A 57,201-nucleotide genomic window follows, 5' to 3' on the forward strand; every position below is an offset into this window, starting at 1 on the left:
TACCTGCCTGTTGACGTCATCCAGCCCTGACGACTCCCTTCCCGAAACATAACGGTTTTTCGTTAGACCCCGTACCAGTCAAAACGCCCGCTTGAGCCACTTGCGCCTTTCTGCGCGAGGACGGTATCGGCTTGCCCGGATTTATTGGGCCGGCAAGGGCAGTGTCGAGGATTTACAACAATGAACAAACTGAATCCAGAGCAACTCAAGGCCGATTACACCGCAGACGTCGTGGTCATCGGCGCAGGCCCTGTAGGGCTGGCCATCGCTAACTATCTCGGCCAGGCCGGGGTAGAGGTGCTGCAGATCGAGAAACTTGACCAGTTAATTGATTACCCGCGAGCCATCGGCATCGATGACGAGTCGCTGCGTACCGTTCAGGCGATAGGTCTGGTCGACCAGGTGCTGCCGCATACCACGCCTTGGCATGCAATGCGTTTCCTCACGCCCAAAGGGCGCTGCTTCGCGGATATTCAACCCGCTACCGATGAGTTTGGCTGGTCGCGGCGCAATGCGTTCATCCAGCCACAGGTCGACGCCGTACTGCACCGGGGGCTCTCACGTTTCGCCAATGTTCAAACATTGTTTTCCCGTGATGTGGTGGGCCTCGACCAGGACGAACACGGCGTCAGCTTGCGCATGAACGGCCCCGACGGACGCTGCGAAACGGTTCGTGCCCGTTACCTGGTCGCGTGCGACGGGGGCAATAGCCTGATCCGGCGGACAATGGATATCTCTTTTGAAGGCAAGACTGCACCCAACCAGTGGATTGTCATCGACATCGCCAATGACCCGCTCGGCACCCCCAATGTCTACCTGTGCTGCGACCCTGTGCGCCCCTATGTTTCGGCGGCGTTGCCCCACGCTGTCCGTCGCTTCGAATTCATGGTCATGCCGGGTGAAACCGAGGAGGAGTTGGGCAAACCTGAGAATATGCGCAAGCTGTTGGCCAAGGTGCTGCCAGACCCGAGCCGGGTCGAGTTGATCCGCAAGCGTGTTTACACCCACAACGCACGGCTGGCGGGCCGATTCCGGTGCAAGCGCGTCCTGCTGGCCGGCGATGCTGCGCACATCATGCCGGTGTGGCAGGGCCAGGGTTACAACAGTGGCATGCGCGACGCGAGCAACCTTGGCTGGAAGCTGGCTCTGGTCGTCAAGGGACTGGCCGGTGAAGCGCTGCTCGACACCTACGAACAGGAGCGGCGCAATCACGTCAAGGCGATGATCGACCTGTCTGTGCTGGCAGGTCATGTACTGGCTCCGCCCAAGCGCTGGCAAGGGACGTTGCGTGACGCAATTTCCTGGACGCTGAACTACTTGCCATCGGTCAAGCGCTACTTTCTTGAGATGCGTTTCAAGCCAATGCCGCAGTACACGGAAGGGGCGCTGGTTACCGAAAAAGGTGGGAAGGCCACACCTGTCGGACGCATGTTCATACAGCCTAAGGTCGTCACCGAAGCGGGTGAGATTCGCTTGTTGGACGACGTGATCGGCAGCAATTTCGCCTTTATTGCCTGGGGCAGCAACCCGCTTTGGGGGTTGAGTGCTGATCAGGTGGAGGCTTGGCGTGCGCTGGGTGCGCGCTTCATCCAAGTGATACCGGACGTTCAACTCAAATCCGGCAATGAGGTTGCGGACGGCGTCATCCGCGTAGGTGATAGCACGGGCCGTTTGAAAGAGTGGTTCGGCCGCTTCCCGGTATCGATCGCGCTGCTGCGCCCGGATCGTTTCGTTGGCGCCGTGGCTATCCCGCAGACCATCGGCCATGTCAGCGACGGCCTGCTGCGTGCGCTCGATGCCCAACCTCTGGCCTCTCGACAGGCGCCTTCGGCGACCAAGGTGGCCTGAGATGAACGCTTATCTGCACTGCCTGTCGCACACCCCTCTCGTAGGTTACGTCGACCCGGAGCAAGCCGTGCTCGCGGAGGTGGGGGAGGTGATTGCAGCCGCTCGCAGGCGCATTGCCGAGTTCGATCCAGAGCTGGTGTTTCTGTTCGCCCCGGATCACTACAACGGTTTCTTCTATGACGTGATGCCGGCTTTTTGCATGGGCATGCAAGCCACTGCCATCGGCGACTTTCAGAGCGCGGCAGGCCCGCTCAATGTACCGCGCGACATCGCCGAGGCTTGTGCTCGCACGGTGCTGGAAGCCGGAGTGGACACTGCCGTTTCCTACCGGATGCAGGTCGACCATGGTTTTGCTCAGCCATTGGAGTATCTGCTGGGTGGCCTGGCCGAAAAACCGGTCATTCCGGTTTTCATAAACAGTGTGGCGATCCCGCTGCCAGGCTTTGCCCGTGCCCGCCTGCTCGGCGAGGCAATCGGTCGTTTCGCTCGGGACTGCGGTAAGCGTGTGCTGTTCATCGGCTCAGGCGGGCTGTCGCATCAGCCGCCAGTGCCGGAACTGGCCCACGTCGATCCACGCATGGCTGATCGTCTGATGGGCAGCGGCCGCAACCTGCCGGCCGATGAGCGCCAGGCCCGGCAAAACCGGGTGATCAGCGCTGCCGAGCATTTCGTGCGGGATCAACACTCGCTGCATCCGCTCGATCCTGCCTGGGATAACCACTTTCTCGACCTTCTGGAGCAACGTCGCTACGGCGAGCTCGACACCATGGGTAACGACGAGCTGTCAGCACTGGCGGGCAAGTCGACGCACGAGATCAAGACCTGGGTGGCAGCCTTCGCCGCACTGGCTGCATTCGGCGACTACCAGACCACCGAACGCTACTACCGACCCATCCCGGAGTGGATCGCTGGCTTCGGATCGCTCAGTGCCCATTCCATTAACTGATGAACAGAGGATTCCCGCTATGACCGGCACTTCCTTCAATGAAGCCACCAGCAGCCGATTTGCCCGCATTTGTGAGGGCGATCTGGACATGCGACTGCACTATAACGATCTTGGCGAGGGGGCCGAGACCATCGTCATGCTGCATGGCTCCGGGCCGGGTGCCAGTGGCTGGGCCAACTTCAGCCGCAACCTCGAACCACTGCTCGCCGCAGGCTATCGCGTGGTACTGATGGACTGCCCGGGGTGGAGCAAAAGCGACCCGATCATCAACAGTGGTTCGCGCTCGGATCTCAACGCCACCGCACTCAAGGGCCTGTTGGATGTTTTGGGCCTGGACCGTGTTCACATCCTCGGCAATTCCATGGGCGGTCACAGCGCTGTGGCCTTTGCCCTGAGCCACCCCGAGCGCGTCGGCAAACTGGTACTGATGGGGGGCGGCACTGGCGGCGCGAGTCCGTTCGTACCGATGCCGACCGAAGGCATCAAATTGCTTAACGGCCTGTACCGCGAGCCGACCATCGAAAACCTGAAGAAGATGATGAACGTCTTCGTATACGACCCAAGCGATCTCACCGAAGCGTTATTCCAGACTCGCCTGGACAACATGCTCAGCCGGCGCGATCACTTGGAAAACTTCGTTTCCAGTCTGGCGGCCAACCCCAAACAGTTTCCTGACTTCAGCGGGCGCCTGGGCGAAATCAAGTCCAGCACATTGGTGGTGTGGGGGCGCAACGACCGCTTTGTGCCGATGGATGTCGGCCTGCGCTTGATCGCGGGCATAGCGGATTCCCGACTGCATGTGTTCAACAACTGCGGTCACTGGGCGCAGTGGGAGCACGCCGCCGCCTTCAACCGCCTGGTACTGGACTTCCTCCGGCACTGATCAAGAGACCGACTCCATGAACATTGATTCGCAGACCCTTGAGCGTTTGGCAGCCGACCTGCGCCGCGCCCAACAGCAGGGGGAGGCTATGGCCCCGCTGCGCGAGACCATCGGCGCGGACAACGCTGAAGCGGCCTACGCCATCCAGCGCCTGAATGTCGCGCATGCACTTGCCCAAGGCAGGCGTCTGGTAGGCCGCAAGATCGGCCTGACCAACCCTAAGGTGCAAGCCCAGCTGGGCGTCGCGCAACCGGACTTCGGCAGTCTGTTCGCCGACATGTGCTACGGCGACAACGAAAACGTGCCTTACACCAGCATCATGCAACCGAAGATCGAAGCCGAGATCGCCCTGGTGCTCGCTCATGACCTGCCCAGCGCGCAAACCACCTTTGCCGATGTGATCGCGGCGACCGGCCATGTGCTGCCCGCGTTGGAGATCGTTGGCAGTCGTGTGCAGGGCTGGAACATACGTTTTGCCGATACCGTCGCAGACAACGCCTCCAGTGGCTGTTTCGTGTTGGGCGGACCGGTTCGCCGGTTGAACGACCTCGACCTGCGCAACGCCGCCATGCGAATGACCCGCAACGGTGAGCCGGTATCCAGCGGATCCGGCATCGAATGCCTGGGCCACCCTTTGAACGCCGCCGTTTGGTTGGCGCGCACCATGGCGCATCTGGGCGATCCGCTGCGTGCTGGCGACATCATTCTCACCGGTGCTCTCGGGCCGATGGTGACAGTAGAGCCAGGTGACCATTTCGAAGCCGAGATCGACGGTTTGGGCCGTGTCGGCGTGACCTTCAGCAGCAAGTGACGGAGACCTACATGAGCCAGAAACGCAAAGTCGCCATCATCGGCTCCGGCAACATCGGTACCGACTTGATGATCAAGATCCTGCGCAACGCCCTGCACCTGGAAATGGCTGCAATGGTCGGTATCGACCCGGCCTCCGATGGCTTGGCTCGAGCCGCCCGCCTGGGCGTGGCCACGACCCACGAGGGGGTAGAGGGACTGACTCGCCTGCCAGTGTTTCCGCAGATCGATTTTGTTTTTGACGCCACCAGTGCCGGCGCCCACGTGAAGAACGACGCCTTTTTGCGTCAGCATAAGACGGGCCTGCGCATCATCGACCTGACCCCGGCTGCTATCGGACCGTACTGCGTCCCCGTGGTCAACCTGGAGGAGCACCTGCAAGCGACCAATGTGAATATGGTCACCTGCGGTGGCCAGGCAACCATTCCTATGGTCGCGGCGGTCTCGCGCGTGGCAAAGGTGCACTACGCCGAGATCGTTGCATCGATCGCCTCAAAATCCGCAGGCCCGGGCACCCGTGCCAACATCGACGAATTCACCGAGACCACCAGCAAGGCGATCGAAGTGATCGGTGGTGCAGCCAAAGGCAAAGCGATCATCATCATGAACCCAGCCGAGCCACCGCTGATGATGCGCGATACGGTGTATGTGCTGAGCGAGAGCGCCAACCAACGGCATGTGGCGGCCAGCATCGAGGAAATGGCCGCGGCAGTGCAGGCATACGTACCCGGCTACCGACTCAAGCAGCAAGTGCAGTTCGAAGAGGTGCACGACCTGAAGCTGCCGGGGCAGGGAACCTTCACCGGCCTCAAGACTTCGGTGTTCCTTGAAGTCGAAGGCGCTGCTCACTATCTGCCGGCCTATGCAGGCAACCTCGACATCATGACATCCGCCGCGCTGGCCACCGCCGAGCGCATGGCCCTGGCGATGGGAGCTTCGGCATGAACGGCAAGAAACTCTATATCAGCGACGTGACCCTGCGCGACGGCATGCATGCCCTCCGCCATCAGTATTCGCTGGATGATGTACGTGCCATCGCTGCGGCGCTGGACCGGGCCAGGGTTGACTCCATCGAGGTCGCCCATGGTGATGGCCTGCAAGGTTCCAGCTTCAACTATGGCTTCGGTGCCCATACCGACCTTGAGTGGATCGAGGCCGCCGCCGACGTGGTCAAGCACGCCAGGATCGCCACGCTGCTGCTGCCAGGGATCGGCACGCTCCACGATCTGAAAAATGCCTACAACGCCGGGGCGCGCATTGTTCGCGTGGCGACCCACTGTACCGAGGCGGATGTTTCGCGTCAGCACATCGAATACGCGCGCGAGTTGGGTATGGACACGGTGGGCTTTCTGATGATGAGTCACATGCAGACACCTGACGGGCTCGCGCAACAGGCCAAATTGATGGAGAGCTACGGTGCTACCTGCATCTATGTGGTGGACTCGGGCGGCGCCATGAACATGGAGGACATCCGCACGCGTTTCCGGGCGGTCAAGGCTGTACTGGATCCTGCGACAGCAACCGGCATTCATGCCCACCACAACCTCAGCCTCGGCGTGGCCAACTCGATCGCCGCGGTCGAGGAAGGGTGCGACCGCATCGACGCCAGCCTTGCCGGCATGGGCGCCGGCGCCGGCAATGCTCCGCTTGAGGTCTTCATTGCTGCGGCTGACAAGTTGGGGTGGAACCATGGCACTGATCTGTATGCGCTCATGGATGCCGCCGATGATCTGGTACGTCCGCTGCAGGATCGCCCCGTGCGGGTGGATCGTGAAACGTTGGCGCTGGGTTATGCCGGAGTGTATTCGAGCTTCTTGCGCCATGCCGAGGTCGCCGCTGCCCGCTACGGCATCAAGGCGGTGGACATCCTCGTCGAGCTGGGCAAAAGACGCATGGTCGGAGGGCAGGAAGACATGATCGTGGATGTGGCGCTGGATCTGCTCAAGCACTGACGCAGATGCCCGGGGGGCCGCGGTGCGGCCCCTTTCCAAGACTGATGACAACCCAACACAAAAACAAAACGGGTGATTTCATGGCGTCTTCTATCAATCCGCCTCGTGCGGCCGTAACGATCGGCCTTTGTTTCCTTGTAGCCATGCTTGAAGGTCTGGACCTGCAGGCCGCCGGTATCGCTGCCCCTGGTATGTCCATGGCATTCGGACTGGGCAAACTTCAGATGGGCTGGGTGTTCAGCGCCGGGATTCTCGGTCTGCTGCCCGGCGCGCTTGTCGGCGGTTGGCTAGCCGACCGCCTCGGGCGCAAGCGCATCCTGATCGGCTCGGTAGCGCTGTTCGGGGTGTTTTCATTAGCCACTGCCCATGCCTGGAGCTTGCCCAGCTTGCTGCTTGCACGCCTGTTGACGGGGGTGGGGCTGGGCGCCGCATTGCCCAACCTGATCGCCCTCACCAGTGAAGTGGCCGGCGAGCGCTTGCGTGGCAGTGCGGTCAGCCTGATGTATTGCGGCGTCCCGCTGGGGGCGGCGCTGGCGGCCGGCATCGGTATCGCGGGGTATGGCGGCGACTGGCAGCAGGTGTTCTACGTCGGTGGCGCCGGACCGCTGCTGATCTTGCCGCCGCTGATGCTCTTCCTCCCCGAATCGGGGCAGTTCCGTGCTGCCGAACACACTCAGGGTGCGTCCAGTCCGGGCCGCGATCTGTTCGGGCAGAGCGCGACCTGGCTACTGTGGCTGAGCTATTTCTTTACCTTGATGGTGGTGTACATCTTGATCAACTGGCTGCCCAGCCTGCTGGTAGGTCAGGGCTACAGCAGCCATGACGCAAGCTGGGTGATGTTCGCTCTGCAAATTGGCGCGGCCATCGGCACGCTGGTTCTGGGCCAAGTGCTCGAACGTCTGCCAGCCGGGGTAACGGCAGCCACGGTTTACTTGGGAATACTCGCCGCACTGGCTGGGCTGGGCCTGGCCAACGCGTTGCCGGCAATGCTGGTCGCAGGTTTCTTCGCTGGCTTCTTCGCGACAGGGGGGCAGGGCGTGCTTTACGCGCTGGCACCTCACTTCTATCCGGTCCGCGTACGTGCCACGGGGGTTGGCGCTGCGGTTGCGGTCGGACGCTTGGGAGCCATGAGCGGTCCCTTGGTCGCCGGCCAGATGCTGGCCCTCGGTGCGGGTTCGGTCGGCGTATTGATGGCCTCGGCTCCTGGGGTAGTCATCGCAGCCCTTGCCCTGTTTCGTCTGATAGGCCGGCGCCCGGCCTGACCTCAGCCGTCATTCAACCTTGCTTGCTCCCTGCTGCGTCCGCGGCAGGGCACCCTACAACTCCAAGAAAGTGAAGTGACCATGCACAAGGTACCGAAAACCCGCTTGGCGCTTGCCGCCGGGCTGTTTTTGACGAACCTGTCCCATGCCGCAGGTTTCATCGATGATAGCCATGCCGAACTGGTGTTACGCAACTTCTACTTCGACCGCAACTATCTGGGCCAGACCCCGCAAGCCGCGGCGCGTGAATGGGCGCAGGGCTTCATTCTCAACGCGACTTCAGGGTTCACAGAGGGGGCGGTCGGCTTCGGCCTGGACGCCAAGGGGATGCTGGGCGTCAAACTGGATTCATCCGCCGACCGTGTCGGCACCGGCCTGTTGCCGTTCGATTCGACCACTCGGGAACCGGCCGACAACTATTCCGAGCTGGGCTTGACGGGCAAGATGCGCATTTCGCGCACCGAGCTGCAAGGCGGCACGATCAGCACCTTCCTGCCGATTGCGTTCGCAAGTCCCGCGCGATTGTTGCCACAAACATTCCGCGGCACTTACCTGCGATCCAGCGATATCGACCGCCTGACCCTGCATGCCGGCTGGCTCGACCGGATTAATCTGCGTGACTCCACCGATTACCAGAAGATGAGCGTCGCTGCACCCAACGGCCGATTCAATGGTGCGGCGACTTCCGACCGCTTTATCTTTGTCGGGGGGGACTATGCCTGGTCAGATGCTTTGACTTTGCGTTACTACCACGCTGAACTGGATCAACTGTACCGAAAGGAATATTGGGGTTTCGAGGATGATCGCAAGTTGGGGCCAGGTCGTCTGAAGAGTGACTTTCGCCTGTTCATCACGGGTGAGGATGGCGCCGCCAAGGCCGGGCCGGTCGACAACCGCAACACGGCGCTGATGCTCGCTTACGCTTGGTCCAGCTACAGTCTTGGCTTCGGTTACATGCGCCTGGACGGCAGCACCGCGATGCCCTATCTGTACGGTACGGAACCTCGGGTGATCACCGAGGGTACGTTGAGTTCGGAATTCCTCAATCCCAAGGAACGGAGTTGGCAAGCCAGGTTCGACAAGGATTTCGCTCCGCTGGGAGTGCCAGGGCTTCGGGGCATGTTGCGCTATGTGCGTGGCGACAACATTGAGCTAATGCGATTTGGCGGGAATGGATTGAGCGAGAGCGAGAAGGACGCGGAGGTTTCTTACGTTGTGCAACAGGGGAGCTTCAAAGGCGTAGCGCTGCGCCTGCGCCATGCCTGGTATCGTAATGATTTCCTCGCTGGCGCTTCGCACCGAGATGACAATGAACTGCGAGTGAACGTGGATTACACGATCAATCTTTGGTAGATCGATTGTCTTGAACGTCCTGCACACCGGATTCAGGCTGTAGAGACGCTTCCAGTTTTTCCTGGATCAGTCTGGCTGTCTTTTGCAAAGCGCTCAGGTAGCGCTTTGCAGCCTGTTCGATCGACATCGCTTTTGCTACGTACACCAGATTCAGACAACCCAGTAAACGCTCACCGGCGAGTACAGGAACCGCGATCGACGCGATTCTCTCTTCGCGGTTCCAGGCCATGAAATTCTCGCCGTATCCCAAATGTCTGACTCTGCGCAACACGTTATCCAGTTGAGAAGGGCTTCGTGCCAACTGAAACTCCATGCCTTCACGTTCTGCCAGGAGAGCAACTATTTGCTCACGCTCGGCATCGCTACAGAACGCGAGGTAGGTCAATCCCGTCGCGGTTTGCAAAAGCGGCAAACGACGACCGATCATGGATCGGTGAAATGACAAGCGACTGAACCGATGCGTAGTTTCGCGCACCACCATTGCGTCGACGTCCAAGGTGCAGAGATCGGTTGGCCATACCACTTCCTGCAATAGCTCCGCGAGTAATGGCGCTGCAATGGCGCTGATCCATTGTTCATCGCGAAATCCTTCGCTCAGTTCGCGCACCTTCAGGGCAAGCCGGAAGCTGTCGTCGGACTCGCTGCGGCGAACATAACCTTCGTCTTGCAGGGTCTCCAACAGCCGGCGAACGGTGGTTCGGTGCAGTCCTGTGAGTTCGGCCAGGAGAGTCGGGCTGGCACCGCCATCCAACCGATTGAGGGCATTGAGCAAGGCAAGACCGCGGCTCAATCCGCGCACGGTCTTGTAATCGGAGCCGCGGTCTTTGTTCACAAAAAAATCCTTATTAATTATTGATGTGCACTTGGTGCACCGATGTGTTGTTTTTCATTGTAGGACAATCTTCGTGATTCTTATACTCGTTGAATCAAGCGCTTGACGCAGTGTTCTCCACTCCAAAAAGGCATCTCCTATGAATCGCAGACAAATCCTGCAGTCCATGGCTACTACCGCAACCGTCGCCGCGGTATCTGGATTGTCTCCAGCCGGCGCTCGTGCATCTGAAAGCACCCGGACAACGGGCGTATCTGCTCGAGAGAATCCCCGCCGCATTGATACACACCAGCATGTTGTTCCGCCGTTCTATGCGAAGTGGCTGGAGTCACGCGGGATTACCGCAGGCGGACTGCCCATTCCAGACTGGAGCGTAGAGGGCGCTCTGGACTTGATGGACAGCAACGGCATCGAAACCGGAATTCTCTCGGTCTCGACCCCGGGTGTGCATATCGGAAACGATGCAGAGGCTCGTGTGAAAGCTAAAGAGGTCAATGAGTTTTGTGCCGAGGTTGTTGACAAACATCCTGGACGATTTGGATTTTTCGCGACATTGACACTGCCCGATGTCGCAGGGGCAGTCGAACAAGCCGAGTATGCGTTGACGGCATTAAAGGCAGACGGCGTCGTTTTGTTGGCAAATGTACGGGGAACTTACCTCGGCGCGCCCGAGTGGGATCCACTGATGGAAACATTGAACCGTCATCGCGCCACGGTTTTCGTACACCCCTCAGAACTTCCAACCCCACCGGTCGACGGAATTCCCCCCTATGCCGCGGATTTTCTCCTCGACACCACTCGTGCGGCCTTGAACCTGGCCAAGCGCGGTTGTCTGGAGCGCTACCCCGAGCTGAAGATCATCTTGTCTCATGCGGGCGGGTTCCTTCCCTATGCTGCCGAGCGTATGGCACGTGTCTGCTCGGACGATGGCAGCACGGAACGAGGAATCGAGCGGTTGCGCAAGTTTTACTTTGATACGGCGCTGTCCAGCAGTCCATATGCCTTGCCGGCGCTGCTGGCATTCGCCAAGCCAGAGAACATAACCTTCGGCAGTGATTGGCCTTACGCCAACAAAGAGCGTTCAAGCCATTTTACCGGGCTGCTGGATACCTTCGACCTATCCGACTCCGAGCGCGTGGCCATTTGCCGGGCAAATGCTTTGCGTATGTTTCCTCGCTTGGTCTGAACCAACGGGCATACCCAGGGGCCTGTAAAGTTTGGCGGCGACTGCACTGGCCTGGCCGTTCGAGCAATGGCGATCACGCCTTGTTCGGGTGACCGACGCCGCTGAAGGACAGTTTTTCACAGATGAAGGTTCACTATTGGTTACAAACTGTGGCTAAAATGCCATCCATTCACCCAATGCCCCTGTACGGCATGGGCTCAAGGATGCGCCATCGGGACGCTGTTTTGTTTTCAGACCACTGCCGCAGGCCGCTGGCCGACGCCCTCGGGGCGCGCAGTTTGTTCACTTCTGACGTGTGACGATTTCCGTGAAACTCATCATTGCCGCTGTATATGTCATTTCCATTGCATACGTTCACCTGCGTGGCCGCGTGCGCCACAAGCTCGGCCGCCAGCTCAGCGACCACTCGACGTTTCTGGCGCCGGTCAACTGCTTCCTTTATCTGTTCTCCAAGATGCCCAACAAGCCTTACCTCAATCCGGCGGACTTTCCGGACCTGAGCCCGTTGCAGGCCCATTGGGAAGAAATCCGCGAGGAAGGTCAGAACCTTCTGCGCGCCGGTGAGATCAAGCGCTCGAACCAGTACGACGACGTCGGTTTCAACTCCTTCTTCAAGACCGGCTGGAAGCGCTTCTACCTGAAGTGGTACGGCGACAGCCACCCGTCGGCCATGAAACTGTGCCCACGCACCACAGAACTGGTGCAGAGCATCGGTTCGATCAAGGCGGCGATGTTCGCCGAGCTGCCGCCGGGCTCCAAACTGGTGCGCCACCGCGACCCGTACGCCGGTTCCTACCGCTATCACCTGGGCCTGGAAACGCCTAACGACGCCGGCTGCTACATCAACGTCGACGGCGAGAACTACCACTGGCGCGACGGCGAAGCGGTGATGTTCGACGAGACCTACATCCACTACGCCGAAAACACCACCGACCAGAACCGCATCATCCTGTTCTGCGACATCGAACGTCCGATGAAGTACCGCTGGGCGGCGGCGTTCAACAGCTGGTTCAGCCGCACCGTGATGTCGGCGGCCGGCGCGCCGAACGACGCGGGCGACCGCACCGGCGGGATCAACCGCCTGTTCACCAGGATCTACAAAGTGCGCCTGCGCGGCAAGGAACTGAAAAAACGCAACCGTGCGCGGTACTACATGGAAAAGTGGGCGATCTTCGGTGGTCTGCTGGCGATCTTCATTCTGATCTGAATTCGGTGGCGTTCTTGCGGACGTCATCGCGGGCAAGCCCGCTCCCACAGGTTCCGGGGCGTTCACTGATGTTGTGTTCGACACGAACCCGACACCACCCTCAACGGTAATCACGCCCTGTTACAGGTTACCCGTCCCTCACGGGTTAACAAATCCGAACCCTCGGCGTAGCGTGGACTCGAACGCTTCAGTCCACGCGCCCCGAGGTCGATCATGAACCGTTATCTGTCAGGCATCGCCGCCCTGATCCTCAGTGGCGGCCTGGCGCAGGCCGACGTCACTGCGCCGCCTAGCATGCCGTTGCTGGCCCAAAGCCCGACCGGCAACAGCAACAACCCCTACAACAGCCCGATCCGCCGGGCCAATCCCAACAGCATGCAGGGCACCCAACCCAATGTGCCCGCCCTGCAAGGGCCGAACACCGTGCCGGTGCCGCGTCCGCCCACCCTCGAAAACCGTGGCATCGGCAATGGGCAATCCTCGCGTCCGGCGCCCGGCGCTCCCCCCGTGTTCATTCCCAATCCTCCGATGCGGGACACCGGCAACAACCGTTGAACGACAAGCAAACAAAAGGAATCGTGCATGTTGCGTAAAACCCTGTTGGCCGGCCTCTGCGCCGGTGCATTGGCGAGTTTCACCCTCCCGGCGACCGCTGCGCCCGTGAAGGAACTGCAGAGCGAGCAGGGCACCCTGCAAGTCACCACCATTGCCCAAGGCCTGGAACACCCTTGGGCGCTGGCGTTCCTGCCGGACGGCCACGGCATGCTGGTGACCGAGCGTCCCGGCAACCTGCGGCGGGTGAGTGCGGACGGCAAGGTGTCTGCGCCGATCAGCGGCACGCCCAGCGTTTGGGCCAAGGGGCAGGGCGGGCTGCTGGACGTGGCGCTGTCGCCGTCGTTCAAGGAGGACCGGCTTGTGTACCTGTCCTACGCCGAGGGCGGCGGTGCCGGCGACAAAGCGGGAACGGCGGTCGGCCGTGGGCGTCTCTCGGGCGACATGACGACGCTGAATAACTTCCAGGTGATCTTCCGCCAAGAGCCCAAGCTGTCGGTCGGCAACCATTTCGGCTCGCGGCTGGTGTTCGACCGCGACGGCTTCCTGTTCATCACCCTGGGCGAAAACAATGACCGGCCGACCGCCCAGGACCTGGACAAGCTGCAAGGCAAGATCGTGCGGCTGTACCCGGACGGCAAGGTGCCGGACGACAATCCCTTCGTCGGTCAGTCCGGCGTGCGGCCGGAGATCTGGTCCTACGGCCACCGCAACCCGCAGGGCGCGGCGCTCAACCCGTGGAGCGGCACGTTGTGGGAAAACGAACACGGCCCGCGCGGGGGCGATGAGGTGAACATCATCGAACGCGGCAAGAACTACGGCTGGCCGCTGGCGACCCACGGCATCAACTACTCGATGCAGCCCATCCCGGAAGCCAAAGGCAAAACCGCCGAGGGCACGGTCGGTCCGCATCATGTCTGGGAGAAGTCACCGGGCGTGACTGGCCTGGCGTTCTACGACGCCGACCGCTTCAAGGCCTGGCAGCACAGCGCGTTCATCGGCGCGCTGGTGGGCCAGGCACTGATCCGCTTGCAGTTCGACGGCGACAGGGTGGTGCACGAAGAGCGCTTGCTGGGCGAGTTGAAACAGCGGATCCGCGACGTGCGGCAAGGGCCGGATGGCTACCTCTACGTGCTGACGGACGAAACGGACGGTTCGCTGTACAAGGTCGGCCTGAAATAGCCCCGCATCCTGTGGGAGCGGCGGTGCCCGCCATCGCCAGCAGGCTGGCTCCCACAGATTTTGAGTACGACACAGAGCCCCTGTGGGAGCGAGCCTGCTCGCGATGATGGCGGTGCATCTGGCATCGGTGTGTCAGAACAGCCGCCATCGCCAGCAGGCTGGCTCCTACAGGAATTTCGCACGACACATGCCATCCGGCATCACTCTTGGCGGGCAAACACCACCACCGCCGCCCGCAGCTTACCCCGGCCGAACCGGCTCATTTTCTCGAACTCGCCATGACTGACCGGCACATGCTGGCAGTCGATGGGCTGGCGATGCAGGCTGTGATCCACGTCCGGGTCGTGCAGGTAGACGAACTCCTCGTCGCAATCAGTGACGATCACCCAGTGCGGGGATTTGGAGCGGGTCAGGCGGTAGCTGCTGATCAGCACCAGAGGCTGCCCGCCGGCCTCCAGCAAACGGGGCAGGTCCAGTGCCGAGCCGACGGTCTGTTCGACATCGCTGTCGCGCAATTGCGCGATGAAGACCTCATGCACCAGGCGCATGACGTCCTTTTTATGCTCGCCACGCACCCCGTCGAGGAACAGCGGTCCGGCCATGCTCAGGTGCAGGCGCACCCGAAGGCCCCGGCGCCATGCCGCCAGCGCCAGCCCTTGCGGGCTGCAGCCGCCATGGCCGGACGTCATGAACACCGTGGTCGCCTCGCGCCATAGCTGCACTTCCTCCTGGCGCTCCAGCGGCCGTCCAGGCTGCAACGCCCCCATGGCCATCAGCAGGCAAGCCGGGCCGCAGGTGAATTCCGTGGTTTGCCGGTAATAGGGAACGTTGACGCTGCGAGTGTCGCGGTGCTGGAGGATGCGCTTTTCCAGGCGCAACGCGTCGGCATGGTCCTCGTAGTAATCGTGGATCAGCGCAAAGCGCCGGTAGCCGTTGCTTTCGTACAGCGCGATGGCCGCCGGGTTGTCGGTGCGCACTTCCAGCCGCAGGTAGGCGCAATCGTGCTCCAGCGCGCAAGCCTCGATGCGTTGCAGCAGTTGCCGGCCCAGCCCGACACCCCGTGCCGAGGCCGCGATGGCGATGGAATACAGCCGGGCCAGCGACGTGCCGCGATGAAACAGCACCAGCGCATACCCCGCCAATTGCCCGGCGTGCGTGGCCACCCACAGTTGCCCGTGGGCGCGGGTGATCATCCACTGAAAGCTGCGGGCAGTGAGCCGGTCCGTGGTGAAACATTGCGTCTCCAGCGCCATCAGCGCCGGCAGGTCTTCGGTTGTCGCCAGACGAAAGACAGGGTTCATATGACCACCGTAAAAGTTGCGTAACGAAACGGGACTTTCGAAAAACTTCGTGCTTAATAGAAATGGTCTTGTTCTCCAACGGATCGATTTCTATGTCAGCGGTACAGGGTCATTGGCGCGAAGTATCCGGGCAAAGTTTGCCGGCGGCAACTTATTTAAATCCGGTCGTTGCAACTTCCAGCCGGGTGCTGATCATTGTCGAGCGCAAGGAAGATTGGGCCTCTTACTTCCCCAGCGAAGACATCGTCACCGCCCAGGAATACCTGGAGCAAACCCCCGGCAGCGAGCCGGGCAAGCGGGTGCAGGTGATCAACCTGTGCCGCAGCTACAAGTACCTGGGGCACGGTTATTACTGCTTGCTGTTGGCCGAGGCCCGTGGGCACCGGGTCATCCCGTCGGTGAAGACCATCAGCGAACTGACGCGCAAGTCGCTCTACGGACTGGCGCTGGAAGACCTGGACAAAACCCTGGAAAGAGCCCTCAGCCATCATCTCTACAGCGATACGGAAGGGTTTACGCTGACGCTTTACTTTGGCCGTACGCATATCGAACCCTTGCAGGATCTGGCCCGCCAGTTGTTTGAAGTGTTTCCGTGTCCGATTCTGTTAGTTGAATTCAAGCGAACTAACGGTTGGCACATCGAGGGCATCAAGTCGGGGTCGCTGCATAAGTTGCGCGATGACCAGGAAGACCAGTTCGCCAATGCCCTGGATGGTTTCAGCCGTAAAGTCTGGCGCCTCCCGCGCTCCCGTCAGGTGGCCCGTTACGACCTGGCGATCCTGCACGATCCCCAGGAAGCGCTGCCGCCGTCCAACGCCCGGGCGCTGGCCAATTTCGTGCGGGTCGGCAAAGGCATGGGCATCGACGTGGAGCTGATCGAGCGCAAGGACTACGCGCGGCTGGCCGAATACGACGGCCTGTTGATCCGCGAGACCACCAGCGTCGACAACCACACCTACCGCTTCGCCAAGAAGGCCGAGAGCGAAGGGCTGGTGGTGATGGACGACCCGGCGTCGATCCTGCGCTGCACCAACAAGGTTTACCTGACCGACCTGCTCGGCAGCCATCAGCTGGGCATGCCCGCCACGGAAATCCTCTACAAGGAGCGACCGGAAGATTTCGAACGGGTCGGCGAGCGCCTCGGCTTTCCGCTGGTGCTGAAGATCCCCGACGGCTGCTTCTCCCGTGGCGTGATCAAGGTCGAAAGCCAGCAGGCGCTGCTGGAGGCCACCGCCGAACTGTTCGAGCATTCGGTGCTGTTGCTCGCCCAGGAGTTCTTCTACACCGAATACGACTGGCGCATCGGCGTGCTCAACCGCAAGCCGATCTTTGCCTGCCAGTACTTCATGTCCAAGGGCCATTGGCAGATCTACAACCACAAGGCCAAGGGCCAGGACGTCAACGGCGAATGCCGCACGCTGCCGATCCACGAAGCGCCGAGGGCGGTGGTGGAGCTGGCGGTGAAGACGGCCAACCTGATCGGCGACGGGCTCTACGGCGTCGACCTCAAGCAGGCCGGCGACAAGGTGGTGGTCATTGAAGTCAACGACAACCCGAACCTGGATGCAGGCATCGAAGACGCCTATCTGCAGGACGATCTGTATTCGCTGGTGCTGGAGGAGTTCGTGCGGCGCCTGGAACTCAAGCGTCGCGGCCAGGCCTGGTGACGCGCCGATGATCAGCGGTTTTGCGCTCGGCCATGGATCGTTGCACCGGGTCGAACGGCTCGACGCCGACGTCATGCTGTTCAGCGACCCCGACGCCGGCGAACGGGATCTGCTGCACAGCCACTTCAAGCTCGACGCTCATGCGTTGGCCTCGGCGCTGGACCCGGACGAGGTCTCGCGGATCGAGTTTCACCCGGACCATCTGTTCCTGATCTGGAAACGCCCGGAGAAGTACGCCGGCGGCGGCAGCCTGGCGTTCGAGGTGTCGTCCTGCGGCTTGCTGTTCTCGCCGGGGCAATTGCTGGTGATCGCCACCGACGACACGCCGCTGCACGGCCTGGGCACGGGGCGGCCGCTGAACTCGCCGCTGGACGTGCTGCTCGACCTGCTGTTCAACAACATCCATCACTACCTCGGGCATTTGAAGGTGATCAAACTGGTCGCCCGGGAGCTGCAACAGAAGTTCAACGCCTCGATGCAGAACCAGCACCTGATGCAGATGTTCAACCTCAGCGAAAGCCTGATCTATTACATCAATGCCCTGCACAGCAACGGCGCGGTGCTCACCCGGCTGCGCAACCACGCGGAAAAGCAGCACTTCGGCAGCGAAGCCCTCGGCCTGATCGACGACCTGATCATCGAAAACAACCAGTGCTACAAGCAGGCGGAAATCTACTCGACGGTATTTTCCGGACTGATCGATGCGCGGGGCAACCTGATGAACAACAGCACCAACAGCCTGCTGCGCAAGCTCACGCTGATCAACGTGGTGTTTCTGCCGCTCAACCTGATCGCGAGCATCGGCGGGATGTCCGAATTCAGCATGATGACCGCCGGCACGCCGTGGTGGGTGTCGTACCCGCTGTTTCTCGGGGCGATGGTGCTGGCGGCGGGGGGAATGCTGCTGGGGCTCAGGCGGTTGGCCGGGTGACGGTATCCGCCATTGACTTGTTCACCGGCCTCAGGCTAATTTCCAGCCCATGACCTGCACCGTACTGCTTCTTCAGCCGAGCATTATTATTACCGCCATTCCTCATCTGGCGGGCTAGCGCACGGCTGCAGCACCCAACCCGCCCTCGAGGCGGGTTTTTTCTTTCTGTCTCCGGGGCTCCAACCAATGTCAGGAGACGACCATGCGCCACAGCCCCGCCCAGCAAGCCCTGCTTGAACAGTATGTGAAAAGGATCCTCGCCGCGCCGGTCTACGAACTGGCGGTGCGCACGCCGTTGCAGGCCGCGCCGGCGTTGTCCGCAATGCTCGGCAACCGCATTCTGCTCAAGCGCGAGGACCTGCAGCCGACGTTCTCGTTCAAGATCCGCGGCGCCTACAACAGGCTGGTTCAACTGACCGACGAGCAAAAGGCCTGCGGCGTGATCACCGCGTCGGCCGGCAACCATGCCCAAGGCGTGGCGCTGGCCGCCCGCGAACTGGGGATCGCCGCCACCATCGTCATGCCGACCACCACACCCGAGCTGAAAGTGCTGGGGGTGCGCAGTCGCGGCGCCGAGGCCTTGCAGCACGGCGAGAGTTTTCCGTTCGCACTGGCCCATGCGCTGCAACTGGCCGAGCAGACCGGGCGCACCTTCGTCCCGCCGTTCGACGACCCGGACGTGATCGCCGGGCAGGGCACCGTGGCCATGGAGATCCTGCGGCAGCATCAAGGCGAACTGGATGCGATCTTCGTCCCGGTGGGCGGCGGCGGGTTGATCGCGGGCATCGCCGCTTACGTCAAATACCTGCGGCCCGAGGTGCGGATCATCGGCGTCGAGTCGGAACACTCGGCCTGCCTGAAAGCCGCGATGACGGCGGGGGAGCGGGTGGTGCTGCCCAGCGTCGGCACCTTCGCCGACGGCGTGGCCGTGGCACAGATCGGCGCCTACGGCTTTGAGGTCTGTCGGTTCTGCGTGGATGAGGTGGTCACCGTCAGCAACGACGAACTCTGCGCGGCGATCAAGAACATCTACGACGATACCCGCTCGATCACCGAACCTTCCGGCGCGCTGGCGGTGGCCGGGATCAAGCGGTATGTGGCCCAGACCGGCGCCCGGAACCGGACGTTCATCGCCATCGATTCCGGTGCCAACATCAACTTCGACAGCCTGCGCCACGTGGCGGAGCGCGTGGCGGCGTGCGGCTCAGCGGTGTGAGGTCATTCCGGGAGGGCAACGCCGACCTTGTCGGCGGCCGACCAGACGCGAAATCGCACTTCGACGTCGCTCGGCGCGTACACCACGATCGGCAGCTTGCTGTTGTAGCGCAGCAGGAAGCCGTCGCCGACCACCGGCACGAACGCGCGTTTCTTCTTGGATTCCGGCGGGCAGGCCATCAGGGTGCTCACCGGGCCGGAGACCTTCTCCAGGCGGTAGAACGGATAGCCCCAGCCTTCGAGGTTCTTTTCCTGCAGGCTGCCGCCCAGGTGCTGGCGGTTGCAGTCCACCTCCAGGGTCTTGCCGGCCATGATCTCGACCTTGAAGTTGTCTTCGTCGGCCTGTTGCGGCAGGTGGATGACCTGGCGGGTGAAACCGGCTTCAGCCTTGGGGTAGGGCGCCACGTCTTCGAGTTTGGCGGCGTGGGCGAAGGTGGACAGGCTGGCGACCATCAGGCCGGTGGCCGCGTAAGCGGTGAGGGATCCCATGTAAGCCTCCTGGCGGGTGTCGGATAAATTGGGCGGGCAGTTCTACCAGCGTAGGCGATGAATGCAAACCCCTGAAGTGTTGCAAAATGCGGTGCGCAAAGCGGGCAACCCTGCAATCTGCAACAGGCACAATGCTGGCCCGTGCCGCCAAGTGCCTGATTTCCCAAAGGGACGTCACTAACCGATGAAAGGCACGGTTTATGCGTCGTTCCGGTGCGGCGCACCGAGTTTGTGCGCCTACACTCCAATGGGCATTTCGCAGTACCGCCGCCTGAAGCCACCAAGGAACCAGTGGAGACACATCCGCACGGGTAAGCCTCAGCGGTCGACGTGAATACTTGATTGGCAGTCTCACAGTAAGGAGAGGGTTCGCCATGTTTCTGTCTGCCTTGGAACTACGCAACATCATCGAAAGCAGCTTTCTGCCGAAACGCTGCCAATGCACGCTGACCCCGGAACTGTCGATGACGGTGAAAGTGTTTGGCGACCACCAGACCGACCAGGTGGATCTGCTGGTCAGCGGCATCGACGCCAGCCACCTCAACGGCTGCCGCGAAATCAACGACCTGATCGCCGGCCTGCGTTCGGATCTGGCCCAGAGTACCGCCACACACCACTACACGCCCCGGTCGAAGGCCGGTTAGCTCACCGTCTCACTCAGTGAGACCGTCACGCGCCGGGCCTGAACAAAGCCGAGGCCCAGCGCGAACTCGACCAGCACCGCCAGCAGGATCGCGGGGCCCGCGTGGCCGTTGAGCCACTCGCCGAACCCCAGCACCGCCAGCCCGAAACACCCGACCGTGAAACCGTTGCCCAGCGCATGGCGCGTGGCCGACGGCGGCGCATTGCGCACCAGCCAGAACATCACCCCCAACGCCGCGAACAGTACCGCGCTGCGCCGGGCGACGAACCCTGCCGCGGGCGAGTAGTCGATGCTCCAGATCGCCAGCAGCCCGTCAGGCACAAAGCCCCAGACGATGGCCAGGAGAAAGCACAACAGGGCGGTGAAGGTCGACAACGTGCGGAACGACAACTGCATGGCGGATCCTTGCGGCAGTAGGAGGGAGCCCCGAGCATAACCGCCGGGGCCCTCGCTCGCCTACCGTCAGGCCGCAAATCAGAACGGTCTGTCAGTTCTGGAAACTGCACGCGTCAGACAATTTCCGGTAGCTGATTTCCTCGGGCTTGCCGTTGTTGTCGATGTACTTCATGTCGGCGGTGATCACCTTGCAGTCCTGGGTCGGCGGTTCGGTGAGCGACACCACTTTGGCCACGTGCAGCGGCATGCCGTACTGGTAGGGCACGGCCTTGGACGGCGCGGCGCTGTCGTTGGCCTGGGCGAGCCCGGCGAAGGCGGTGCAGGCGAGGGTGGTGGCGAGCAGAAGGGGACGCATGTTCATGGCGGGACTCCGGTGCGACGCAAGGGGCATTCGGCCAATGGCAGGCCGAACCAGCCGCACTGGGCGTCAGCGGACGGCTGAGGGCGTGCGGTTGGGTAGAGTCTTGGACCGTGGCGTTAAGCGACGGTTAAGCGGGCTGAATGGAGGCTGTCAGGGGGCGGGGCGATTTCTGAGGCAGGTGCGGAGCGTTCCTACAAGGGTGGATGCCTTGTCTGCTTTCGGGGGGTGGAGCAGGGCGGCTATCGTTTGGCGTCGCTGCAAAATCAGCGATTCAGGTTTGGTCGCCTGAAAATCCGATGCATGTGTGCCATTATTCGCGCCGCGGACATTTATGTCTTCGGAGTGCATTGCTGTGGCGGCTGTGTGCAGGGTCGCTTTCGGGCGAACCGGGTTGGTGATTCTCCGGTGACCAAACCTGTACACAGTCCGCCTCCCCACCGTTTGGTCACGGTGCTGGCGGTTACTTTCAGTTCATTTGAGTAATCACCATGCCGACACTTAATCCGCTTCCCAATCGTTATCACCGCCTCAACAGTTGCGTTACCGAAAGCGCCCCGATGGTCATCGACACCGAGGCCAACCCCAAAGACATTTTCGAAGCCGGCGTCCAGCGCGTCCGCGCCTGCAGCGACCTGCTCGAAACCCTGCATTGCCTCTGCTTCAAACACGCCGACGTCCAGGACATTCCCCACATCACCCATGCGTTGTACCTGCTGGCGCAGGACGGCAATGATTTGCTGCAGGTTGCGCAGCAGCGGATGCTGAACTGGCAGGCGCCTGCTTGAGCTTAAGGCTGCGGTAGAGGAGGGAGTCCGGCCAGACTCCCTTTTAGGCCATTTCAACAATCGCTAGTTGCAAGGCCCCATTTGCCCCGGTTCAGGCCATGCTGACGGTGGATGAAGGAGGAATCTGCGCGAGTCGCACGGACTCCTGGTTCTCACGATGCTCCGCCCAGCGGTCGATGTGCTGTTGCAGCTCGGGCAAATCGCTGCGGTCACCATAGACATCCGCCATGGTGAGTTTGGTTTTGCTCAATGAGGTCAGCTTGCGAAGCGTTTCCTCGACAGCCTCCAGCTCCTTCTTGTTGTGCTGGACGGCCTGTCGGATCGCGGTCTGGCGTTCCTGCAAATCCGACATGCTCGAGCGGCGTTGCATTGGCGTTGCACGATCCTGCGGACGCCCCTCGATGGTGCCTCCGGGGAACTCCGAATCGGCATCGCGTTGCCATTTCTGCAGCTCTGTGCGGTAGGTCTCCACTTCGAGTTTCAGGCGGTCGGACTCCGTGGTGCTGATGATGAAGCCGCCGGTGGTCTGGGTATCCTGCCAGCGCTTCAGGCTGGCCCAGCAGGCCGGGATGTAGCCGTCGAGCATCTTGTGGTCGGCACCGTTGGCGGCCTGGACCAGAAACTGGCTGCGGTCCGGCGTGTCGTTGTTTTTCATCTGCTTCATGCAGCGGGCCATGGCGGCTTCTTCGTAGCCTTCGCAGCTGGGCGTCCATAGGACAGAGGAGACGATGCGTCCAGGCAGTTGCAAGGGCATGAAGTAGCGTTGTTCGCCGTGGTGCCAGTAAGGCTTGCCGCCGAAACGCGTCAGGCCAGCCCCGAACACCAGGCCGCCAGCCACAGGCGTCAGCACGCCGGAAACCGTCGCCACCAGGCCTGTGATCCAGATGGGTTTCTTTGTGCTCATCCAGCCGGCGGGCACGCTCGGGACCGGATCGTTCTGGTTGACGATCCGGTGGTGCACCAGCCCGGTTGCGGACTCGACAAAATCTTTGTCGCCGGCCCGGGGAGCGCCGAACGTGTAGAGGATGACGTCGCTGGTGATTTCTCGGTGCAGCCATTCGGAGAGCAGCAACGCGATTGCACCGCCGAGGCTGTGGCCGCAGACGAGTATTTTTTGGTCGGTGCGGAAGCGAAGAACGTAACGCTCGATGAATGGACGCAATGCCATGAATGCTTCGTAGAAACCTTGGTGCGCTTTACCCGTTCCACCCTCAATCGGCACTTGTTTGGCATCGACATCTCGCCAGGCGTCCCAGCCTTCCGCTGTACCTCTCACGCCGATGAGAATTACCCGATCATCGTGGGTGGCATAGGCCTGGGTGTCGGTGTTTTTCCAGTCAGTGCTGCCTTGTCTCGAATCGTTGAAAAAGTGCACGCTCATTGGCGTTTCCGATTCTTCACCGGAGGAAGGGTCGTTTTGTGGGTAAAGCTCAGGGTCAAAAGGCACTATTTCCAAGCGCTTTGAATAGGGAACATCTTCGACCAGTGGGAACGATGGTTTCTTGGAGTCCGCGAAACTTGACGGCTCTTCGAAGCAAGCAAGGCAGGTATTCAGCACATGGCCAATGGTGCCGCGCTTGGGATAGGTGAACTCGAAATCTTTTTTGGGGGCTGCATCAGGTTTTTCTGGCGTCTGACCAAAAGCACCGTAGCTCAGTGTGGCGAGCAGCGACAATTGATACAAATTCAGCGCACTGAATTCCGGGGCCAAAGACAAAAGTGGTCTGAACGCGCGAAGGGCACGCACTTCGAGAACGTAATGTTTCTCTGGAAGTAGGCCCACTCCAAAACTTGGAACTTTGTCTCCAGCGAAGTCACGGGCGAGTTTGGCGCAACCTGCGGGCACTGGACTGGAAAGTTTGGCGGCAGGAGGCAGATGCTTGGTGAATTCGACAAGGTCGCGGACTTCGACGTTGTGATATTCGCCTTTTTCGGCCGAGGCGCGGTAAGCGCCTGTTTTGCCTGTGCTGCCGATTGGGCGTCTAAGTGTTTTCTCAGCGGCTACCTGAAGTTCTGTTACAGGTATTCTGTAATCCTTGCGTCTAGACAGGTCAGCATAAATAGTTTCACTTCCCTTGTACGGAGTAGATAGTGTCAATATTAACGGGCCACTGTAGGTTCCAGTTAATCGCGCGTAAGCTTCTCCATCCAAGGTGCCTTCGTACTTTGTGCCCTCCGAGTCAGTTAATACATAACTCAGACCTGCGTAGGGCTTGGCATCTCCGAATTCGTCGACTAAACGAAAGCTGATCCAGCCTCCTCGCAATGGGCATGTACGCCCTTGATCAGAAAGCAATGACTTTTCTTGGCTTTGCATAAAAATCCTTATTCATTACATCCCGGGTACACGGAGCACTCACGCCCATTTAGCTTGAATGTTTTAAACTGTGGTGGTGTAGCGCATAGCGCTTCACGACTAGATTCCTGGCGTCCAGAGCACGGCTTCCATCCACCGGGAACCTTGAGCCAATATCCTTCGTAATAGGGTTGTTCCTCAGGAGAGAGTCTGAATTCAACGTGAACTGACTTGCCCGCTAACTCGTTTCTTGCGAGTGCTCCCCCAGGCTTTCGGCGCTTGAAGTTGTCCTCTGCCAATTTCCATTCAGGGCCAGTAGCTTCACAGGATAGAATTTTTTCAACTTCCCCTTTTTTTATCTTTGCTGTGCTTATTTGGAAGTACCAAGCGCAGAGAGCACGTTGTTCTAAAACCTCAGGAGAGCGACTTTTCATATCTGCGTCGGTCATTTTTCTAATGGAAAGGCCACCCGCTGACTCCAAGTCTCGGTCCAATGATCCTGTTCCGTATCTGGCGCTCACCTCGTAGCTAACGCGCGTAAGCTCCATTGAACAATCAGCGATGTGGAATTCCAGCGGAATGTCTGTGGAGACTGTTTGCTGAATGTCTTTGGCATCAGTTGTATTCGACTTTTGTTGCTGGCGCGTAACATTTCCACCGAGGCCTGGGCTGTAGGTCTCGCATTTTTCACCACTTTTAGGCGAGTAACTGGCTTTGGATGTGAAACCAAATTTCGAAGGAATCGTGGCAACTAATGTGAAGTGCTCCTGGCTGTAGTAGCTGGTAGCTCCTTCAGCAGAGTCCTTCGCAATCTGTCCCGCAAAGCTGCATGCACCTATCAATGGCAGAGCAAGGAAGAACACGGCTTGGACACCGCATGAAAAATACTTGCTAGTCATGAACTACTCCCAGTTCAACACAATTAGGATAGATGGTGCACTTGCGTTTGTTCATTTTGAAGGTTCTGAAGTTTCTAGTGTCTCCACGGCAGAACCCGTAGGGATCGCTGGGCCCATTTCCGAGACACGGTTTCCAACCCTCTGGGACCTTTTGCCATGTATCGCCGACTGCTGGACGTTCTTCATTTGAAAGGTGAAATTCGATTTTTACCGTTGTGCTCGCTAGTTTATTTCTGTCAATGGCGGCCCTAGGCTTGCGACGCTCATATTTTTTGGAAGGGGCCGACCAGTTGTCATCTGATGCATTACAAGAGAGAATTTTTTCTACCTCACCTAGCTTTGCTTTGGACTTGCTAATTTGGAATAGCCATGAGCACAAGCCTTTTTGTTCGACAACAGTCGGCTCTTTCTTTGATACGGTGTTGACCGTTGAAGATCTGACAGAAAGCCCACCCGCGATATCCAGGCCATGATCCCACGCATCAGGTCCATACGTAGCGTTTACTTCATAGATTACGCGGGACAACTCCATGGAGCAGTCTGCGATATGGAACTCCAATGGAATATCTGTAGATACCGTCTGCTCTACGTCCTTGGCGACGGTCGTGTGTGATCTCTGTTGCTGCCGGGTAACTGACCCGCCCAACCCAGGGCTGTACATTTGGCAACTTTCACCTGCTTTTGGCGAATACTGGGCTTTTGACGTAAAGCCGAATTTGGCAGGCAAAGTGGCAACCAGCGTGAAGTGCTCCCACGAGTAGTAACTCACGCTGCTTTCAGTCATCTGACGCGCGAAGCTGCAACCACCGAGTATTGGTACCGCCGCGACTGCAATCCACAGTCGAGCCTTCAAGCCGTGGCACCGGCTTTCGGCTCAGCGAACACTCGTTGGCATCGGTCAAAGTGCTGTTCCGGCGTTTCTCCGGGGATGGGTTCCCAGGCAATGTCAGCGGCGCATGGTGGCGACAGGCGCCGGCTCAGCATCAGTTCGCGCTGTTCCGGTGTCTGCCAGCCCCAGGTGTCGAGCAGATCCATCTGTTCTTCCAGCCATTCGCTGACCACGTGGGTTTCCGCCAGTGCGGCGGCTGCATCGACGTGGTACGTGAACAGCCAGCGCTTGAGGTTGTCGCGCAGGATGCTGCGGGCCTGTTCACCGGACTCGGGCGTTCTCAGCCACGGCGCCGGATTCGGCACCGGGTACTGCCCCGGCCGACCGTTATCCGCGCTTTTCCACTGATCCTCATCCCAATACAGCACGCTGCTGATCGGGCCGAGCAGCAGCGGCCATTCGGTGTCTTTCATGTTGCCCAGGCAGCGGGCAAGCACGCGGTTGTCCTGGAAGCGGAACAGGGAACGGTCGCCGTCTTCGTCGATGACCATGCGGGCGATCCAGTGTTGGGTCAGGCCGTCGAGGTCGGCCTTGTCCATGCTGCCGATCCAGCCCCAGTTGCGCTGCGGGTCGTCCAGGAGCAGGCGGAACGCTTCGTTGCCCGGGTTCTCCAGTTCGGTGAGCCACGGACTGATGGCGGCGAACTGGACGAACTCGGTGCGCCGGTAGAGCTGCACCGAGCGCTGCATGACGCCGGCGCTGTACAGCGAGGTGACCGGGTTCGGTTCGGCGAGGCTGTCCAGGGCCAGGATCAGGACGCGGTTGAGGCGCGATTGCTCGCCCAGCCAGTTGTTGAGTGCATCGCTCATGCCGTGGCTCCAATATCGCATTTGCCTTCGCGGCAGGCTTCACAGATCGGGCAGCGGGTGTCGCCGGCCTTGCGGGCGGCCTTGGCCAGGGCCATCTGCACGGCGGCGGGGACGAGCACGGCGCCGGCCTTGTCCCGGGCGGCGGCCCATGGGATGACGGGCGCCAGGATCGCAATCCCGCTCCCCACCCCCGGCGCGCCGCCGGTATTGGCCTTCACCTCGGCCCCGCTGATGGTCACCCCACCCGCATCCACCTTCACGAAGCTTCCGCCGGCCTTGGCCGTCAGCTCCATGCCGCCTTCGACCACGACCTTCTCGCCGGCGTGGTAGTGGATCTCGGTGCCGGCCTCGACGAACTGCCCGGTGCCGACCTTAAGGTGTTGGGTCACTGCGACGGTGAGGTGGTCGTCGGCGCGCATCTCGCTCTTGCGGTCCAGGTGGGTGATGCGGTGTTCTTCTGCCTTGAACTCGCTGTAGGCGTTGGCCTCGACCGTGTCGTGGCGTTCGTTGCCGATGCGGATCCGCTGGTCGTGCTCGATGTTCTCGTCCCAGTCGCGCTGGGCGTGCAGGTAGATCTGCTCGGCGCCCTTGCGGTCCTCGATGCGCAGCTCGTTGTAGCCCTTGCCGCCGGGGGAGCTCAAGGTCTTGAAGGTGCTGCGGGTCTTGTTCGCGGGCAGGTCGTAGGGGACGACGTTTTCCTTGTGGTACAGGCAGCCGGTGACCAGCGGCTGGTCGGGGTCGCCCTCAAGGAAAGTGACCAGCACCTCCATGCCCACGCGGGGGATGGCGATGCCGCCGTAGGCCGCGCCGGCCCAGCCGCTGGCCACGCGCAGCCAGCAGGTGGTCTTGTCGTCGGCCTGGCCGTCGCGGTCCCAGTGGAACTGCACCTTGATGCGCCCGTACGGGTCGCAGTGGATCTCCTCGCCGGCGGGACCGGTGACGACGGCGGTCTGGCTGCCGAGCACGCGGGGTTTGGGGTGCTCGAGGGCCGGGCGGTAGTGGGCGTCCCACGGGGTGGCGAGGAAGGTGTTGCGGTAGCCCTGGTGGAAGTCGTCCTTGGCGTCGGTGACGTCGCTGGTGACGTTCTCGCCGAGGACCTGCGGCTGCTTGCCCTCGTGGATCACCTCCAGCAGCAGCCAGAGGTCGTTCCACTCGGCGCGCGGGTGCTCGGCCAGGGTGAGGAAGTGGCCGCAGGCCAGGGTCGGCTCGTCGCCCTTGCCCTCGGCCAGGGCGTAGTCGCTGCGGTGGCGTTCGAGGGCGCGGGTGGCCAGCTGCTTGCCGCGCTCGCGGGCGGTGAAGCGGCCGGGGTAGTCGTAGTCCTCAAGATCCGGCATGAACGCCGACTTGGCGGCGGCCTCGGGCAGGATCTTGGGCTTCTCGAAGTCGTAGTCGCGGCGGGCGACGCGGCTGGTGCGGGTCTCCAGGCGCAGGTTGAAGCGCTTGACGACCGGCTTGTCGGCGGCCATGCCGGAGTCCTGCTGGTAGCTCACCGGCTTGAGCTTGCGGAACACGGTCTGGTCGTCGCCGAACACCAGCTTGTGGCCGCCGGTGCTGTGCTGGAAGTGGAAGTGGATGCCTTCCTCCTCGCACAGGCGCTGGATGAAGTGCAGGTCGGACTCGTCGTACTGCACGCAGTAGTCGCGCTCGGGGTACTCGGCGCCGAGCTGGAAGCTGTAGGCGTCGGCGAGGATGCCGCGGTCCTCCAGCACCCGGGCGATGATCTTGGGCACGGTGAGCTGCTGGAAGATCTGCTGGTCGTGGTTGTGGCGCAGGTAGGCGAGCTGCGGCACCAGGCTCAGGCTGTAGCGGGTGAGGGTGCGGCCGGAGTCGCCTTGCTCGATGCGGTACACCAGGCCGTGGATCTTGCCCTCGCCGGTGGCGCCGAAGGTGAGGACGCCGGGCTTGTGCAGCAGCTCCTCGAGCGGGAGGTCGGGGCGGGCGCTGACCAGTTCGAGGTCGAAGCAAAAAGGTTGGTTGAGGGCTTCGCGGCCGGTGAAGCTGAGCACCTGGAAGTCCGCGTTGGCGCCTTCGAGGGTGAGGGTGATGTGCGTAGCGTTGGCGTCCAGCATGCCTTCAATTCCGTCCTTAGGATAAGCAGGGTACGGATGGTGCAGGATTCGCCGACCTCGTACAACCCGAAAGTGCTGCAGGCAATCCCTGTGCACGGTCTAGGGAAAACCCTGAGAGAGGCTGTTTCGCCCAATGGATCCGGGGGCTTCCTGAAGGGCTCACGCCGAACCGGACCAGTCCGGCCGTTTGTGGGTGGTCGGTCAGTTTCAGACTAAAGTCGCCTGTGGCACGTCAAAGCCATCTGCCATCATTGCCGCACACCCCTGCGTGTCCACTGCCTCCCGACGCTTCATTGCTTCGGGACGGGAGCTATTTTTCTGGCTAATTGCGCCGTCGCGCAAACGCTGTACTGTTGGAGCTTTTTCATGCGTCCCCCATTTCCCCTCATCACTGCCCGCCAGTCCTTCGGCTTCGGCGCCCTGGCGCTGTGCGCAGGTTTTTCCGCGCAGGCCCAGGCCGCCGGGTTCTTCGAAGACACCACGGCGAAGATCGAATCGCGCACGGTGTACTTCAACCGCGATTTCCGTGATGGGCACACCGCCAACGATCAGGGCGCGTCCAAGCGCGAAGAGTCGGCCCAGGGCTTCATCCTCAACCTGCAATCGGGCTACACCGAAGGCACCGTCGGCTTCGGCCTCGACGCGTTGGGCATGGTCGGCTTCGCGCTCGACTCCAGCCCCGACCGCAGCAACAGCGGCTTGCTGCCGTCCAGCGGCGAGAACCCGCGGGGTTCGAAGGATCAGTACGCGAAAATGGGCCTGACCGCCAAGGTGCGGGTCTCCGACACCGTGCTGAAGTACGGCGCGCTGCTGCCGGACCTGCCGCTGCTCAAGTACAACGACGGCCGCCTGCTGCCGACCATGTTCAACGGCGCCATGCTCACCTCCAAAGAGGTGAAGGACCTGACGTTCATGGCCGCCCGCCTGGACAAGTACACCGCCCGGGATTCCACCGACTCCCAGGACATCCGCGTGCACTGCAAGAACAAGCGCTACGCCTGCAACGTCACCGCCGATCATTTCGACATGTATGGCTTCGACTACAAGATCAACGACCGCCTGACCGCGCAGTACCACTACGCCGAGCTGGAAGACATCTACCGCCAGCACTTCGTCGGCCTGCTGGCCAACCAGCCGTTGGGTGACGGCGTACTGAAAGCCGATCTGCGCGTGCTCAAGAGCGCCGACAGCGGTGACGCGAAAGCCGGTTCCATCGATAACCGGGCGTTGAGCGGCATGCTGTCCTACGGCATCAGCGGCCACACCTTCAGCGCCGGCTGGCAGCGCATGAACGGCGACAATTCGATGCCGTACCTCGATGGCAGCAACCCGTACCTGGTCAACTACGTGCAGGTCAACGACTTCGCCGCCGCCCAGGAGCGTTCCTGGCAGCTGCGCTACGACTACGACTTCAAGGCCATCGGCATCAACGGCCTGAGCTTCCTGACCCGTTACGTCAACGGCGACCACATTAAGGTGCCGGGCAGCGATCAGGAAGGCAAAGAGTGGGAACGCGACAGCGAGCTCAAGTACGTGATCCAGACCGGCATGTTCAAGGATGTCAGCCTGCGTCTGCGCAATGCGACGTACCGCACCAACTACGAGAAGTTCGCCCGGGACGTGGACGAGACCCGGTTGATCGTGAGCTACAACTTTTCGGTGTTGTAAAACCGTTCAGGCCAATGACCATCGCGAGTTCGCTCGCGATGGTTTTTTATTGCCTGCGATCAGAGCCAATGCCAGAACCGGCTCCAGAACCCGCGATTCAAATCATCCTTGCACGCCGCGTATTGCTGGCCGTACATGTCCGAGCGGTTCTGCACCTTGCGCGCCACCGGCGGCAGCCAAGCCTTGCCGGCATAAGTCTTCTGGCGAAAACCGCCCCAGCCTTCGTGGTAATTGAGGTACTGGTTGTAGGCGTCGTACTTGTACACGCCGTTGACCGAGGTGGTCTTGTCCATGTACCAGCCGACGAAGTCGATGGCATCGTCGAAGTCTTCACGGTCGGCGCCATGGCGGCCGGTGCTTTTCTGGTAATCGGCCCAGACTTCATCCTTGGCCTGCGCATAACCCGACGCCGTCGTGACGCGGCCCCACGGGATCACCCACAACAGGTATTTGCGCGGGGTCTTGGCATCGTAGCGGTAGCCGGACTCCTGATACATGATCGCGAACGGCACCTGGATCGGCACGCCCCAACGTTTCTGCGTGACTTGGGCGGCGTCGTACCAATCGCTTTTCTCGCGGAAAATCTCGCAGAGGTTTTCCGGCGAGCGCGGCGGCGATGTTCCGCAACCGGTCAGCAGTGCCGCCAATACCAAAAGTCCAGCCGTGCGCCCCGAATTCAAAAGCCGTCATCCCGTCTTGAAAAAAAGGGCGCCAGTCTACGCGGTCAGGCCAACTGATGGCGATAAGGCAAATCTGGACCGGTCTTGCTGCACGTCAGGGCGGCCGCCTGTGCGGCAAACCTGAGCATGGCGTCGATCTGGTCGCGTTGCAGATGCCGTACGCCGTCCACCGAATCCAGTTCATGTTCGGTCAGCCAGGCGATCAACGCGGCCTGGAAGGTATCGCCTGCGCCGACGGTATCGGCGATCTGCACCGAACTGGCCGGCACCGACCATGAACCGTGGGCCCGGCTGAACACCGTCGCGCCTTCACCGCCTCGGGTGAGGAACACCGCTTGGCAACGGTGCGTGAGCCAGCCTTCGATCACCTGCTGCGGATCCTGCTCCGGATAGAGCAGGCGCAGATCCTCGTCGCTGACCTTGATCAGGTCGGCGTACCGCACCAGCGTCGCGATCCGCTCGCGCCACAGGTCGATGTTCGGCTCGGGATTGAGGCGCACGTTGGGGTCGAGGGTGATCAGGCGTTGGCCGCTTTCGCGCTGCACCAGGGCGAGCAGGGTGTCGGCCACCGGCTGCACCACCAGCGAGAACGAGCCCACGTGCAGGCCACGCACTTGCGGGCCGAGCGTCGGCAGGTGCGCCAGACTCAGCTGCCGATCCGCGCAGCCTTCGCCACGGAAGCTGTAATGCGGCGAACCATTGGCGCCCACCGCGACCATGGCCAGCGTGGTCGGTGCGGCGAAATCCACCAGATAATCCGGGCTTACGCCTTCGTCCTGCAGCACCTGCCGCAGACGCCTGCCGAGGTAGTCGGTGGACAGCCCGGCGAACAGCGCCGAGTCCACGCCGAGGCGGCGCAAGCCCACCGCCACATTGAACGGCGAGCCACCGGCAATCGCCTTGAAATTGACTTTCGATGCCTGTCCGCCGGCATCGTCTTCGCTGAAGAAATCGAACAGCGCTTCGCCACACACCAGGTACATAGTTGTTTGCTCTCTATAAGGTTGCGACATGCTGTCGATAGCGTTCATAGGCCTGTTGGAACGCCGCGACGTTGGCGGCGACCGGCAGGGTCTCACTGTTCAGGTCGAGCTTCACGCAGCGCTCGCACAGGTCGGCCAGGGTGTCTTCGAGGCCGCAGGACCAGGACTTGCACCACGCTGCCTGAATCGCCGCGCCCAGGGCGGCGGCTTCGCTTTGCCCGGTGCAGATCACTGGGGTGTTCATGATGTCGGCGACGATCTGTCGCCACACCGCACTTTTCGAGCCGCCGCCGATCAGGCAAATGCTGCGGCTTTGTAAACCATTCTGGCGCAGCAGATCCAGCCCGAAACGCAATCCGAAGGTGGTGCCTTCGACGGCGGCGCGGCACAGGTTGGCCGGCGTCAGGTTGTCCAGGGTCAGGCCGTGCAGGCTGCCGGTGGCATGGGGCAGGGGCGGCACGCGCTCGCCGTTGAAGAACGGCAGCAGGCTCACCCCGTCCGCGCCGATGGGGGCCTGGGCCACGAGGGCGTTGAACCGTTCGAGATCGAGGCCGAGCAGTTCGCGAATCGCGCCGGTGGCGTTGGTCAGGTTCATGGTGCAGATCAGCGGCAGCCAGCCGCCGCTGGAGGAGCAGAACGTGGCGACCGAGGCATCCGGGCTGACCTGCGGCTGGTCGGCGTAGGCGCAGACCGTGCCGGAGGAGCCGAGGCTCATGGTGATCGTTCCCGGCCGGATGTTGCCGGTGCCGATGGCGCCCATCATGTTGTCGCCGCCGCCGCTGGACACCTGCGCGTCGGGGTTGAGGCCCAACTGTTCGGCGATTGCCGGCAGGATCGTGCCGACCGGCTGGTGGGCGTCGATCAGTTCCGGCAGCGCTGCTTGCAGGCGACCGCTGGGGTCGATGTCGCGCAGCAGCTGCAGGTCCCATTGGCGGGTGCGCACGTTGAAGTAGCCGGTGCCGGACGCTTCGCCGTATTCGCTGCAGGCGCGGCCGGTGAGCCAGAAATTGAGGTAGTCGTGGGGCAGCAGGATCCGGGCGATGCGGGAGAACACCGCCGGATGCTGCTCGCAGGTCCACAGCAGTTTCGACACGGTGTAGCCCGGTGCGATGACGAGGCCCAGGCGCTCCAGCGAACCCTGCTCGCCGCCCAGGTGGGCGAGCAGGCGGTCGTTTTCCGCCGTGGTTTCGGTGTCGCACCACAGCTTGGCCGGGCGCAGCACTTGGCCGCCATCGTCCAGCAACACCAGACCGTGCTGCTGGCCGGAGACGCCGATGCCGAGGATCGCCTGGCCGTCCACGCCGGCCGCCTGCAACGCCTGGCGGGTGGCTTGGGCGAAGGCGTCCAGCCATTGGCCGGTGTCTTGCTCGCGGCGGCCGTTGGCGCCGCTGATCATTGTGTGGCCGGCGGAGCCCTGGCCCAGCACGGCGCCGCTGGCGGCATCGAGGATGAGGGCCTTGGTGCCCTGGGTGCCGCAGTCGATGCCGAGGAAAAGTTGCGGGTGGGTCACGGAAAGATCCTCAAGGTGTGGGAACCGTTGTCTTGATCATGCCCTGCGGTGCCCGGGCTGCCGCCATCGCTGGCAAGCCAGCTCCCACAGGGATTGGCGGGGCACTTGAGGGTGATGTGAGCGTTGCGGCCTGCGGTGCTTGGCCTGGCGATGACGTGAGCCGCGGCACCGCAAGACTCAACCCAACACCCGTTCCAGCGTCCGCGAAACCCCCACCTCCCGCAAGCTGTCGCAGCACCACTCGAAGGCCGCCACGAACTCAGGCGATTGGGTCACCGCCGTGCCGAAAATCTCCTCCACCCCCAGCAACCGCTGGCTGATCAGTCCGTCATCGGCCACCAGCGCCTGGCAGAACGCCGCTCGGGGATCGGGAATCGGGTAGGTCCGGCCTTGCTCGTCCACACCTTTGAGGTACATCGCCCAAGCCGCCACCACCAGCGCCGCCCGTTTGGTCTCTCGGCCGTCGGCGATCAAGCGGTTGAGGGTCGGCACGGTGAACTTGGGCAGCTTCGACGAGCCGTCCGAACACACCCGCTCCAGTTGGTCGGCAATCGCCCGGTTGGAGAACCGCGCCACCAGCGTGTCCTTGTACTCGCTCAGGTCGATGCCCGGCACCGGCGCCAGTTGCGGGGTGACGTCCAGGTCCATGTAGGCGCGCATGTAGCGCACGAACAGCGGATCGGCCATGGTCTCGTGCACGAAGCGATAGCCCTTGAGGAACCCCAGATAGGTCAGGGCCAGATGGCTGCCGTTGAGCAGTTTGATCTTCATCTCTTCGTAGGGGGTGACGTCGTCGGTGAACTGCACGCCGACCTGTTCCCAGGCCGGGCGGCCGTTGACGAACTTGTCCTCCAGCACCCATTGCACGAAGGGCTCGCAGACCACCGGCCAGGCGTCGTCCACCGCGTGCCTGTCGGCCAGTTGCAGGCGATGCGCGGTGCTGGTCATGGGGGTGATGCGGTCGACCATGGCGTTGGGAAAACTCACCTGAGCGGCGATCCAGTCGTGCAGCTCCGCGTCATGCAGTGCGGCATAGGCCAGGAGCGCCTTGCGGGTGACCGCGCCGTTGTGCGGCAGGTTATCGCAGGACATCACGGTGAACGCCGCCGTGCCCGCTGCGCGCCGCCGGGCCAGCGCCGCGCAGAGGAAGCCGAACACGGTCGTCGGCTGTTCGGGGTGCGCCAGGTCGTGCCGGATCGACGGCAGGTGTGCCATGAACTCGCCGGTGCTGTCGTCGATGCAGTAGCCGCCCTCGGTGATGGTCAGCGAGACGATGCGGATCTGCGGGTCGGCCAGTCGGGCGATCAGGGCTTGCGCGCCGTCTTCGGCCAGCAGCATGTCGCGGATCGCGCCGATGACGCGCACCTGCGTGTCGTCGCCGTCGCCGAGCTCGAACAGGGTGAACAGATAGTCCTGTTCCTTGAGGTCGTCGCGGGCGCGGCGGTCTTCGGTGCGCAGGCCGACGCCGCAGATGGCCCAGTCCAGCGCTTGTCCGGTGTTCATCAGCGCATCGGTGTAGTACGCCTGGTGGGCGCGGTGGAAGCCGCCGACGCCGATGTGGGCGATGCCCTGGCGCAGGTCGCCGAGGCCGTAGGCCGGCAGTTTCACTTCGGCGGCGAGGCGGTTGAGGTTCTGGCGGTTGAGTTTCATCGGATCGGTCTCGCAGTCAGGCGGCCGCGCGCAGGGCACGGGTAAGCGCCACGCCGTCGGCGTCGAACAGGTGGCAGTGGCTGGCGTTCAGGCGCAGGTTCAGGGTTTCGCCGTAACGGCTGGCCAGGTCGCCGCGCACCCGCAGGGTGAGGGGCTCGCCGGAGGCGGTGCGGACATGGCAGTAGGTGTCGCTGCCCAGGCGTTCGCTGACGTCGGCGGTGACGGTCAGGGTGCAGTCGCCGGGCTGGGCCAGTTCCAGGTGCTCGGGGCGGATGCCCAGGGTCACGGCGCTGCCCACGCTCAGGTTGGCGGCATTGAGCGGCAGGCTGATGCGGGTGCCGGCGTCCAGCGAGACCTCGCAGCCCTGCGCGTCGATGCGTGCCACCGTGCCCTTGAGGAAGCCCATCTTCGGCGTGCCGAGGAAGCCTGCGACGAAGAGGTTGACCGGATGGTGGTAGAGGTCCAGCGGCGAGCCGACCTGTTCGATCCTGCCGCCGTTGAGCACCACGACCTTGTCGGCCATGGTCATGGCTTCGACCTGGTCGTGGGTCACGTAGATCATTGTGGCCTTCAGGTCCTTGTGCAGGCGCAGCAGCTCCAGGCGCATCTGCACGCGCAGGGCGGCGTCGAGGTTGGACAACGGCTCGTCGAACAGGAAGATCTTCGGGTTGCGCACGATGGCCCGGCCGATGGCTACGCGCTGGCGCTGGCCGCCGGAGAGTTGCTTGGGCTTGCGCTCCAGCATCGGCCCCAGTTCGAGGATGCGCGCCGCCTCGGCGACTTTCTTCTCGACCTCGGCCTTCGGCACGCCGGCCAGGTCCAGGGCGAACGACATGTTCTTGCGCACGCTCATGTGCGGGTACAGGGCGTAGGTCTGGAACACCATCGCCAGATCGCGCTTGGCCGGGCTCACTTCGGTGATGTCGCGGCCGTCGAGTTCGAGGGTGCCGCCGCTGACTTCTTCGAGGCCGGCGATCAGCCGCAGCAGGGTGGACTTGCCGCAGCCCGACGGGCCGACGAACACCACGAACTCGCGGTCGTTCACTTCAAGGTCGATGCCCTTGATGATGGAAAAGCCTTCGAAGCCTTTTTGCAGATTCTTGATTTTCAGGTTGGCCATGAGGATGGGCCTCCGCTATGTCTTGGCTTTGGTGTTGAAGTGGGTAGGGGCCGGGTTCATTTCACGGCGCCGAACGACAGGCCGCGCACCAACTGTTTCTGGCTGATCCAGCCGAAGATCAGGATCGGCGCGCAGGCCAGGGTCGAGACCGCCGACAACTTGGCCCAGAACAGCCCTTCGGGGCTGGAGTAGGAGGCGATCAGCGCGGTCAGCGGCGCGGCTTTCGACGAGGTCAGGTTCAGCGACCAGAACGCTTCGTTCCAGCACAGGATCAGCGACAGCAGCACGGTGGAGGCCAGGCCGCCCTTGGCGATGGGCAGCAGCACGCGCAGCATTTCCTGGGGCAGGGTGGCGCCGTCCAGGCGGGCGGCTTCGAGGATGTCCCGGGGAATGTCCTTGAAGTAGGTGTAAACCATCCAGATCACGATCGGCAGGTTGATCAGGGTGTAGATGGCGATCAGCGCGATCCGCGTGTCGAGCAGGCCGAACTGCTTGGCCAGCAGGTAGACCGGCATCAGCACGCCCACCGGCGGCAGCATCTTGGTGGAGAGCATCCACAGCAGCGTGCCCTTGGTTCGTTGAGTCTCGTAGAACGCCATGGAGTACGCCGCCGGCACTGCGATCAGCAGGCACAGGGCGGTGGCGCTGAACGAGATCACCACTGAGTTCCAGGCGAAGCTGAAGTAGTCGCTGCGCTCGTTGATGTGCAGATAGTTCTCCAGCGTCGGGCTGAAGATGAACTGCGGCGGCGTGGCGAACGCGTCGATTTCGGTCTTGAAGCTGGTCAGCGCCATCCAGAGGATCGGGAAGAAGATCACGATGGCGATGGCCCAGGCCAGGGTGCCGAGCAGCAGGCTTTGCAGGCGGCGCGATTGTTGAAGGGTCATGGCAGGCCTCAGGCTTTGTCGGTCAGGTTTTTGCCGATCATCCGCACCAGGACGATCGCGGCGATGTTGGCGATGACCACGGCGATCAGGCCGCCCGCCGACGCCATGCCGACGTCGAACTGAACCAGCGCCTGGTTGTAGATCAGGTAGGCGAGGTTGGTCGAGGCGTAGCCGGGGCCGCCGTTGGTGGTGGTGAAGATCTCGGCGAACACCGACAGCAGGAAAATGGTCTCGATCATCACCACCACCGCGATCGGCCGTGCCAGGTGCGGCAGGGTCAGGTGCCAGAAGATCGCGACGGGGCCGGCGCCGTCCAGGCGGGCGGCTTCCTTCTGTTCCTGGTCCAGGGACTGCATGGCGGTCATCAGGATCAGGATCGCGAAGGGCAGCCATTGCCACGAGACAATGATGATGATCGACAGCAGCGGGTAATGGGCCAGCCAGTCCACCGGCTGCGCGCCGAACAGCTTCCAGAGGTAGGCGAGGATCCCGGACACCGGGTGGAAGATCAGGTTCTTCCAGATCAGCGCGCCGACCGTGGGCATGATGAAGAACGGCGAGATCAGCAGTACCCGCACCAGGCCCCGGCCGAAGAACTCGCTGGCCTCCAGCAGGGCGCTGATCAGCACGCCGAACACCACGCTGATCAGCAGCACGCTGCCCACCAGCAGCAGGGTGTTGGCGGCGCCCGGCATGAAGCCCGAATCGGTCAGGAAGTAGGTGAAGTTCTCCAGTCCCGTGAACTCGTTCTCACCGGGGTAGAGCAGGTTGTAGCGGATCATCGAAAAGTACAGGGTCATGCCCAGCGGCACGATCATCCACAGCAGCAACAGGGCCACCGAAGGGCTGACCAGATACCAGCCGGGATTGGCCACGCGGCTTTTGCGCCGGGGCTGCGACAGGTCGATGTGGGCTTTGGCAGTTGAAGTATTCATGGTGATCACAACCGTTTGGGTGCAGGTACATGTTCAGGAGAGAAAACCTTCCTGACATTGACGCGATCCCTGTGGGGGCTGCGGTGCGACGATTCGACTTGCCAGCGATAGCGATGCAACGGCCGGCAGCAATGTTGACTGTGCTGACGCCATCGCTGGCAAGCCAGCTCCCACAGGTTGAGTGGCGGGTTACTTCGGATAACCCGCGCGCTTCATTTCGCGTTCGGTGGTTTGCTGGGCGGCGGCCAGCGCCTGGTCAACCGTGCTCTGGCCGATCAGCGCCGCCGAGAACAGTTTGCCGACCTGGGTGCCCACGGCCTGGAACTCAGGGATGGTCACCAACTGGATGCCGATGTAAGGCACCGGTTTGAGGGTGGGCTTGCCGGGGTCGGCGGCCTTGAGCGACTCCAGCGTGACCTTGGCGAACGGCGCGGCGCTCATGTACGCGTCGCTGTAGGTTGAGGCACGGGTGCCCGGCGGCACATTGGCGATCCCGTCCTTCTCGGCGACCAGTGCGGCGTACTCCCTGGAGGTGGCCCAGGCGCTGAAGGCCTTGGCCGCGTCCTTGGCCTTGGAGCTGGTCGGGATCGCCAGCGCCCAGGAATACAGCCACGCCGAACCCTTGTCGGTGACCTGGTGCGGCGCAAAGGTGAAGCCGACATGGTCGGCGACCTTGCTCTGGGACTTGTCGGTGACGAACGAGCCGGCGACGCTGGCATCGACCCAGATCGCGCACTTGCCGCTGTTGAACAGCGCCAGGTTCTCGTTGAAGCCGTTGCTGGAGGCCCCCGGCGGACCGGACTTCTTCATGGTGTCGACGTAGAAGTTCAGCGCGTTCTTCCATTCCGGGCCGCTGAATTCGGGTTTCCACTGCTCATCGAACCAGCGCGCGCCGTAGGCGTTGGCGACGGTGGTGATCAACGCGATGTTCTCGCCCCAGCCGGCCTTGCCCCGCAGGCACAGGCCGTATTGTTCCTTGTCGGGGTGGTTGAGCTTGCCGGCGAACTCGGCGATCTGCTCCCAGGTCGGGCGCTCGGGCATGGTCAGGCCGGCGTCCTTGAACAGGTCGGTGCGGTAATAGGTCATCGAGCTTTCGGCGTAGAACGGCAAGGCGTACAGCGAACCCTTGACCGACAGCCCCTCGCGCACCGATGGGAACACATCGTCGAGGGCGTAGCTGGCCGGCAGGTCCTTCATCGGCTCCAGCCAGCCCTTGGCCCCCCAGAGTGCGGCTTCGTACATGCCGATGGTCAACACGTCGAACTGGCCGCCCTGGGTGGCGATGTCGGTGGTCAGGCGCTGGCGCAGCACGTTCTCTTCCAGCACCACCCAATTGAGCTTGATGTCCGGGTGCTCGGCCTCGAAGTCCTTCGACAGGCGCTGCATGCGGATCATGTCGCTGTTGTTGACGGTGGCGATGGTCAGGGTCTGGGCGCCGAGGCTGACGCCGCTCAGGGTCAGGCAGGTGAGGGCCAGCAGGGCTTTTGCGGTGGGTTGCATCGTGCACTCCTTTTCTGCGCCCGGCAGGCGGCAGAAGGACGGTTATTGTTTTTGTGTCTTCCGGGAGCAGGAAGAATGTGCACTGATTACAACGTTCCGGCGCCGGGCTGACAAATCATCCCTAGCACTCAGACCGATACTTTTTTGCACTGGCTGTTGAGGCCCGGATGGAACCGGTATTGAACCTGCGGGAATCAGCCCAGGTTCTGCTCGGTCAGGCGCTGCACCACCAGCCGCCGGTAGTGCGAAGGCGTCATGCCCTTGAGCTGCTGGAAGCGCCGGTTGAAGTTGGAGATGTTGTTGAAGCCCGACTCGAAGCACACCTCGGTCACCGGCTTGTCGCCGTCGGCCAGCAGTTCGCAGGACTTGCTGATCCGCAGCCGGTTGACGAACTCGATGAAGTTGCGCCCCGTGGCTTGCTTGAACACCCGGCTGAAGTAGGTGGGCTTGAGTCCCAGGTGGTCGGCGACTTCCTCCAGCGTCAGCTCCCGGGCGTAGTGGGCGAAGATGTAGTCCACCGCGCGGTTGGTGCGGTCGATGTTGTGCTCGTCCGCCAGTTGCGGGGTGGTGGCGCCGGACAGCAACTGGTAGTCGTCGCAGGTCGCCAGCAGCTCCATCAGGATGAAGAAATGGCCGAGGCGGGTGGTGCCGCGGGTGTCGGCGATCTTCTGCATCAGCGGCATGGCCTGGCGGATCGTGTGCGGGCAGCGGAACTCGATGCCGTACTGCGCCCGTTCCAGCAACGGCGTGAGGCTCTTGAGTTCGGCGAACACCTGAAAGCCGCTTTCGAACAGCTCGTCGGTGAAGTTGACCAGCATGTCGCGCTTCTCCACCACTTCGTCCTCGGCGACCTGGCTGATCCAGTTGTGCGGCAGGTTCGGACCCGTGAGGAACAGCGTCTGCGGGTGGAAATTGCCGATGTAGTCACCGATGAACACCTTGCCTGAACTGGCGACGATCAGGTGCAGCTCGTATTCCTTGTGAAAGTGCCAACGCACCAGCGGGCACGGGAAACCGTGCTGGCGGTAGATGATGGACAACCCGTTGTGGTCATCCATCAGCTCATAGGAAGGGTCGGTCACGCGGGCTGTTCGGGTCATGGCTGGACGCCTTTATGGTCGTTGCCCGCGGATCATGCCCCGTCAGGCGGCTGTTGCGCCAGCGCGCTCACGCTCACGCTGGCGCTCCAGGTGGTCTGCCTTGATCAGGTTCATCGTCCGGCAGTAGTCGACGATCCGGGTTTCTTCAATGAAATCGACATTAATGATGTTGCACTGCCAGGCCCAGTCGCTGGTGTCCGGGTCGAACCAGGCATTGAGCTCGTCGTGAATGTCCACCGGCCCGCCCAGCACGCTGTAGCTGGTGGCGGACAAGGACCAGGGGTGCCATTTGCCGGGTGGGGACTTCAGCACGTCGGTGATGTGCTGATGCAGTTCCTTAACGTTGGTGTCGCCGATTCCGCTCCACTTATGCTCGATCTGGTCGATGAAGACAGACCGGTCAATGTCCGGATGGCGGCGGACAGCGGCCAGTACGCGTTGTTTGTCGCTGAGGCGTTTCAGGATACCCAGGCTGAGGTTTGCGTTAGTTGCCGGAATTAACCGATGGCCCAATAACTGGATCATTGCACTGTTGAAGTATTTGTAGTTGAAGTTGTTGTCGTCGCCGTCACCATCGGTCTGATGGAAGTCCAGGATGATGAATTCATCCGGGTTTTCGTCCAGGAAGTTTTTGACGTCATTAATCAAGTCGCCGAGTCGGCGAGAGTTAGGGAAGTCATTGTGATGAATTCGAAACTGCTCCAGCCCTGACGCTTTGCTGTCGGTCTTCAGACGAATGTCCAGTACGCGCGAGCCATGGCACAGTTGGCGGTAGAACCTGTCGTGCTGGCACGCCAGCCAGTGGGCCGGCGGGCCGAAGAACGGGTAGGAGGCCCGCCAGTCGCTGCCGGCGTTGTGGGTGCCGGGCAGCGAAAGTTCAAAGAGCGACAAAGTGTCGATGCTTGGGGTATTCGCCATCCAGGCGTTGTTGGTGTAACGGGTGCTCATGGACGTGTTCCTGCAACTTGGAATGTGTTTGGGTCATACGCCGATTGGGTTGTCGGCGCTTGCAGGGATTTATAAGTTGGTTGGAAAGGCGTGCCAAATGCGCTGTTGATTCAAGTTGTTGGGTTATTGGTCGGCATGTAACTTGTTGCGGTTCTTTTCTTCGATCCACTGCGCCATGTATTGGGTGCTTTTCAAAGAATGATGGCGCAACATGCCGCCGATGAAGTTGTTTCTTCTCAGTGTCTGCAGGTTCTGGCGGCACTGGGCGATCTTCTCGATCAGCGCGGCCGCGTGCGTCGAGCGTCGGTAATGTTCCGCAAGCAACGTGTCACCCAAAGCTTGAGCGTTGCGCCAGCGTGACTCGTTTTCATACAACTGCACCGCCTGCGCGGCAAGGTCTTCGGCGGTGCAGGCGATGGCGCCGGGCCAGGGGTGTTCGCCGTGCATGGCCTCGGCCCCGATCGGGGTCGTCACGCTCGGCGTGCCGCAAAGCATCGCATCCACCAGTTTGCCCTTGATGCCGGCGCCGAAGCGCAGCGGTGCCAGGCAGACCCGGGCGGCGGACATGACCTGCAAGGCATCCTCGGCCCAATTCATGACATGAAAGCCCTGCGCGGCATTGTGCAGCGCGGTCGCTTTCGGCGGGGTGTAGGCCCCGTAGACATGCAACTGCGCGCTCGGCAGCCGGGCGCGGATGAGCGGCCAGAGCGTGTTTTTCATCCAGAGCACCGCATCCCAGTTCGGTGCGTGGCGAAAGTTGCCGATGCTCAGGAAGTGCGCCCGCTCCCCGAACGGTTTTGCCGGCCCGGCGGGGGCGTCCACCATCAACGGGCACCAGTGCAGCACCTCCCGCGGCAGGTGGAATTGTTCGACCAGCAACTCGATCTCGACCTCGGACACCATCAGGTTCAGATCGCAGCGGTACAGCGCGGCGATCTCGCGGCGGGCCAGGTCGGTATCGGCCATCCGTTCGAACTCCTCGCGCAGGGCCGGCGCGAACAGCCCGGTGAAATCGTTGGCGTCGTCGCTGGCCTTCAAACGCTCCTTGAGGCGCTGATGGCGGGCGTGACGCAGACTCTGCAGGTCCGAGGTCTCCAGCATCCGCAGAGCGTCCGGGCAGTGTTTTTCGACCCGCCAGCCGAACTGCTCTTCCATCATGAACTGGTCGAACAGGACGATGTCCGGCGCCAGTTCACGGACGAACGTGTCGAAACTTTCGCTGTTGAGTTCGATCGGCACCTCACGGATGCCCATGGCCGTGAGGTCAGCCTTGTGTTCGCCGGGGCCTGCAGGGCTGGCGAAGGTGATGTCCCAGCCTTCTTGGAGGAAGGTATCGAGGATCTGCATGACATGCCCGCTGGCCGCCGAGGAGCGGGGTTCGGGCCAGACATAGCCGATGACCAGGACGCGGAGAGGGCTTGGCTGATTCATGCGCGGGGTGTTCCTCGGGACGGCAGGGGCAAAAAAAGGCGCAATTAAACCACAGACGGCCCTGCCGCTCAGGGCCTTGGGAGGATGGCGTTGACCTTGTCCCGCAATTGATCGATGGAAAACGGCTTGCCGATGACGTGCATGTCGGATGGCACTTCGAGGGACTCGGCGTAGCCGCTGGCGAACAGGATCGGCAGGTCGGGGCGCAGCAGACGGGCCTGCTCCGCGAGGATCCGGCCGTCGATGGTCGGCAGGCCGACGTCGGTCATCATCAGATCCACGCCGCGGCCGGGATTCTGGAGGATGTCCAGCGCCTGCTCGCCGCCGTCCGCTTCCTCCACGCTGAAGCCCAGCTCCTCCAACACATCGACGATCAGCATGCGCACGATGGCGTCGTCTTCTACCACTAGGATGGTGGGCATAATCTAAGCTCTCAAGGACTGGACAGAAGGAGCGCCGGCACCGGAAAGGGCGGCGCTTTAGCATGAGTAAGTGGCGCAATGCCACAAGTTCCCTTGAACCTGCAAAAAGGCGCAAGCGCATGTCGGATGACAAGGATAACGGTTGATTTGCTATATCGTGCGGGCAAAGTGGGCCAATAGCTGCTAAAGCTGAGAGAAAAATGGATCCATGTTGCCGTTTTCGGGCAAACTCCCTGAATTTCAACAGTTCGACAAGGCTGTCCAATGTCCTCTACGTCCTCGGTCGATGAACTACGGTTCCGTAAACTCCTGACCCGCAACGTCAGCCTGCCGCTGGCGGTCGGTGCGCTCAGCGCGGTGTTCTTCGTGGTGCTGATCACGTATCTGCTCTCGGTGATCAAGTGGGTGGAGCACACCGACCGGGTGATCAACAACGCCAATGAGGCGGCGAAACTCACGGTGGATCTCGAAACCGGGATGCGCGGCTTCCTGCTCAGCGGCGACGAGCACTTCCTGGATCCTTACGAGACGGCCAAGCCGCGGATCGCCGTGGCGCTCGGCACCTTGCTCGAGCTCACTGCCGACAACCCGGTGCAGACCGACCGCATACGCCGCCTGCAAGCGTTGCAGGCCGAGTGGGCGACCTACGCGCAATCGATGATCGACCTGCAGCGCGCCAGCGGCGACTACCGCGCCGCCGTCAAGGCCGGGCGCGGCAAGCGTCTGACCGACGAGATCCGCAAGCAGTTCGAGGACGTGATCGACACCGAGCAGCAGTTGCGCACCGCACGCAACGAAGACGTGCGCCGCACCACGATCTGGAGCATCAGCCTCTACATCTTGTTCGTCGCGGCCATCAGCGGCCTGCTGGCCTATGTCGGCCGCCGGGACCTGCTCAGCCTGTCGCAAAGCTACGGCGCCAACCTGGACGCCCAGCAAGCCAGCGCCCAGCGCCTGGAGCGGCAGGCCTGGCTGCGCAGCGGGCAGTCGGAGCTGGCAGAGCAGGTGCTGGGGCAACTGACCCTCAACCTGCTGGGCCGCAACATCCTGCAGTTCTGCGCCCAGTACCTGGGCGTCGCGGTGGCGGCGCTGTATGTGCGCGAAGAGCACGGCGGCCTCAAGCGTGTGGCCACTTACGGTTTCTCCCGCGAACAGGAAGCGCAGGAACAGTCGATCTACAGCGACGAAGGCATTGTCGGCCAGGCCGCGCAGCAGGGCCGCCTGATCCGTCTGGAACCGGTGCCCTCCGACTACTTCAAGGTCAGTTCGGGCCTGGGCGAAGGCGTGCCGAGCAGCGTGCTGGTGGTGCCGACCAGCGACGATGACCGGGTCAACGGCGTGGTCGAACTGGGCTTCCTGCGCCCGCTCACCGAGCGCGACGTCGAGTTGCTGGAACTGATCGCCGGCAACATCGGCATCTCCATCGAAGCGGCCCGTTACCGCCAGCGCCTGCAGGAAGTGCTCGCCGAGACCCAGCAGCTCAACGAAGAGCTGCAGGTGCAGCAGGAAGAGCTCAAGACCGCCAACGAAGAGCTGGAGGAACAGTCGCGGATCCTCAAGGAGTCCCAGGCGCACCTGGAGACCCAGCAGGTCGAACTGGAGCAGACCAACGAGCAACTCGCCGAACAGACCCAGGTCCTGGCCGAGCAGCGCGACGCCATGGACCTGAAGAACACCGAGCTCAACCAGGCCCAGGCGCAGCTGGAAGAGCGCGCCGAAGAGCTGCAGCGTTCGAGCAAGTACAAGTCCGAGTTCCTGGCCAACATGTCCCACGAACTGCGCACGCCGCTGAACAGCTCGCTGATCCTGGCCAAGTTGCTGGCGGAGAACCCCCAGGAAAACCTGTCGGCCGAGCAGGTCAAGTTCGCCGAGTCGATCTATTCGGCCGGCAACGACCTGCTCAACCTGATCAACGACATCCTCGACATCGCCAAGGTCGAGGCCGGCAAGCTTGAAGTGGTGGCCGACAGCACCAGTGTGGAGCGCCTGGCCGAGGGCCTGCGCGGCGTGTTCGAGCCGCTGGCGGCGGACAAGCACCTGGCGTTCGAGGTCGTGGTGCAGCCCGACGCGCCGCAGACCCTGTTCACCGACCGGCAGCGACTGGAGCAGGTGGTCAAGAACCTGCTGTCCAACGCCGTGAAGTTCACCGAGCAGGGCTCGGTCAGCCTGACCATCGCCGGCCAGCCGAACGATGGCGTGGCGTTCATCGTCCGCGACACCGGGATCGGCATTGCGGCCAACCAGCAGGAAAGCATCTTCGAGGCCTTCCACCAGGCCGACGGCACCACCAACCGCAAATACGGCGGCACCGGGCTCGGCCTGTCGATCTCCCGCGACCTGGCGGCCCTGCTCGGCGGCTTCATCAGCGTCAGCAGCGCGCCGGGGCGCGGCAGCGTGTTCACCCTGGTGGTGCCGCAGCACTACCGCCAGAACAGCGAAACGCCGGCCGTGCCGGTGAATTTCAATCCGGTCTCCATCGAACCGGTCGAGGCGGCGCCCGAACCGGCTCCGGCGCCGTCGATGGACCTGCCGCGGTTCAACGACGACCGCGACAAGGCCCCGTTCGACACCCGCAGCATCCTGGTGGTGGAGGATGAGCCAAACTTCGCCAACATCCTGTACGACCTGGCCCACGAGCTGGGTTACCGCTGCCTGGTCGCCCACGGCGCCGACGAAGGCTACGACCTGGCCCGCGAGTTCCTGCCGGACGCCATCCTGCTGGACATGCGCCTGCCGGACCATTCGGGGCTGACCGTGCTGCAGCGCCTGAAGGAACACCCCGAAACCCGGCACATCCCGGTGCACGTGATTTCGGTCGAGGACCGGGTCGAAGCGGCGATGCACATGGGCGCCATCGGTTATGCGGTCAAGCCGACCACCCGCGACGAGCTCAAGGACGTGTTCGCGCGCCTGGAAGCCAAGCTGACGCAGAAGGTCAAGCACGTGCTGCTGGTCGAGGACGACGACCTGCAGCGCGAAAGCATCGCCCGCCTGATCGGCGACGAAGACATCGAGATCACCGCCGTGGGGCTGGCCCAGGATGCGCTGGAGCTGCTGCGCACCACCGTGTTCGATTGCATGGTCATCGACCTGAAGCTGCCGGACATGCTCGGCAACGATCTGCTCAAGCGGATGTCCACCGAAGACATCCGCTCGTTCCCGCCGGTGATCGTCTACACCGGGCGTAACCTGACCCGCGACGAAGAGGCCGACCTGCGCAAGTATTCGCGCTCGATCATCATCAAGGGCGCACGCTCGCCGGAGCGCCTGCTGGATGAGGTCACACTCTTTTTGCACAAAGTCGAATCGCAGTTGTCCCATGAGCGGCAGAAGATGCTCAAGACCGCCCGCAGCCGCGACAAGGTCTTCGAGGGCCGCAAGGTGCTGCTGGTGGACGACGATGTGCGCAACATCTTCGCCCTGACCAGCGCGCTGGAACACAAGGGCGCCGTGGTGGTGATCGGCCGTAACGGCCGTGAAGCGATCGAACGGCTCAATGAAATCGAGGACATCGATCTGGTGCTGATGGACGTGATGATGCCGGAAATGGACGGCTTCGAAGCCACCATGGAGATCCGCAAGGATCCGCGCTGGCGCAAGCTGCCGATCATCGCGGTGACGGCCAAGGCCATGAAGGACGACCAGGAGCGCTGCCTGCAGGCGGGCGCCAACGACTACCTGGCCAAGCCCATCGACCTGGATCGCCTGTTCTCGTTGATTCGCGTGTGGTTGCCGAAGATGGAACGCATTTAGTGGAACGACATTATTCAGTCGAGCGCAACAGTGAGATTGAGCTGCGGCTGTTGATCGAGGCGATCTACCTCAAGTACAGCTATGATTTTCGCGATTACTCCGGCGCTTCGATCAAGCGCCGGGTGCTGCATGCGCTGAGCCAGTTCGAGTGCGCCACCATTTCCGCCCTGCAGGAAAAGGTGCTGCACGACCCGACGGCGTTCATGCAACTGTTGCAGCTGCTGACGATCCCGGTCAGTGAGATGTTCCGCGACCCGTCGCACTTTCTCGCGATCCGGCGCGAAGTGGTGCCGCTGCTCAAGACGTATCCGTCGATCAAGATCTGGATCGCCGGGTGCAGCACCGGCGAAGAGGTGTATTCGATGGCGATCCTGTTGCGTGAGGAAGGGTTGCTCGAGCGCACGATCATCTATGCGACCGACATCAATCCGCATTCGCTGGACAAGGCCAAGCAGGGCATCTTTTCCATGGAGAACGTGCGGGCCTATACCGCCAACTATCAGCAGGCGGGCGGTCAGCGGTCGTTTGCCGACTACTACACGGCGGCCTACGGCTACGCGATCTTCGACAAGAGCCTGTGCGAGAACGTGACGTTCGCCGACCACAGCCTGGCGACCGACAGCGTGTTCTCCGAGACCCAATTGATCTCCTGCCGCAACGTGCTGATCTATTTCAACAAGAAACTGCAGGACCGGGCCTTCAGCCTGTTCCACGAATCGCTGTGCCACCGGGGCTTTCTGGTGCTGGGCAGCAAAGAGACGCTGGACTTCTCCAGTTACGCCAACCGGTTCGACCCGTTGGTGAAACAAGAACGGATCTACCGCAAATCATGAACGGCGCCACGGGGTTGCCCCGGGTCCAGGCCATTGCGGTCGGCGCGTCCGCCGGAGGCGTCGAGGCCTTGCTGACGCTGCTGGCGCCGCTGCGCCGGGGGTTCCGGCTGCCGATCATTGTCGTGCTGCACCTGCCGGAAGAGCGGCGCAGCCAACTGGCCGAAGTCTTCGCCAGGCGGATGTCGCTGCCGGCGGTCGAAGCCATCGACAAGCAGCAGATCGCCCCCGGCACCGTGCACTTCGCCACGCCCGGCTATCACCTGTCGGTGGAGCAGGACCGCAGCCTGTCGCTGAGCCTGGAGGACCGGGTGCACCATTCCCGGCCCTCCATCGATTACCTGTTCGAGTCCGCCGCCGACGTCTACGGCGCGGCGCTGGCCGCCGTCCTGCTGACCGGCGCCAACCACGACGGCGCCCATGGCCTGGCCCAGGTCAAGCGCCACGGCGGGCTGACCGTCGTCCAGGATCCGCAGGAGGCTCACGTGGCCACCATGCCCCTGGCCGCGCTGAGCCTCCATCAACCCGACTACATTCTCCCCCTGCGCGGCATCAGCCGTTTGCTTGTCGAGCTGGAACGAATCGCATGCTGAGTAATATCCAGGCAAAACTGCTGATCGTCGACGATCTGCCGGAAAACCTGCTGGCCCTGGAAGCGCTGATCAAGCGCGAAGACCGCATCGTCCACAAGGCGCTGTCGGCGGACGAGGCCCTGTCGCTGCTGCTGCAGCACGAATTCGCCATGGCCATCCTGGACGTGCAGATGCCCGGCATGAACGGCTTCGAGCTGGCCGAGATGATGCGCAGCACCGAAAAGACCAAGAACATCCCGATCATCTTCGTCAGCGCCGCCGGCCGTGAACTGAATTACGCGTTCAAGGGCTACGAGAGCGGCGCGGTGGATTTCCTGCACAAGCCGCTGGACGTGCACGCGGTCAAAAGCAAGGTCAACGTGTTCGTCGACCTGTACCGCCAAAGCAAGGCCCTCAAGCAGCAGCTCGAAGCGCTGGAGCAGAGCCGGCGCGAACAGCAGGTGCTGTTGGAACAGTTGCAGAGCACCCAGGCGGAACTGCAGCAAGCGGTGCGCATGCGCGACGACTTCATGTCGATCGTCGCCCACGAAGTGCGCACGCCGCTCAATGGCCTTATCCTCGAAACGCAGTTGCGCAAGATGCACCTGGCCCGGGACAACGCCGCCGCGTTCACCCTGGACAAGATGAACGCCATGGTCGAGCGCGACGAACGGCAGATCCAGAGCCTGATCCGCCTGATCGAAGACATGCTCGACGTCTCGCGCATCCGCACCGGCAAGCTGTCGATCCGGCCGAGCCGCTTCGACCTGGCGCAATTGGTGGGCAACCTGCTGCAGAACTTCGCGCAGCAGATCGAGGCGGCGGAAACCGAGGTCAGCTTCAGCGCGCCGGAACCGGTGGAAGGGCACTGGGACGAGTTCCGCATCGAGCAGGTGGTCTCCAACCTGTTGACCAACGCCTTGCGCTACGGCGGCAAGAGCCCGATCCAGGTGCGGGTGTACCGCGAAGGCGGCGAGGCGCGGGTCGAGGTCGCCGACCACGGCATCGGCATCAGCGAAGAGAACCAGAAGCGGATCTTCCAGCAGTTCGAAAGGGTGTCGGCCAAGACCGTGGTGGCCGGATTGGGGCTGGGCCTGTTCATCTCCGAACAGATCGTCGCCGCCCATGGCGGGGCGATCACCGTCCAGAGCCGGATCAACGAAGGCGCGCTGTTTCGCGTTTGCCTGCCGCTTGGCGAAAACGGCGAACCGGACGCAACCTCTGAGTGACCGCACGGTCGTATCAGCAGCTATTGACCGAACAAAGGCTTTCCATGAGCACAGATGCACAAGATGTAGTACTCGTCGTCGAGGACGAACCGGTTATCTTGATGATCCTCACCGACTACCTGAGGGCCGAGGGTTATCACGTCCTGGAGGCGGAAAACGGCGAGCAGGCCTTCGAGATCCTGGCGAGCAAGCCGCATCTGGACCTGCTGATCAGCGACTTCCGTCTGCCCGGCGGCATCAACGGTGTGCAGATCGCAGAACCGGCCGTCAAACTGAGGCCGGACCTGAAGGTGATCTTCATCAGCGGCTATCCGCAGGAGATCCGCGAGACCGACAGCCCGATCACGCGCAAGGCGCCGATCCTGGAAAAACCGTTCGACCTGGACGTGCTGCAGGAAAAGATCCGCGAGCTGCTGGCGTAAGGGCTGACGGCGGGCTCAGAGCCCTTGCTGCAGCGACGGGTCGTCCGGGTTCATCTGTTCCAGCTGGGCCAGCAGGATCTGCACGTTCTGCAACTGGCCGCTTTCCTTCCAGTAACTGATCAGCAGCACCCGGGCCTTGCGGTCGGCGGGGTGGCGCTGGACGACTTCCTGCAACTGTTTCTGCGCCGCTTCCAGTTCCTCGGCCCCGTGCAGGGTGGTGGCCAGGTCGTAGCGGTAATCCTTGTTGTCAGGCTCAAGTTCCACCGCCCTGGACAGGCCCAGCAGCGCGTACTCGCGTTGGTCGTGATGCAGCAGCCACAGGCCCAGGGCATGTTGCAGGTAGGCGGAATCGGGCTGGGCCTTCAACTGCTTGGCCAGCAATTGCCGGGCCGCGTCGCTCTGGCCCTGACGGTCCAACACTTCGATCTGCATCACCAGCGCCGGCAGGTTGGCCGGATCCAGGCGCAATGTCTGCTCCAGCGCCTCCTGCGCCTGCTTCAGTTCCGCATTGTGCAGGTGCAGGCGGGCCAGCTGCGCGTAGCGGTCGGCGCTTTCGGGCTCAAGCTTGAGGGCCTGTTCCCAACTGTCGATGCCTTGCTGCAGCGGGGCGAAGTACAGGCCCAGTTCGTCCGGGGTCAGGCCGAGCAGGGCGTTGATCGTCGCAAAGCGCACGGTCTGGTCTTCGTCGTCGAGCAACGGGCCGAGCAACAGGCTGCGTTGGCCGCCGGGCACCAGCCCGACGACGCTCTTGATCGCCGCCAGCCGCACGTCCGGCGCTTCGTTCTGCAGGTCCGCATCCGCCAGCTTCAGCGCCTGGGGGCTCGGGTAGTTGGGCAGTTCGGCGTGCAGCCACACGCGTCGCTTGACCGTCAGGTCCGGGCGCGCCAACTGCTGGTACAGCACCCGGGCGGCGCCGGGCTTGCCGGCGCGGGCGGCGGACAAGGCCTCGCTGTAGCCGTGCTTGATCGCTTCGGGGATGACCGGTGCGGTGCTGCGCAGGGACAGCCAGGCAACGCCGAGCGCCAGCACGAGGCCGAGGCTGATGAGCAGGTAGCGGCGAGACGGTGGCATGCAGGGATCCGGAGACGGGCGAGGGGCAAGCTTCGGTCAGTGCGCGCCATGAGTCAAACCCTGTGGCCGTTTATGCCGACGGACCGGCATTTCACTTCGCACGAATCGCCCTACAGACTGCGTCGACCACGTTACCTGTCGAGCCTTCGATGCAGTGTCTACGCTTGCAGGAGTCGTCTGGATGAGCGTGTCCATGCAAGCCTTGGTCAATTACTTCAATTCGCTGCTCCATCCCGGTCGGGCGGTGCTGCTGTTCGGCCTGCGTACCGTCGCCGCCGGGTTGCTGACGCTGTACCTGGCGTTCCTGTTCGATCTGGACCAGCCCAAGTGGTCGATCATGGCGGTGGTCATCATCAGCCAGCCGTTGGCCGGCATGGCCCTGGCCCGCAGCTTCGGCCAGGTCATCGGCACGACGCTCGGCGCGGTGGTGGCGGTGCTGATCATGGCGATCTTCCCCCAGGCGCCCCTGCCGTTCATCGCCACCCTGGCGCTGTGGCTGGCCCTGTGCACCGCCGGTGGCACGTTGCTGCGCTACACCAGTTCCCAGGCCTTCGTGCTCAGTGGATACACCGCCGTGGTGGTGGCCTTGCTGGCGATTCCGGATCAGGACGGCACCTTTCTGCTGGCGGTGACCCGCGTCACCGAAACCTTGCTGGCGGTGGCCTGCGTTTGCGTGGTCAGCCTGTTGACGGCCCGTCCCGAGGCGGTCACCCGGGGCTATTTCGACAAGGTCGATCAGGTCATCAAGCTTGCGGCCCTGCATTCGGCGGCGGTGCTGCGCACCGAAGAGGACGAAGCGGCTTTCCAGCAGCGGCAGATGCGTTTGTTGGGGGAGATCAGTGCGCTGGAAGGGCTGCGCCGCCACCTCTATTTCGATGCCCCGCGTCTGCGCAGCGCGGACGGCCTGGTGCTGCTGCTCGGTAACCAACTGATGCTGCTGACCTCGCGCCTGACCGCGTTGCGTCACCAGCGCGAACTGCTCACGGCGCGCTGGGAAGGGGAACTGCCGCCGGATATCCAGCGTCTGCGCGCCGAGGAACTGGCCTTTCTCGATCAACTGGCGCAGCAGGGGCGTGCGCTGCCGGCGCAGGCGCGTCACCGCTTCGTTTCCCTGCAACAGCAGTTCGACGAACTGGCCTATAAAGCCGGGCAACTGACCGAAGACATGAGCGCGACCCTTCGTTCGCTGGCCTGGGCGTTGCGCTGGGAACAGGCGCGGCTGTTGCAGCAACTGGAGCAGATCCTGGAACTGAGCGATGCGATCCAGGAGGGAAGGGAGGCCAGCTGCGTATTCCGCGGTCAAGCCAATCCGCTGCACCTGGATTTCACGCTGGCCACGATGAATGCCATCCGGGCCTTCAGCGCCTTGATGATCGCGGGGCTGATCTGGATCGAGACGGCGTGGGACGGTGCCCGCGGCGGGATGATTCTGGTGGGGATCCTGTGTTCGCTGATGGCGACCTTTCCGCGCCCTCTGATCGCCGCGCAGAGCTATGCCCGCGGGCTGGGCCTGGCCTTGGTGGTGTCGGCGTTCTACCAGTTCATGCTGGTGCCGGCGGTCAGCGATTTCGAACCGCTGGCGTTGCTGCTGGCGCCGTTGCTCTATGTGATCGCGGTCGGCCTCGCCAGCCCGGCGACGGCCGGGATCGGCATGGGGCTGGGGCTGTCGAGCTTCTTGATGCTCGGCCCGCAGAACGTCGGGACAGGACAGAACTCGGCCATCCAATGGTTCGAATTTGCGGGCGCCTACGTCAGTGCGGCCATGCTCGCCTTGATGGTCTATGCGTGGATCTTTCCGTTCCGGCCGGTGCTGCGGATTCGCCGCTTCTACAACGAGGCGAGGGAGCAGGTCTATGCCCTGACGAAGGGCGCGGTCACCGACGAACGGCAATTTGAGTTCGAAAGCCGCATGGTGGATCGGCTGACCACAATGCTGGGGTTGCTGCCGGCGGCCAATGACCGGGCCATGCAGGCGTTGTACGAGACCAGTCTGGCCTGCGTGGCGGCGGGGGTGGCGATGCACCAGCTCAGGCAGCAGGCGCAGGGCAACACGCTGCTGTCGGAAGCCTTCAACCGCCGTTTGATGACGGCGGTGCGGCAAGCCGGGCGCTTTGTCGTCGGTCGCCCGGATGTGCAACTCAAGCCGTTGCGGGTCGAACTGCACGCGTTGGGCGACGAGCTCGACGACTTGCATGTCGCCAGCCATGAACATGTGTGGTCGGTGTTTCGCATGCGCGTGGCGCTGCTGATCGTCGTGTCGTTCCTGGAACGGCACGGTGAGCGCCTGCAACACCCTGTCCCTGAAGGAGAGCCGGTCCTTGCCCGTTGATTTCGAGATAGGCGGGGTCTACCTGCCGCCGATTGCCCAGGCGTTGCTGCTGGCCATCCCTGTCTTTCTCCTGCTGGACCGGGTGCTGCGCCGGCTGGGCGTGCTGCGTCGGGTCTGGCACGAGGCGCTGTTCCAGGGTGCGCTGTACGCCTGCGTCTGCGCGACGTTGATTCTGCTGATGGGAGCCTGAGGCCTTGAAGACATTGCTTGCCCGATTGACGACATTGGCGGTGGTGGCGCTGGCCATCGTGCTCGGCTGGTTCGCCTGGGAGCATTACACCCGCGCCCCGTGGACCCGTGACGCGAGGGTGAGGGCGGATGTGGTGACGCTGTCGGCGGACGTGTCGGGCCGCATCGTCAAACTGGCCGTGCAGGACAACCAGCATGTGCAGAAGGGTCAACTGCTGCTGGAGATCGACCCGGCGCGCTACAGCCTGGCGGTGGAGCATGCCCGACGTTCGGTGGAGGTGGCCAGGGCGGCGTTGGGGCAGTCCCAGGCGGCCATCGTCGCCAGCGGGGCGCTGCTCAAACAGCGCGAAAGCGAAGAGCGGCGACGGCGCACCCTCAAGCAAGGCTTCGCCATCTCAGGGGAGGAATGGGAAAAGTCCAGCACCGAAGTGGCCGTGGCCCAGGCCGACCTGTTGCGCAACCAGGCCAACCTCGGCCTGGCCGAGGCCAATGTGCAATTGGCGGTGGCGGCGCTGACCCAGGCGGAGCTGGATCTGCAGCGTACCCGTGTGGAGGCGCCGGTCAGCGGTTACGTCACCAACCTGCTGACCCGCGAAGGCGACTACGCCGTGACGGGCGGCGCGCTGGTCGCGTTGGTGGACAGCGAATCGTTCTATGTCAGTGGCTACTTCGAGGAAACCAAGCTGCCCAGGATCAGCGAGGGTGACCGGGTGCGGGTCGAGCTGATGAGCGGCGAGCGGTTCGAGGGCACCGTGCAGAGCATCGCCTTTGCCATCGCCGACCGCGAGAACGCGCCGGGCAGCCGGCTGCTGGCCAGCATCAACCCCAGTTACACCTGGGTGAAACTGGCGCAGCGGGTGCCGGTGCGGATTGCGATCGATGGCGACTATGCCGGCAAAGACCGGCTGCGGGCGGGGACGACTGCGACGGTGACGGTTCTGGAGCACAAGTGAATCCGGGTGAATCGGCATCACCGCTGTCTGATCCCCCGTCATCGCCGGCAAGCCGGCTCCCACAGGTATTCCAGCTGTCCACAAGGTCCAGGCACACCACAAAAACTGTAGGAGCTTGCCTGCAAGCGATGAGGCCGGTACTGCCGACGTCTTCAGTGCCTGGCCCACCGCCATCGCCAGCCTGCTGGCGATGAGACCCGCCCGCCCACCCGCCGCAGGCTTGTCTGGTGCGGCAAAACCCTCAGAAACAAAAAAGCCCCGCGACCGAATGATACGCGGGGCAAAGAATTGGTTGGTTGCGGCCAACCAAAGGAGCTCTTTAAAAAACGGAATTACTTGCTGGCGACCGTCTCCGGCTGCCAGCCGCCACCCAGGGCCTTGTAGATCGCGACGATGCCGCGGTACAGCTCGACTTCAGCCTGGGCCTGGCTGTCTTCGGCGGCCAGGCGCTCGCGTTGGGCGTCGAGCAGCACCAGGAAATCGGCCGTGCCTTCGCGGTAGCGGATCTCGGCGAGGTCGGCGGCCTTGCGGCTCGACTCGCTTTGACGGATCAGCGAGATCAGGCGCTGTTGGCGCTTGCCGTAGTCGCTGAAGGCGTTCTCCGATTCCTCGAGGGCCAGCAGCACTTGCTGCTCATAGGTCGCCAGGGCGCCTTCGGCGTCGGCATCGGCGCCGCGCAGGCGGGCCCGCACGCTGCCCAGGTCAAACGCCGCCCAGGTGATGCTCGGGCCGAGCGCCCAGGCGTTGGCCGCCGAAGAGCCGATCTGCGAACCGCGCCCGGCCGTCCAGCCGAGGAAGCCGCTGAGGCTGACCCGAGGGAACAGGTCGGCCTTGGCCACACCGATGCGCGCCGTGGCGGACGCCAGTTTGCGTTCGGCGCTGAGGATGTCCGGACGGCGTTGCAGCAGTTCGCCCGGATCGCCGATCGGCAACGCCTTGGCGATTGCCGGCAGGTCTTTGGGGCTCAGGTCGACGGTCAGCTTGTCCGGGCGCTCGCCCAGCAGCGTGGCGATGCGGTTCTTCTGGCGAACCTGCTCGGCCTGCAACTGCGGCACGCTGGCTTCCACCGACGCCAGGCGCGCATCGGCGCGCTCCACGTCGAGCTGATCGCCCACGCCGGCATCCCGCAGGCTGACGGTGATCTTGCGCGACTCCTGCTGGTTCTCCAGGTTGGCCAGCGCGATCTTCTCGCGCAGCTGCGCGCCGCGCAGTTGGCCGTAGGCGTCCACCAGTTCCGCGATCATGGTCACCTGCAGTTGGTACAGGTCCGCCTCGGCTGCCTGCTGATCGGCCTCGCTGGCTTCCAGGTTGCGCTGGATGCGGCCGAACAGGTCCACTTCCCAGGCCATGTCCAGGCCCAGGTCATAGCGTTCGCTGTTGACCCGGCGGGTGGTCTGGCCGGGAATCTGTCCCTTGGCCAGGTCGCTGCTGGCGCGGCTGGTGATGGTCGGCATGGCGTCGTTGCTGACGTCGTCACGGATCGCCCGGGCGGCTTTCCAGCGGGCGAACGCTACGCGCAGCTGGCGGTTGCCTTGCAGCGATTGGGTCACCAACTGGTTGAGGGTCGGGTCGTCGAACTGCTGCCACCAGATGCCTTCGAACTTCGAACGGTCGAAGTTCTTCTGGCCGGCGGCGCCATCGGTGGCGGCCGTGATGTTGGCCGCCTCCGTGGCTGGGGTCTTGTAGTCGGGGCCGACGGCGCAGGCACTCAGGGCCAGCACCAGCAGACTCGGCAGGAAGACTTTCAGACTCATTGTTGCGCCTCCAATTGCAGGGCCTTGGCCGCTTTGCGGGCTTCGCTGCGTTCCACGAAATTGCGGATCAGTACATAGAACACCGGTGTCAGCAGCAGACCGAAGAAGGTCACCCCGAGCATCCCGGAGAACACCGCCACACCCATGGCGTGACGCATCTCGGCACCGGCGCCGGTGGAGATCACCAGCGGCACCACACCCATGATGAACGCGAAGGAGGTCATCAGGATCGGCCGCAGACGCAGACGGCACGCTTCCAGCACCGCCGCCAGCGGGTCGAGGCCTTCCTGCTGCTTGTCCTTGGCGAACTCGACGATCAGGATCGCGTTCTTGCACGCCAGGCCCACCAGTACGATCAGGCCGATCTGGGTGAAGATGTTGTTGTCGCCGCCGGAGGCGATGACACCGGTGATGGCCGACAGCAGGGTCATCGGTACGATCAGGATGACCGCCAGCGGCAGGCTCCAGCTTTCGTACTGCGCCGCGAGCACCAGGAACGCCA

The 57,201-nt window shown here is 62.6% G+C and carries 50 protein-coding genes and 1 pseudogene (1 of these 51 running past the window's edge); 26 read left to right on the top strand and 25 right to left on the bottom strand.

Annotation, left to right across the window (positions count from 1 at the left end; translation table 11 throughout):
* The first annotated feature begins 180 nt into the window (after positions 1-180).
* The 8 genes from KVG96_RS09835 to KVG96_RS09870 all read left to right on the top strand — a co-directional run bounded on the left by KVG96_RS09835 (position 181) and on the right by KVG96_RS09870 (position 9,054).
* Complete coding sequence (locus KVG96_RS09835) at positions 181-1,848, top strand: bifunctional 3-(3-hydroxy-phenyl)propionate/3-hydroxycinnamic acid hydroxylase (RefSeq protein WP_217891850.1); 1,668 nt, start codon at positions 181-183, stop codon at positions 1,846-1,848.
* A 1-nt stretch (position 1,849) separates the two neighbouring features.
* Positions 1,850-2,794: a 3-carboxyethylcatechol 2,3-dioxygenase gene (gene mhpB / locus KVG96_RS09840; protein WP_217891851.1), complete on the top strand. Its 945-nt coding sequence runs from the start codon at positions 1,850-1,852 to the stop codon at positions 2,792-2,794.
* Positions 2,795-2,813: 19 nt separating this feature from the next.
* Positions 2,814-3,677, top strand: a complete 864-nt coding sequence (locus KVG96_RS09845) for an alpha/beta fold hydrolase (protein ID WP_217891852.1) — start codon at positions 2,814-2,816, stop codon at positions 3,675-3,677.
* Between the two features lie 16 nt (positions 3,678-3,693).
* A complete protein-coding gene (gene mhpD / locus KVG96_RS09850) occupies positions 3,694-4,488 on the top strand; it encodes a 2-keto-4-pentenoate hydratase (RefSeq protein ID WP_217891853.1) in 795 nt (264 codons plus the stop codon).
* Positions 4,489-4,499: 11 nt separating this feature from the next.
* A complete protein-coding gene (locus KVG96_RS09855) occupies positions 4,500-5,432 on the top strand; it encodes an acetaldehyde dehydrogenase (acetylating) (protein WP_217891854.1) in 933 nt (310 codons plus the stop codon).
* Positions 5,429-6,439, top strand: coding sequence for a 4-hydroxy-2-oxovalerate aldolase (mhpE, locus tag KVG96_RS09860; protein ID WP_217891855.1), 1,011 nt, complete (start codon positions 5,429-5,431; stop codon positions 6,437-6,439). The genes KVG96_RS09855 and mhpE overlap by 4 nt, the downstream gene beginning before the upstream one ends.
* A gap of 80 nt (positions 6,440-6,519) precedes the next feature.
* Positions 6,520-7,701, top strand: a complete 1,182-nt coding sequence (gene mhpT / locus KVG96_RS09865) for a 3-(3-hydroxy-phenyl)propionate transporter MhpT (RefSeq protein ID WP_217892461.1) — start codon at positions 6,520-6,522, stop codon at positions 7,699-7,701.
* 81 nt (positions 7,702-7,782) lie between these two features.
* Positions 7,783-9,054 (top strand): OprD family porin, encoded by a 1,272-nt coding sequence (locus tag KVG96_RS09870; protein ID WP_217891856.1) that lies wholly within the window; start codon positions 7,783-7,785, stop codon positions 9,052-9,054.
* Here the strand turns inward: KVG96_RS09870 and KVG96_RS09875 are convergent.
* On the bottom strand, positions 9,041-9,886 hold the full coding sequence (locus KVG96_RS09875; RefSeq protein ID WP_217891857.1) for a DNA-binding transcriptional regulator: 846 nt from the start codon (positions 9,884-9,886) through the stop codon (positions 9,041-9,043). The two genes, KVG96_RS09870 and KVG96_RS09875, sit on opposite strands and share 14 nt — an antisense overlap.
* Positions 9,887-10,025: 139 nt before the next feature.
* Between KVG96_RS09875 and KVG96_RS09880 the strand changes: the two genes are divergently transcribed.
* The 4 genes from KVG96_RS09880 (at position 10,026) to KVG96_RS09895 (ending at position 14,013) form a co-directional block, all read left to right on the top strand.
* The gene (locus tag KVG96_RS09880) at positions 10,026-11,072 is read left to right on the top strand and encodes an amidohydrolase family protein (protein ID WP_225927236.1); all 1,047 of its coding nucleotides are present in this window, start codon (positions 10,026-10,028) and stop codon (positions 11,070-11,072) included.
* 307 nt (positions 11,073-11,379) lie between these two features.
* Entirely contained in the window at positions 11,380-12,279 is a 900-nt protein-coding gene (gene lpxO, locus KVG96_RS09885; RefSeq protein ID WP_217891858.1) for a lipid A hydroxylase LpxO, read from the top strand.
* Positions 12,280-12,492: 213 nt separating this feature from the next.
* Entirely contained in the window at positions 12,493-12,834 is a 342-nt protein-coding gene (locus KVG96_RS09890; protein WP_217891859.1) for a hypothetical protein, read from the top strand.
* 27 nt (positions 12,835-12,861) lie between these two features.
* The gene (locus KVG96_RS09895; RefSeq protein ID WP_217891860.1) at positions 12,862-14,013 is read left to right on the top strand and encodes a PQQ-dependent sugar dehydrogenase; all 1,152 of its coding nucleotides are present in this window, start codon (positions 12,862-12,864) and stop codon (positions 14,011-14,013) included.
* A gap of 200 nt (positions 14,014-14,213) precedes the next feature.
* Here the strand turns inward: KVG96_RS09895 and KVG96_RS09900 are convergent, their stop codons facing one another.
* On the bottom strand, positions 14,214-15,314 hold the full coding sequence (locus KVG96_RS09900) for a peptidase C39 family protein (RefSeq protein ID WP_217891861.1): 1,101 nt from the start codon (positions 15,312-15,314) through the stop codon (positions 14,214-14,216).
* A gap of 92 nt (positions 15,315-15,406) precedes the next feature.
* On the opposite strand from KVG96_RS09900, the gene KVG96_RS09905 reads away from it, so the two are divergent.
* The 3 genes and pseudogenes from KVG96_RS09905 to ilvA all read left to right on the top strand — a co-directional run.
* Complete coding sequence (locus KVG96_RS09905) at positions 15,407-16,981, top strand: RimK family ATP-grasp domain-containing protein (RefSeq protein ID WP_225927237.1); 1,575 nt, start codon at positions 15,407-15,409, stop codon at positions 16,979-16,981.
* Positions 16,982-16,988: 7 nt separating this feature from the next.
* Complete coding sequence (locus KVG96_RS09910) at positions 16,989-17,912, top strand: magnesium transporter CorA family protein (protein WP_217891862.1); 924 nt, start codon at positions 16,989-16,991, stop codon at positions 17,910-17,912.
* A 202-nt stretch (positions 17,913-18,114) separates the two neighbouring features.
* Positions 18,115-19,101 (top strand): annotated as a pseudogene (ilvA, locus tag KVG96_RS09915) (threonine ammonia-lyase, biosynthetic); the annotation flags it as partial.
* 29 nt (positions 19,102-19,130) lie between these two features.
* On the opposite strand, the gene eco reads toward ilvA, so the two are convergent.
* Entirely contained in the window at positions 19,131-19,616 is a 486-nt protein-coding gene (gene eco / locus KVG96_RS09920) for a serine protease inhibitor ecotin (protein ID WP_217891864.1), read from the bottom strand.
* Between the two features lie 374 nt (positions 19,617-19,990).
* On the opposite strand from eco, the gene KVG96_RS09925 reads away from it, so the two are divergent.
* Positions 19,991-20,260, top strand: a complete 270-nt coding sequence (locus KVG96_RS09925) for a DUF1652 domain-containing protein (protein WP_217891865.1) — start codon at positions 19,991-19,993, stop codon at positions 20,258-20,260.
* Here KVG96_RS09925 and KVG96_RS09930 read toward each other — a convergent pair.
* Positions 20,257-20,655, bottom strand: a complete 399-nt coding sequence (locus tag KVG96_RS09930; protein ID WP_217891866.1) for a hypothetical protein — start codon at positions 20,653-20,655, stop codon at positions 20,257-20,259. The two genes, KVG96_RS09925 and KVG96_RS09930, sit on opposite strands and share 4 nt — an antisense overlap.
* Positions 20,656-20,746: 91 nt before the next feature.
* Positions 20,747-21,016 (bottom strand): DUF2790 domain-containing protein, encoded by a 270-nt coding sequence (locus tag KVG96_RS09935; protein WP_217891867.1) that lies wholly within the window; start codon positions 21,014-21,016, stop codon positions 20,747-20,749.
* 488 nt (positions 21,017-21,504) lie between these two features.
* Between KVG96_RS09935 and KVG96_RS09940 the strand changes: the two genes are divergently transcribed.
* Entirely contained in the window at positions 21,505-21,801 is a 297-nt protein-coding gene (locus KVG96_RS09940) for a hypothetical protein (RefSeq protein ID WP_217891868.1), read from the top strand.
* 91 nt (positions 21,802-21,892) lie between these two features.
* On the opposite strand, the gene KVG96_RS09945 is transcribed toward KVG96_RS09940, so the two are convergent.
* The 5 genes from KVG96_RS09945 to KVG96_RS09965 all read right to left on the bottom strand — a co-directional run bounded on the left by KVG96_RS09945 (position 21,893) and on the right by KVG96_RS09965 (position 28,763).
* Positions 21,893-24,118: a lipase family protein gene (locus KVG96_RS09945; protein WP_217891869.1), complete on the bottom strand. Its 2,226-nt coding sequence runs from the start codon at positions 24,116-24,118 to the stop codon at positions 21,893-21,895.
* An 8-nt stretch (positions 24,119-24,126) separates the two neighbouring features.
* Positions 24,127-24,996, bottom strand: coding sequence for a hypothetical protein (locus KVG96_RS09950; protein ID WP_217891870.1), 870 nt, complete (start codon positions 24,994-24,996; stop codon positions 24,127-24,129).
* Complete coding sequence (locus KVG96_RS09955) at positions 24,989-25,765, bottom strand: hypothetical protein (protein WP_367617477.1); 777 nt, start codon at positions 25,763-25,765, stop codon at positions 24,989-24,991. The genes KVG96_RS09950 and KVG96_RS09955 overlap by 8 nt, the downstream gene beginning before the upstream one ends.
* An 80-nt stretch (positions 25,766-25,845) precedes the next feature.
* Entirely contained in the window at positions 25,846-26,694 is an 849-nt protein-coding gene (locus KVG96_RS09960; protein ID WP_217891872.1) for a DUF4123 domain-containing protein, read from the bottom strand.
* Positions 26,691-28,763: a type VI secretion system Vgr family protein gene (locus tag KVG96_RS09965; RefSeq protein ID WP_217891873.1), complete on the bottom strand. Its 2,073-nt coding sequence runs from the start codon at positions 28,761-28,763 to the stop codon at positions 26,691-26,693. The genes KVG96_RS09960 and KVG96_RS09965 overlap by 4 nt, the downstream gene beginning before the upstream one ends.
* A gap of 366 nt (positions 28,764-29,129) precedes the next feature.
* Between KVG96_RS09965 and KVG96_RS09970 the strand changes: the two genes are divergently transcribed.
* Positions 29,130-30,431 (top strand): OprD family porin, encoded by a 1,302-nt coding sequence (locus KVG96_RS09970; RefSeq protein WP_217891874.1) that lies wholly within the window; start codon positions 29,130-29,132, stop codon positions 30,429-30,431.
* 59 nt (positions 30,432-30,490) lie between these two features.
* Here the strand turns inward: KVG96_RS09970 and KVG96_RS09975 are convergent, their stop codons facing one another.
* The 12 genes from KVG96_RS09975 to KVG96_RS10030 form a co-directional block, all read right to left on the bottom strand.
* A complete protein-coding gene (locus KVG96_RS09975) occupies positions 30,491-31,111 on the bottom strand; it encodes a transglycosylase SLT domain-containing protein (RefSeq protein ID WP_217891875.1) in 621 nt (206 codons plus the stop codon).
* A gap of 44 nt (positions 31,112-31,155) precedes the next feature.
* The gene (locus KVG96_RS09980) at positions 31,156-32,094 is read right to left on the bottom strand and encodes a carbohydrate kinase family protein (protein ID WP_217891876.1); all 939 of its coding nucleotides are present in this window, start codon (positions 32,092-32,094) and stop codon (positions 31,156-31,158) included.
* A 13-nt stretch (positions 32,095-32,107) separates the two neighbouring features.
* Positions 32,108-33,604 carry a xylulokinase gene (gene xylB / locus KVG96_RS09985; protein ID WP_217891877.1) on the bottom strand — a complete coding sequence of 499 codons (1,497 nt, stop codon included), beginning with the start codon at positions 33,602-33,604 and terminating at the stop codon, positions 32,108-32,110.
* Positions 33,605-33,781: 177 nt separating this feature from the next.
* Complete coding sequence (locus KVG96_RS09990) at positions 33,782-35,254, bottom strand: mannitol dehydrogenase family protein (RefSeq protein WP_217891878.1); 1,473 nt, start codon at positions 35,252-35,254, stop codon at positions 33,782-33,784.
* Positions 35,255-35,270: 16 nt separating this feature from the next.
* Positions 35,271-36,374 carry an ABC transporter ATP-binding protein gene (locus KVG96_RS09995; protein ID WP_217891879.1) on the bottom strand — a complete coding sequence of 368 codons (1,104 nt, stop codon included), beginning with the start codon at positions 36,372-36,374 and terminating at the stop codon, positions 35,271-35,273.
* Between the two features lie 56 nt (positions 36,375-36,430).
* Positions 36,431-37,261: a carbohydrate ABC transporter permease gene (locus KVG96_RS10000; RefSeq protein ID WP_217891880.1), complete on the bottom strand. Its 831-nt coding sequence runs from the start codon at positions 37,259-37,261 to the stop codon at positions 36,431-36,433.
* Between the two features lie 8 nt (positions 37,262-37,269).
* On the bottom strand, positions 37,270-38,196 hold the full coding sequence (locus KVG96_RS10005) for a carbohydrate ABC transporter permease (RefSeq protein WP_217891881.1): 927 nt from the start codon (positions 38,194-38,196) through the stop codon (positions 37,270-37,272).
* Between the two features lie 189 nt (positions 38,197-38,385).
* Positions 38,386-39,696 carry an ABC transporter substrate-binding protein gene (locus tag KVG96_RS10010; protein ID WP_217891882.1) on the bottom strand — a complete coding sequence of 437 codons (1,311 nt, stop codon included), beginning with the start codon at positions 39,694-39,696 and terminating at the stop codon, positions 38,386-38,388.
* Between the two features lie 194 nt (positions 39,697-39,890).
* The gene (locus KVG96_RS10015; protein ID WP_217891883.1) at positions 39,891-40,796 is read right to left on the bottom strand and encodes an AraC family transcriptional regulator; all 906 of its coding nucleotides are present in this window, start codon (positions 40,794-40,796) and stop codon (positions 39,891-39,893) included.
* Between the two features lie 42 nt (positions 40,797-40,838).
* Positions 40,839-41,744 (bottom strand): phosphatidylinositol-specific phospholipase C domain-containing protein, encoded by a 906-nt coding sequence (locus tag KVG96_RS10020; RefSeq protein WP_217891884.1) that lies wholly within the window; start codon positions 41,742-41,744, stop codon positions 40,839-40,841.
* Between the two features lie 123 nt (positions 41,745-41,867).
* Complete coding sequence (locus KVG96_RS10025) at positions 41,868-43,175, bottom strand: glycosyltransferase (RefSeq protein ID WP_217891885.1); 1,308 nt, start codon at positions 43,173-43,175, stop codon at positions 41,868-41,870.
* A 68-nt stretch (positions 43,176-43,243) separates the two neighbouring features.
* Positions 43,244-43,597: a response regulator gene (locus tag KVG96_RS10030; protein ID WP_217891886.1), complete on the bottom strand. Its 354-nt coding sequence runs from the start codon at positions 43,595-43,597 to the stop codon at positions 43,244-43,246.
* Positions 43,598-43,861: 264 nt separating this feature from the next.
* Here KVG96_RS10030 and KVG96_RS10035 point away from each other — a divergent pair, with 264 nt between their 5' ends.
* From KVG96_RS10035 to KVG96_RS10055, 5 genes are read left to right on the top strand one after another with little or no spacing between them, the layout of a single operon-like run.
* Positions 43,862-47,350, top strand: a complete 3,489-nt coding sequence (locus KVG96_RS10035) for a response regulator (protein ID WP_217891887.1) — start codon at positions 43,862-43,864, stop codon at positions 47,348-47,350.
* Entirely contained in the window at positions 47,350-48,183 is an 834-nt protein-coding gene (locus tag KVG96_RS10040) for a CheR family methyltransferase (protein ID WP_217891888.1), read from the top strand. Before KVG96_RS10035 ends, KVG96_RS10040 begins: the two co-directional genes overlap by 1 nt.
* Positions 48,180-48,773, top strand: a complete 594-nt coding sequence (locus KVG96_RS10045) for a chemotaxis protein CheB (RefSeq protein WP_217891889.1) — start codon at positions 48,180-48,182, stop codon at positions 48,771-48,773. The genes KVG96_RS10040 and KVG96_RS10045 overlap by 4 nt, the downstream gene beginning before the upstream one ends.
* A complete protein-coding gene (locus tag KVG96_RS10050) occupies positions 48,767-49,981 on the top strand; it encodes a hybrid sensor histidine kinase/response regulator (protein ID WP_217891890.1) in 1,215 nt (404 codons plus the stop codon). The genes KVG96_RS10045 and KVG96_RS10050 overlap by 7 nt, the downstream gene beginning before the upstream one ends.
* 44 nt (positions 49,982-50,025) lie before the next feature.
* Complete coding sequence (locus tag KVG96_RS10055) at positions 50,026-50,403, top strand: response regulator (RefSeq protein ID WP_217891891.1); 378 nt, start codon at positions 50,026-50,028, stop codon at positions 50,401-50,403.
* A gap of 15 nt (positions 50,404-50,418) precedes the next feature.
* On the opposite strand, the gene KVG96_RS10060 is transcribed toward KVG96_RS10055, so the two are convergent.
* The gene (locus tag KVG96_RS10060; protein WP_217891892.1) at positions 50,419-51,474 is read right to left on the bottom strand and encodes a tetratricopeptide repeat protein; all 1,056 of its coding nucleotides are present in this window, start codon (positions 51,472-51,474) and stop codon (positions 50,419-50,421) included.
* Between the two features lie 193 nt (positions 51,475-51,667).
* Here KVG96_RS10060 and KVG96_RS10065 point away from each other — a divergent pair, with 193 nt between their 5' ends.
* Genes KVG96_RS10065 through KVG96_RS10075 form a run of 3 tightly spaced genes read left to right on the top strand, consistent with a single transcriptional unit; the run spans position 51,668 to position 54,945 of the window.
* Positions 51,668-53,803, top strand: a complete 2,136-nt coding sequence (locus KVG96_RS10065; RefSeq protein ID WP_217892464.1) for an FUSC family protein — start codon at positions 51,668-51,670, stop codon at positions 53,801-53,803.
* Positions 53,793-53,993 (top strand): DUF1656 domain-containing protein, encoded by a 201-nt coding sequence (locus tag KVG96_RS10070; RefSeq protein WP_217891893.1) that lies wholly within the window; start codon positions 53,793-53,795, stop codon positions 53,991-53,993. Before KVG96_RS10065 ends, KVG96_RS10070 begins: the two co-directional genes overlap by 11 nt.
* 4 nt (positions 53,994-53,997) lie before the next feature.
* On the top strand, positions 53,998-54,945 hold the full coding sequence (locus KVG96_RS10075; protein ID WP_217891894.1) for an HlyD family secretion protein: 948 nt from the start codon (positions 53,998-54,000) through the stop codon (positions 54,943-54,945).
* 332 nt (positions 54,946-55,277) lie between these two features.
* Here the strand turns inward: KVG96_RS10075 and KVG96_RS10080 are convergent, their stop codons facing one another.
* Positions 55,278-56,699, bottom strand: coding sequence for an efflux transporter outer membrane subunit (locus KVG96_RS10080; protein WP_217891895.1), 1,422 nt, complete (start codon positions 56,697-56,699; stop codon positions 55,278-55,280).
* Positions 56,696-57,201, bottom strand: partial view of an efflux RND transporter permease subunit gene (locus tag KVG96_RS10085; RefSeq protein ID WP_217891896.1) — the 3' portion only. 2,674 nt of this gene lie beyond the right edge of the window; 506 of the gene's 3,180 nt are visible here — the last part of the coding sequence; its start codon lies beyond the right edge, outside the window; the stop codon is at positions 56,696-56,698. The genes KVG96_RS10080 and KVG96_RS10085 overlap by 4 nt, the downstream gene beginning before the upstream one ends.

It is taken from the genome of Pseudomonas ekonensis, assembly GCF_019145435.1.
In the GTDB taxonomy this organism is placed as follows: domain Bacteria; phylum Pseudomonadota; class Gammaproteobacteria; order Pseudomonadales; family Pseudomonadaceae; genus Aquipseudomonas; species Aquipseudomonas ekonensis.

Coding starts and splice junctions, on each gene's coding strand:
- KVG96_RS09835 (WP_217891850.1), top strand. CDS start 181: ATGAACAAACTGAATCCAGAGCAACTCAAGGCCGATTACACCGCAGAC.
- mhpB (WP_217891851.1), top strand. CDS start 1,850: ATGAACGCTTATCTGCACTGCCTGTCGCACACCCCTCTCGTAGGTTAC.
- KVG96_RS09845 (WP_217891852.1), top strand. CDS start 2,814: ATGACCGGCACTTCCTTCAATGAAGCCACCAGCAGCCGATTTGCCCGC.
- mhpD (WP_217891853.1), top strand. CDS start 3,694: ATGAACATTGATTCGCAGACCCTTGAGCGTTTGGCAGCCGACCTGCGC.
- KVG96_RS09855 (WP_217891854.1), top strand. CDS start 4,500: ATGAGCCAGAAACGCAAAGTCGCCATCATCGGCTCCGGCAACATCGGT.
- mhpE (WP_217891855.1), top strand. CDS start 5,429: ATGAACGGCAAGAAACTCTATATCAGCGACGTGACCCTGCGCGACGGC.
- mhpT (WP_217892461.1), top strand. CDS start 6,520: ATGGCGTCTTCTATCAATCCGCCTCGTGCGGCCGTAACGATCGGCCTT.
- KVG96_RS09870 (WP_217891856.1), top strand. CDS start 7,783: ATGCACAAGGTACCGAAAACCCGCTTGGCGCTTGCCGCCGGGCTGTTT.
- KVG96_RS09880 (WP_225927236.1), top strand. CDS start 10,026: ATGAATCGCAGACAAATCCTGCAGTCCATGGCTACTACCGCAACCGTC.
- KVG96_RS09890 (WP_217891859.1), top strand. CDS start 12,493: ATGAACCGTTATCTGTCAGGCATCGCCGCCCTGATCCTCAGTGGCGGC.
- KVG96_RS09895 (WP_217891860.1), top strand. CDS start 12,862: ATGTTGCGTAAAACCCTGTTGGCCGGCCTCTGCGCCGGTGCATTGGCG.
- KVG96_RS09900 (WP_217891861.1), bottom strand. CDS start 15,314: ATGAACCCTGTCTTTCGTCTGGCGACAACCGAAGACCTGCCGGCGCTG.
- KVG96_RS09905 (WP_225927237.1), top strand. CDS start 15,407: ATGTCAGCGGTACAGGGTCATTGGCGCGAAGTATCCGGGCAAAGTTTG.
- KVG96_RS09910 (WP_217891862.1), top strand. CDS start 16,989: ATGATCAGCGGTTTTGCGCTCGGCCATGGATCGTTGCACCGGGTCGAA.
- eco (WP_217891864.1), bottom strand. CDS start 19,616: ATGGGATCCCTCACCGCTTACGCGGCCACCGGCCTGATGGTCGCCAGC.
- KVG96_RS09925 (WP_217891865.1), top strand. CDS start 19,991: ATGTTTCTGTCTGCCTTGGAACTACGCAACATCATCGAAAGCAGCTTT.
- KVG96_RS09930 (WP_217891866.1), bottom strand. CDS start 20,655: ATGCAGTTGTCGTTCCGCACGTTGTCGACCTTCACCGCCCTGTTGTGC.
- KVG96_RS09935 (WP_217891867.1), bottom strand. CDS start 21,016: ATGAACATGCGTCCCCTTCTGCTCGCCACCACCCTCGCCTGCACCGCC.
- KVG96_RS09940 (WP_217891868.1), top strand. CDS start 21,505: ATGCCGACACTTAATCCGCTTCCCAATCGTTATCACCGCCTCAACAGT.
- KVG96_RS09945 (WP_217891869.1), bottom strand. CDS start 24,118: ATGCAAAGCCAAGAAAAGTCATTGCTTTCTGATCAAGGGCGTACATGC.
- KVG96_RS09950 (WP_217891870.1), bottom strand. CDS start 24,996: ATGACTAGCAAGTATTTTTCATGCGGTGTCCAAGCCGTGTTCTTCCTT.
- KVG96_RS09960 (WP_217891872.1), bottom strand. CDS start 26,694: ATGAGCGATGCACTCAACAACTGGCTGGGCGAGCAATCGCGCCTCAAC.
- KVG96_RS09965 (WP_217891873.1), bottom strand. CDS start 28,763: ATGCTGGACGCCAACGCTACGCACATCACCCTCACCCTCGAAGGCGCC.
- KVG96_RS09970 (WP_217891874.1), top strand. CDS start 29,130: ATGCGTCCCCCATTTCCCCTCATCACTGCCCGCCAGTCCTTCGGCTTC.
- KVG96_RS09980 (WP_217891876.1), bottom strand. CDS start 32,094: ATGTACCTGGTGTGTGGCGAAGCGCTGTTCGATTTCTTCAGCGAAGAC.
- KVG96_RS09990 (WP_217891878.1), bottom strand. CDS start 35,254: ATGAAACTCAACCGCCAGAACCTCAACCGCCTCGCCGCCGAAGTGAAA.
- KVG96_RS09995 (WP_217891879.1), bottom strand. CDS start 36,374: ATGGCCAACCTGAAAATCAAGAATCTGCAAAAAGGCTTCGAAGGCTTT.
- KVG96_RS10000 (WP_217891880.1), bottom strand. CDS start 37,261: ATGACCCTTCAACAATCGCGCCGCCTGCAAAGCCTGCTGCTCGGCACC.
- KVG96_RS10005 (WP_217891881.1), bottom strand. CDS start 38,196: ATGAATACTTCAACTGCCAAAGCCCACATCGACCTGTCGCAGCCCCGG.
- KVG96_RS10010 (WP_217891882.1), bottom strand. CDS start 39,696: ATGCAACCCACCGCAAAAGCCCTGCTGGCCCTCACCTGCCTGACCCTG.
- KVG96_RS10015 (WP_217891883.1), bottom strand. CDS start 40,796: ATGACCCGAACAGCCCGCGTGACCGACCCTTCCTATGAGCTGATGGAT.
- KVG96_RS10020 (WP_217891884.1), bottom strand. CDS start 41,744: ATGAGCACCCGTTACACCAACAACGCCTGGATGGCGAATACCCCAAGC.
- KVG96_RS10025 (WP_217891885.1), bottom strand. CDS start 43,175: ATGAATCAGCCAAGCCCTCTCCGCGTCCTGGTCATCGGCTATGTCTGG.
- KVG96_RS10030 (WP_217891886.1), bottom strand. CDS start 43,597: ATGCCCACCATCCTAGTGGTAGAAGACGACGCCATCGTGCGCATGCTG.
- KVG96_RS10035 (WP_217891887.1), top strand. CDS start 43,862: ATGTCCTCTACGTCCTCGGTCGATGAACTACGGTTCCGTAAACTCCTG.
- KVG96_RS10045 (WP_217891889.1), top strand. CDS start 48,180: ATGAACGGCGCCACGGGGTTGCCCCGGGTCCAGGCCATTGCGGTCGGC.
- KVG96_RS10050 (WP_217891890.1), top strand. CDS start 48,767: ATGCTGAGTAATATCCAGGCAAAACTGCTGATCGTCGACGATCTGCCG.
- KVG96_RS10055 (WP_217891891.1), top strand. CDS start 50,026: ATGAGCACAGATGCACAAGATGTAGTACTCGTCGTCGAGGACGAACCG.
- KVG96_RS10060 (WP_217891892.1), bottom strand. CDS start 51,474: ATGCCACCGTCTCGCCGCTACCTGCTCATCAGCCTCGGCCTCGTGCTG.
- KVG96_RS10065 (WP_217892464.1), top strand. CDS start 51,668: ATGCAAGCCTTGGTCAATTACTTCAATTCGCTGCTCCATCCCGGTCGG.
- KVG96_RS10080 (WP_217891895.1), bottom strand. CDS start 56,699: ATGAGTCTGAAAGTCTTCCTGCCGAGTCTGCTGGTGCTGGCCCTGAGT.